72 protein-coding genes and 2 tRNA genes (1 of these 74 only partly in view) are annotated in these 52,146 nt (G+C 62.2%); 25 read left to right on the forward strand and 49 right to left on the reverse strand.

The annotated features are described in order from the left end of the window. A partial coding sequence (locus tag EOA28_RS00690; protein WP_128314342.1) for an acyl CoA:acetate/3-ketoacid CoA transferase occupies positions 1 to 1,528 on the reverse strand: 1,528 nt, incomplete at its 3' end. Between the two features lie 114 nt (positions 1,529 to 1,642). Here EOA28_RS00690 and EOA28_RS00695 point away from each other — a divergent pair. Next, entirely contained in the window at positions 1,643 to 2,464 is an 822-nt protein-coding gene (locus EOA28_RS00695; RefSeq protein WP_127250855.1) for an aldo/keto reductase, read from the forward strand. A 46-nt stretch (positions 2,465 to 2,510) separates the two neighbouring features. Here the strand turns inward: EOA28_RS00695 and EOA28_RS00700 are convergent, their stop codons facing one another. The 7 genes from EOA28_RS00700 to EOA28_RS00730 form a co-directional block, all read right to left on the reverse strand. Next, positions 2,511 to 4,115 (reverse strand): GMC family oxidoreductase N-terminal domain-containing protein, encoded by a 1,605-nt coding sequence (locus EOA28_RS00700; protein WP_127250856.1) that lies wholly within the window; start codon positions 4,113 to 4,115, stop codon positions 2,511 to 2,513. After that, positions 4,115 to 5,521, reverse strand: coding sequence for an aldehyde dehydrogenase family protein (locus EOA28_RS00705; RefSeq protein ID WP_245463196.1), 1,407 nt, complete (start codon positions 5,519 to 5,521; stop codon positions 4,115 to 4,117). The genes EOA28_RS00700 and EOA28_RS00705 overlap by 1 nt, the downstream gene beginning before the upstream one ends. A gap of 156 nt (positions 5,522 to 5,677) precedes the next feature. Next, positions 5,678 to 6,709 carry an alcohol dehydrogenase catalytic domain-containing protein gene (locus EOA28_RS00710; RefSeq protein WP_127250857.1) on the reverse strand — a complete coding sequence of 344 codons (1,032 nt, stop codon included), beginning with the start codon at positions 6,707 to 6,709 and terminating at the stop codon, positions 5,678 to 5,680. An 8-nt stretch (positions 6,710 to 6,717) separates the two neighbouring features. Beyond that, positions 6,718 to 7,659: an ABC transporter permease gene (locus EOA28_RS00715; RefSeq protein ID WP_112126082.1), complete on the reverse strand. Its 942-nt coding sequence runs from the start codon at positions 7,657 to 7,659 to the stop codon at positions 6,718 to 6,720. Positions 7,660 to 7,668: 9 nt separating this feature from the next. After that, a complete protein-coding gene (locus EOA28_RS00720; protein ID WP_126079139.1) occupies positions 7,669 to 9,174 on the reverse strand; it encodes a sugar ABC transporter ATP-binding protein in 1,506 nt (501 codons plus the stop codon). A gap of 7 nt (positions 9,175 to 9,181) precedes the next feature. Continuing rightward, the gene (locus EOA28_RS00725) at positions 9,182 to 10,147 is read right to left on the reverse strand and encodes an ABC transporter permease (RefSeq protein ID WP_126079138.1); all 966 of its coding nucleotides are present in this window, start codon (positions 10,145 to 10,147) and stop codon (positions 9,182 to 9,184) included. A 73-nt stretch (positions 10,148 to 10,220) separates the two neighbouring features. Further along, positions 10,221 to 11,333, reverse strand: a complete 1,113-nt coding sequence (locus tag EOA28_RS00730; RefSeq protein WP_127251228.1) for a sugar ABC transporter substrate-binding protein — start codon at positions 11,331 to 11,333, stop codon at positions 10,221 to 10,223. Between the two features lie 242 nt (positions 11,334 to 11,575). On the opposite strand from EOA28_RS00730, the gene EOA28_RS00735 reads away from it, so the two are divergent. Further along, a complete protein-coding gene (locus EOA28_RS00735) occupies positions 11,576 to 12,235 on the forward strand; it encodes a TetR/AcrR family transcriptional regulator (RefSeq protein ID WP_245463197.1) in 660 nt (219 codons plus the stop codon). 432 nt (positions 12,236 to 12,667) lie between these two features. Here EOA28_RS00735 and EOA28_RS00740 read toward each other — a convergent pair whose 3' ends face one another. Further along, positions 12,668 to 13,510 (reverse strand): integrase arm-type DNA-binding domain-containing protein, encoded by an 843-nt coding sequence (locus tag EOA28_RS00740; protein WP_245463198.1) that lies wholly within the window; start codon positions 13,508 to 13,510, stop codon positions 12,668 to 12,670. Positions 13,511 to 13,862: 352 nt separating this feature from the next. Here EOA28_RS00740 and EOA28_RS00745 point away from each other — a divergent pair, with 352 nt between their 5' ends. From EOA28_RS00745 to EOA28_RS00775, 7 genes are all read left to right on the forward strand, one after another. Next, positions 13,863 to 14,042 carry a hypothetical protein gene (locus EOA28_RS00745; protein ID WP_128314343.1) on the forward strand — a complete coding sequence of 60 codons (180 nt, stop codon included), beginning with the start codon at positions 13,863 to 13,865 and terminating at the stop codon, positions 14,040 to 14,042. Beyond that, on the forward strand, positions 14,039 to 14,860 hold the full coding sequence (locus EOA28_RS00750; protein ID WP_128314344.1) for a helix-turn-helix domain-containing protein: 822 nt from the start codon (positions 14,039 to 14,041) through the stop codon (positions 14,858 to 14,860). The genes EOA28_RS00745 and EOA28_RS00750 overlap by 4 nt, the downstream gene beginning before the upstream one ends. A gap of 645 nt (positions 14,861 to 15,505) precedes the next feature. After that, the gene (locus EOA28_RS00755; RefSeq protein ID WP_128314345.1) at positions 15,506 to 15,772 is read left to right on the forward strand and encodes a hypothetical protein; all 267 of its coding nucleotides are present in this window, start codon (positions 15,506 to 15,508) and stop codon (positions 15,770 to 15,772) included. Between the two features lie 170 nt (positions 15,773 to 15,942). Further along, on the forward strand, positions 15,943 to 16,611 hold the full coding sequence (locus EOA28_RS00760; RefSeq protein WP_128314346.1) for an HK97 family phage prohead protease: 669 nt from the start codon (positions 15,943 to 15,945) through the stop codon (positions 16,609 to 16,611). A gap of 1 nt (position 16,612) precedes the next feature. Further along, positions 16,613 to 17,845, forward strand: coding sequence for a phage major capsid protein (locus EOA28_RS00765; protein ID WP_128314347.1), 1,233 nt, complete (start codon positions 16,613 to 16,615; stop codon positions 17,843 to 17,845). A 131-nt stretch (positions 17,846 to 17,976) separates the two neighbouring features. Next, complete coding sequence (locus EOA28_RS00770) at positions 17,977 to 18,237, forward strand: hypothetical protein (RefSeq protein ID WP_128314348.1); 261 nt, start codon at positions 17,977 to 17,979, stop codon at positions 18,235 to 18,237. Positions 18,238 to 18,240: 3 nt separating this feature from the next. Continuing rightward, positions 18,241 to 20,160 (forward strand): hypothetical protein, encoded by a 1,920-nt coding sequence (locus EOA28_RS00775; RefSeq protein WP_128314349.1) that lies wholly within the window; start codon positions 18,241 to 18,243, stop codon positions 20,158 to 20,160. On the opposite strand, the gene EOA28_RS00780 is transcribed toward EOA28_RS00775, so the two are convergent. Further along, positions 20,157 to 21,149 carry a methyltransferase domain-containing protein gene (locus EOA28_RS00780; RefSeq protein ID WP_128314350.1) on the reverse strand — a complete coding sequence of 331 codons (993 nt, stop codon included), beginning with the start codon at positions 21,147 to 21,149 and terminating at the stop codon, positions 20,157 to 20,159. The genes EOA28_RS00775 and EOA28_RS00780 overlap by 4 nt on opposite strands. A 436-nt stretch (positions 21,150 to 21,585) precedes the next feature. On the opposite strand from EOA28_RS00780, the gene EOA28_RS00785 reads away from it, so the two are divergent. The 5 genes from EOA28_RS00785 (at position 21,586) to EOA28_RS00805 (ending at position 24,410) form a co-directional block, all read left to right on the forward strand. Next, a complete protein-coding gene (locus tag EOA28_RS00785; RefSeq protein ID WP_128314351.1) occupies positions 21,586 to 21,942 on the forward strand; it encodes a hypothetical protein in 357 nt (118 codons plus the stop codon). Continuing rightward, positions 21,935 to 22,183, forward strand: a complete 249-nt coding sequence (locus tag EOA28_RS00790; protein WP_128314352.1) for a hypothetical protein — start codon at positions 21,935 to 21,937, stop codon at positions 22,181 to 22,183. Before EOA28_RS00785 ends, EOA28_RS00790 begins: the two co-directional genes overlap by 8 nt. Before the next feature lie 244 nt (positions 22,184 to 22,427). Beyond that, complete coding sequence (locus EOA28_RS00795) at positions 22,428 to 23,096, forward strand: hypothetical protein (protein ID WP_128314353.1); 669 nt, start codon at positions 22,428 to 22,430, stop codon at positions 23,094 to 23,096. 1 nt (position 23,097) lies between these two features. Continuing rightward, positions 23,098 to 23,334, forward strand: a complete 237-nt coding sequence (locus EOA28_RS00800; protein ID WP_128314354.1) for a hypothetical protein — start codon at positions 23,098 to 23,100, stop codon at positions 23,332 to 23,334. Further along, a complete protein-coding gene (locus tag EOA28_RS00805; RefSeq protein WP_128314355.1) occupies positions 23,334 to 24,410 on the forward strand; it encodes a tyrosine-type recombinase/integrase in 1,077 nt (358 codons plus the stop codon). The genes EOA28_RS00800 and EOA28_RS00805 overlap by 1 nt, the downstream gene beginning before the upstream one ends. Before the next feature lie 73 nt (positions 24,411 to 24,483). On the opposite strand, the gene EOA28_RS00810 is transcribed toward EOA28_RS00805, so the two are convergent. The 10 genes from EOA28_RS00810 to EOA28_RS38575 form a co-directional block, all read right to left on the reverse strand. Continuing rightward, positions 24,484 to 24,559 (reverse strand) — tRNA-Phe (locus EOA28_RS00810). A 345-nt stretch (positions 24,560 to 24,904) separates the two neighbouring features. Beyond that, a complete protein-coding gene (gene yacG, locus EOA28_RS00815; protein WP_126079135.1) occupies positions 24,905 to 25,114 on the reverse strand; it encodes a DNA gyrase inhibitor YacG in 210 nt (69 codons plus the stop codon). After that, on the reverse strand, positions 25,111 to 25,737 hold the full coding sequence (locus EOA28_RS00820; protein ID WP_126079134.1) for a Maf-like protein: 627 nt from the start codon (positions 25,735 to 25,737) through the stop codon (positions 25,111 to 25,113). Before EOA28_RS00820 ends, yacG begins: the two co-directional genes overlap by 4 nt. A 19-nt stretch (positions 25,738 to 25,756) precedes the next feature. Further along, a complete protein-coding gene (infA, locus tag EOA28_RS00825; protein ID WP_006200926.1) occupies positions 25,757 to 25,975 on the reverse strand; it encodes a translation initiation factor IF-1 in 219 nt (72 codons plus the stop codon). Positions 25,976 to 26,062: 87 nt separating this feature from the next. Beyond that, positions 26,063 to 26,515: a low molecular weight phosphatase family protein gene (locus EOA28_RS00830; RefSeq protein WP_281058997.1), complete on the reverse strand. Its 453-nt coding sequence runs from the start codon at positions 26,513 to 26,515 to the stop codon at positions 26,063 to 26,065. Positions 26,516 to 26,729: 214 nt separating this feature from the next. Further along, complete coding sequence (locus EOA28_RS00835; protein WP_126079133.1) at positions 26,730 to 27,215, reverse strand: UPF0262 family protein; 486 nt, start codon at positions 27,213 to 27,215, stop codon at positions 26,730 to 26,732. 2 nt (positions 27,216 to 27,217) lie between these two features. Next, complete coding sequence (gene hisD / locus EOA28_RS00840; RefSeq protein ID WP_127251226.1) at positions 27,218 to 28,510, reverse strand: histidinol dehydrogenase; 1,293 nt, start codon at positions 28,508 to 28,510, stop codon at positions 27,218 to 27,220. Between the two features lie 2 nt (positions 28,511 to 28,512). Continuing rightward, positions 28,513 to 28,944 carry a DUF2948 family protein gene (locus EOA28_RS00845; protein WP_127251225.1) on the reverse strand — a complete coding sequence of 144 codons (432 nt, stop codon included), beginning with the start codon at positions 28,942 to 28,944 and terminating at the stop codon, positions 28,513 to 28,515. Positions 28,945 to 29,035: 91 nt separating this feature from the next. Further along, the gene (murA, locus tag EOA28_RS00850) at positions 29,036 to 30,328 is read right to left on the reverse strand and encodes a UDP-N-acetylglucosamine 1-carboxyvinyltransferase (protein WP_127251224.1); all 1,293 of its coding nucleotides are present in this window, start codon (positions 30,326 to 30,328) and stop codon (positions 29,036 to 29,038) included. 138 nt (positions 30,329 to 30,466) lie between these two features. After that, complete coding sequence (locus tag EOA28_RS38575; protein WP_189341867.1) at positions 30,467 to 30,643, reverse strand: hypothetical protein; 177 nt, start codon at positions 30,641 to 30,643, stop codon at positions 30,467 to 30,469. A gap of 222 nt (positions 30,644 to 30,865) precedes the next feature. Here EOA28_RS38575 and EOA28_RS00855 point away from each other — a divergent pair. Further along, positions 30,866 to 30,941 (forward strand) — tRNA-Thr (locus EOA28_RS00855). Between the two features lie 97 nt (positions 30,942 to 31,038). On the opposite strand, the gene EOA28_RS00860 is transcribed toward EOA28_RS00855, so the two are convergent. The 23 genes from EOA28_RS00860 to EOA28_RS00965 form a co-directional block, all read right to left on the reverse strand. Beyond that, on the reverse strand, positions 31,039 to 31,398 hold the full coding sequence (locus EOA28_RS00860; protein WP_128314356.1) for a response regulator: 360 nt from the start codon (positions 31,396 to 31,398) through the stop codon (positions 31,039 to 31,041). Between the two features lie 6 nt (positions 31,399 to 31,404). Next, entirely contained in the window at positions 31,405 to 32,409 is a 1,005-nt protein-coding gene (locus EOA28_RS00865; protein WP_348633418.1) for an HWE histidine kinase domain-containing protein, read from the reverse strand. 98 nt (positions 32,410 to 32,507) lie between these two features. After that, positions 32,508 to 33,656: a tyrosine-type recombinase/integrase gene (locus EOA28_RS00870; RefSeq protein WP_128314357.1), complete on the reverse strand. Its 1,149-nt coding sequence runs from the start codon at positions 33,654 to 33,656 to the stop codon at positions 32,508 to 32,510. A gap of 199 nt (positions 33,657 to 33,855) precedes the next feature. Continuing rightward, positions 33,856 to 34,128: a hypothetical protein gene (locus EOA28_RS00875; RefSeq protein ID WP_128314358.1), complete on the reverse strand. Its 273-nt coding sequence runs from the start codon at positions 34,126 to 34,128 to the stop codon at positions 33,856 to 33,858. Next, positions 34,125 to 34,385 carry a hypothetical protein gene (locus EOA28_RS00880; RefSeq protein ID WP_128314359.1) on the reverse strand — a complete coding sequence of 87 codons (261 nt, stop codon included), beginning with the start codon at positions 34,383 to 34,385 and terminating at the stop codon, positions 34,125 to 34,127. Before EOA28_RS00880 ends, EOA28_RS00875 begins: the two co-directional genes overlap by 4 nt. Beyond that, positions 34,369 to 34,611 carry a hypothetical protein gene (locus tag EOA28_RS00885; RefSeq protein ID WP_128314360.1) on the reverse strand — a complete coding sequence of 81 codons (243 nt, stop codon included), beginning with the start codon at positions 34,609 to 34,611 and terminating at the stop codon, positions 34,369 to 34,371. Before EOA28_RS00885 ends, EOA28_RS00880 begins: the two co-directional genes overlap by 17 nt. A gap of 7 nt (positions 34,612 to 34,618) precedes the next feature. Next, on the reverse strand, positions 34,619 to 35,056 hold the full coding sequence (locus tag EOA28_RS00890; RefSeq protein WP_128314361.1) for a MucR family transcriptional regulator: 438 nt from the start codon (positions 35,054 to 35,056) through the stop codon (positions 34,619 to 34,621). A 36-nt stretch (positions 35,057 to 35,092) separates the two neighbouring features. Further along, positions 35,093 to 35,734 carry a hypothetical protein gene (locus tag EOA28_RS00895; RefSeq protein ID WP_128314362.1) on the reverse strand — a complete coding sequence of 214 codons (642 nt, stop codon included), beginning with the start codon at positions 35,732 to 35,734 and terminating at the stop codon, positions 35,093 to 35,095. An 86-nt stretch (positions 35,735 to 35,820) separates the two neighbouring features. After that, positions 35,821 to 36,636 carry a glycosyltransferase family 25 protein gene (locus EOA28_RS00900; protein WP_128314363.1) on the reverse strand — a complete coding sequence of 272 codons (816 nt, stop codon included), beginning with the start codon at positions 36,634 to 36,636 and terminating at the stop codon, positions 35,821 to 35,823. A 64-nt stretch (positions 36,637 to 36,700) separates the two neighbouring features. Next, complete coding sequence (locus EOA28_RS00905) at positions 36,701 to 37,012, reverse strand: hypothetical protein (protein WP_128314364.1); 312 nt, start codon at positions 37,010 to 37,012, stop codon at positions 36,701 to 36,703. A 1-nt stretch (position 37,013) separates the two neighbouring features. Continuing rightward, positions 37,014 to 37,214, reverse strand: a complete 201-nt coding sequence (locus EOA28_RS00910) for a helix-turn-helix domain-containing protein (RefSeq protein ID WP_189341870.1) — start codon at positions 37,212 to 37,214, stop codon at positions 37,014 to 37,016. Continuing rightward, entirely contained in the window at positions 37,211 to 37,714 is a 504-nt protein-coding gene (locus EOA28_RS00915) for a hypothetical protein (RefSeq protein WP_189341871.1), read from the reverse strand. Before EOA28_RS00915 ends, EOA28_RS00910 begins: the two co-directional genes overlap by 4 nt. Continuing rightward, on the reverse strand, positions 37,714 to 38,106 hold the full coding sequence (locus EOA28_RS00920; protein WP_128314366.1) for a hypothetical protein: 393 nt from the start codon (positions 38,104 to 38,106) through the stop codon (positions 37,714 to 37,716). The genes EOA28_RS00915 and EOA28_RS00920 overlap by 1 nt, the downstream gene beginning before the upstream one ends. Continuing rightward, entirely contained in the window at positions 38,106 to 38,285 is a 180-nt protein-coding gene (locus tag EOA28_RS00925) for a hypothetical protein (RefSeq protein WP_128314367.1), read from the reverse strand. Before EOA28_RS00925 ends, EOA28_RS00920 begins: the two co-directional genes overlap by 1 nt. Continuing rightward, on the reverse strand, positions 38,285 to 38,500 hold the full coding sequence (locus EOA28_RS00930; protein WP_128314368.1) for a hypothetical protein: 216 nt from the start codon (positions 38,498 to 38,500) through the stop codon (positions 38,285 to 38,287). Before EOA28_RS00930 ends, EOA28_RS00925 begins: the two co-directional genes overlap by 1 nt. After that, positions 38,500 to 38,634 (reverse strand): hypothetical protein, encoded by a 135-nt coding sequence (locus tag EOA28_RS40810; RefSeq protein WP_281060878.1) that lies wholly within the window; start codon positions 38,632 to 38,634, stop codon positions 38,500 to 38,502. The genes EOA28_RS00930 and EOA28_RS40810 overlap by 1 nt, the downstream gene beginning before the upstream one ends. Further along, entirely contained in the window at positions 38,631 to 38,831 is a 201-nt protein-coding gene (locus EOA28_RS00935; RefSeq protein WP_128314369.1) for a hypothetical protein, read from the reverse strand. The genes EOA28_RS40810 and EOA28_RS00935 overlap by 4 nt, the downstream gene beginning before the upstream one ends. Beyond that, the gene (locus EOA28_RS00940; protein WP_128314370.1) at positions 38,828 to 39,238 is read right to left on the reverse strand and encodes a hypothetical protein; all 411 of its coding nucleotides are present in this window, start codon (positions 39,236 to 39,238) and stop codon (positions 38,828 to 38,830) included. The genes EOA28_RS00935 and EOA28_RS00940 overlap by 4 nt, the downstream gene beginning before the upstream one ends. A gap of 2 nt (positions 39,239 to 39,240) precedes the next feature. Further along, complete coding sequence (locus EOA28_RS00945; RefSeq protein WP_128314371.1) at positions 39,241 to 40,347, reverse strand: hypothetical protein; 1,107 nt, start codon at positions 40,345 to 40,347, stop codon at positions 39,241 to 39,243. Further along, positions 40,344 to 40,529, reverse strand: coding sequence for a hypothetical protein (locus tag EOA28_RS00950; RefSeq protein ID WP_128314372.1), 186 nt, complete (start codon positions 40,527 to 40,529; stop codon positions 40,344 to 40,346). The genes EOA28_RS00945 and EOA28_RS00950 overlap by 4 nt, the downstream gene beginning before the upstream one ends. Positions 40,530 to 40,531: 2 nt before the next feature. Next, entirely contained in the window at positions 40,532 to 40,843 is a 312-nt protein-coding gene (locus EOA28_RS00955) for a hypothetical protein (protein ID WP_128314373.1), read from the reverse strand. Beyond that, positions 40,840 to 41,961 carry a hypothetical protein gene (locus EOA28_RS00960; protein WP_128314374.1) on the reverse strand — a complete coding sequence of 374 codons (1,122 nt, stop codon included), beginning with the start codon at positions 41,959 to 41,961 and terminating at the stop codon, positions 40,840 to 40,842. The genes EOA28_RS00955 and EOA28_RS00960 overlap by 4 nt, the downstream gene beginning before the upstream one ends. A 322-nt stretch (positions 41,962 to 42,283) precedes the next feature. Then, positions 42,284 to 42,907, reverse strand: coding sequence for an XRE family transcriptional regulator (locus EOA28_RS00965; protein WP_245501441.1), 624 nt, complete (start codon positions 42,905 to 42,907; stop codon positions 42,284 to 42,286). 280 nt (positions 42,908 to 43,187) lie between these two features. Here EOA28_RS00965 and EOA28_RS00970 point away from each other — a divergent pair, with 280 nt between their 5' ends. The 10 genes from EOA28_RS00970 to EOA28_RS01015 all read left to right on the forward strand — a co-directional run bounded on the left by EOA28_RS00970 (position 43,188) and on the right by EOA28_RS01015 (position 48,967). Continuing rightward, positions 43,188 to 43,739: a hypothetical protein gene (locus EOA28_RS00970; RefSeq protein ID WP_128314375.1), complete on the forward strand. Its 552-nt coding sequence runs from the start codon at positions 43,188 to 43,190 to the stop codon at positions 43,737 to 43,739. Between the two features lie 96 nt (positions 43,740 to 43,835). After that, positions 43,836 to 44,045, forward strand: coding sequence for a hypothetical protein (locus EOA28_RS00975; RefSeq protein WP_128314376.1), 210 nt, complete (start codon positions 43,836 to 43,838; stop codon positions 44,043 to 44,045). Between the two features lie 80 nt (positions 44,046 to 44,125). Continuing rightward, a complete protein-coding gene (locus tag EOA28_RS00980; protein WP_128314377.1) occupies positions 44,126 to 45,058 on the forward strand; it encodes a helix-turn-helix domain-containing protein in 933 nt (310 codons plus the stop codon). Further along, complete coding sequence (locus EOA28_RS00985; RefSeq protein WP_128314378.1) at positions 45,055 to 45,759, forward strand: hypothetical protein; 705 nt, start codon at positions 45,055 to 45,057, stop codon at positions 45,757 to 45,759. Before EOA28_RS00980 ends, EOA28_RS00985 begins: the two co-directional genes overlap by 4 nt. Next, positions 45,749 to 46,174 (forward strand): hypothetical protein, encoded by a 426-nt coding sequence (locus tag EOA28_RS00990; RefSeq protein ID WP_128314379.1) that lies wholly within the window; start codon positions 45,749 to 45,751, stop codon positions 46,172 to 46,174. The genes EOA28_RS00985 and EOA28_RS00990 overlap by 11 nt, the downstream gene beginning before the upstream one ends. Continuing rightward, a complete protein-coding gene (locus EOA28_RS00995; protein ID WP_128314380.1) occupies positions 46,174 to 46,482 on the forward strand; it encodes a hypothetical protein in 309 nt (102 codons plus the stop codon). The genes EOA28_RS00990 and EOA28_RS00995 overlap by 1 nt, the downstream gene beginning before the upstream one ends. 90 nt (positions 46,483 to 46,572) lie before the next feature. Beyond that, positions 46,573 to 46,908, forward strand: coding sequence for a hypothetical protein (locus EOA28_RS01000; RefSeq protein WP_128314381.1), 336 nt, complete (start codon positions 46,573 to 46,575; stop codon positions 46,906 to 46,908). Between the two features lie 3 nt (positions 46,909 to 46,911). Further along, positions 46,912 to 48,009 carry an SAM-dependent methyltransferase gene (locus tag EOA28_RS01005; RefSeq protein WP_128314382.1) on the forward strand — a complete coding sequence of 366 codons (1,098 nt, stop codon included), beginning with the start codon at positions 46,912 to 46,914 and terminating at the stop codon, positions 48,007 to 48,009. Then, entirely contained in the window at positions 48,009 to 48,695 is a 687-nt protein-coding gene (locus tag EOA28_RS01010; protein ID WP_128314383.1) for an NERD domain-containing protein, read from the forward strand. The genes EOA28_RS01005 and EOA28_RS01010 overlap by 1 nt, the downstream gene beginning before the upstream one ends. Then, positions 48,692 to 48,967: a hypothetical protein gene (locus EOA28_RS01015; protein ID WP_128314384.1), complete on the forward strand. Its 276-nt coding sequence runs from the start codon at positions 48,692 to 48,694 to the stop codon at positions 48,965 to 48,967. The genes EOA28_RS01010 and EOA28_RS01015 overlap by 4 nt, the downstream gene beginning before the upstream one ends. A 386-nt stretch (positions 48,968 to 49,353) precedes the next feature. On the opposite strand, the gene EOA28_RS01020 is transcribed toward EOA28_RS01015, so the two are convergent. The 6 genes from EOA28_RS01020 to EOA28_RS01045 all read right to left on the reverse strand — a co-directional run. Beyond that, a complete protein-coding gene (locus EOA28_RS01020; RefSeq protein WP_128314385.1) occupies positions 49,354 to 49,662 on the reverse strand; it encodes a hypothetical protein in 309 nt (102 codons plus the stop codon). Between the two features lie 375 nt (positions 49,663 to 50,037). Then, entirely contained in the window at positions 50,038 to 50,916 is an 879-nt protein-coding gene (locus tag EOA28_RS01025) for a ParB/RepB/Spo0J family partition protein (protein ID WP_128314386.1), read from the reverse strand. 79 nt (positions 50,917 to 50,995) lie between these two features. Next, positions 50,996 to 51,325: a hypothetical protein gene (locus EOA28_RS01030; protein ID WP_128314387.1), complete on the reverse strand. Its 330-nt coding sequence runs from the start codon at positions 51,323 to 51,325 to the stop codon at positions 50,996 to 50,998. Further along, a complete protein-coding gene (locus EOA28_RS01035; protein ID WP_128314388.1) occupies positions 51,318 to 51,692 on the reverse strand; it encodes a hypothetical protein in 375 nt (124 codons plus the stop codon). The genes EOA28_RS01030 and EOA28_RS01035 overlap by 8 nt, the downstream gene beginning before the upstream one ends. After that, positions 51,685 to 51,963: a hypothetical protein gene (locus tag EOA28_RS01040; protein WP_128314389.1), complete on the reverse strand. Its 279-nt coding sequence runs from the start codon at positions 51,961 to 51,963 to the stop codon at positions 51,685 to 51,687. The genes EOA28_RS01035 and EOA28_RS01040 overlap by 8 nt, the downstream gene beginning before the upstream one ends. 11 nt (positions 51,964 to 51,974) lie before the next feature. After that, positions 51,975 to 52,146, reverse strand: the 3' end of a protein-coding gene (locus EOA28_RS01045; RefSeq protein ID WP_128314390.1) for a hypothetical protein. The gene runs 374 nt beyond the window's last position; the window shows 172 of its 546 coding nt (coding positions 375–546); its start codon lies off the right edge, out of view; its stop codon occupies positions 51,975 to 51,977.

Consider the following 52,146-nt stretch of genomic DNA (forward strand, 5'->3'; position numbering starts at 1 on the left):
CCATCAGCTTCAGTGCCGGCGAGACCACGAGAGGAGCCGCCGCCTGCCGCAGGACATCGCGCTCGAGGTCGAGCCCGGGGGCTATTTCGGTGACGACCAGGCCGTCGGCGGTCAGGCGGATGACGCATCTTTCCGTCACATAGGTGACGTCCTGGCCCTGGCTGACGGCGCGCGCGCCTGAGAAGCTGACCTGGTCCACCTTCGGGACGATCTTTGCGACCTTGCCTTCCTTGTCGATGACCAGCTTGCCGTTCTCCAGCCGCATCTTCGCGCCGGCGTTGAAGTTGCCGGAGAACACGATCTTGCGCGCCCGCGAGGTGATGTCCACGAAGCCGCCGGCGCCGGCGGTGCGATGCGGCGTCGAGGAAAGCCGCGAGACGTTGACGGATCCGTCGGAGCCGATTTCGAGGAACGACAGCAAGGAGCAGTCGAAGCCTCCGGCCTGGAAGTAGGTGAAAAGGTGCGGGGAGGCGACGAAGGCTTCCGCGTTGGAGGCGCAGCCGAACTTGAAGTCGAGCAACGGCACGCCGCCCACCGGCCCTTGCTCGATCACCCAGGTGACGGCGCCGTGCAGGCCCTCTTCGATCAGGATGCGAGGCACGTTGGCCGAGATTCCGAAGCCGATATTGACTGCCCAGCCCGCTCGAAGCTCCTGCGCGACGCGACGCGCGATGACCTTGGAGACATTGTATTCCGGGGTACGGAATGTGTGCAGCGGCCGGAACAGTTCTCCCGATATGGCCGGGTCATAAGCGGTCGCCGTGGTCTGCAGCTGGTCCGGCGCCTCGACGATGAAATCCACCAGGATACCGGGCACATGCACATCATGCGGCCGCAGCGTGCCCTGAGCCGCGACGCGCTTGACCTGGGCAATGACGATGCCGCCGCAGTTGCGCGCCGCAAGCGCCATTTCCATGGCGCCAAGCGTCGCGCCTTCCTGCTCGAAGGTGAGGTTTCCCTTCTCGTCGGCGGTAGTCGCGCGGATGATCGCCACATCCGGCCGGAGGGGAGGGAAGTGAAGCCAGGTCTCGCCGTTGAACTCGACGCGCCGCACGATCGGCGCCTTCCGGGCCGAAGCGTTCATGGCTCCGCCCTCGAGCATCGGATCGACAAATGTCTCCATGCCGACCTTGGTCAACACACCCGGACGCTGCGCCGCGCCCTCGCGCAGCATGTCGAACACGATCCCGGAGGGGAAGTTCCAGGCCGCCACATCCTCGGCAAGGATACGCTGCCAGATCAGCGGCGGCTCGGCGTTGGTCGGTCCTGAGGGATATGAGCCGCCGATGATGCGGCTGATCAAGCCCGGCAGGGCGATGTGATCGACCCCCTTGGTGCCGAACATGTCGCCGGCGGCAATCGGATGGATGGTGGTGATGTTGCGCGGCGCCCCTTCGGCCGCGAAACGTTTGCCAAGGGCTTCCAGCACGGCATCCGGGCAAAGCAGACCGGACGACGAATTGACCGCTACCACCGCTCCGTCGCCTATCGCGGCGACAGCCTCCGCTGCGGACCTGACCTTGCTCACGCTACCTCTCCATAAGGCTTGGCAATAAGTAACTAGATAGTTATAAACGTGATATAGCCGCCTGCGGCTTGCAAGGCAAGCTCCGCGCCGACGGCAACCAGCGGGAGGATTTTTATGAACATCATGTTCCAGAAGGCGAACCAGCGGATGTTTGGAACTTTCCCTCTTAAGGGGGATACGCTGCGCGCGGCGATCGCGGCTGCGATCGATGCGGGTTACCGCGCGTTCGACACGGCTCAGGGCTATGGCAATGAAGCCGACACGGGCCTGGCCTTGGCCGAGAGCGGCATAGCCAGGGACGAGCTCTGCATCACGACAAAGGTCACGGTGGAGAACTTCTCGCCGGAACGGTTCATGCCGTCCGTCGAACAGTCCTTGCGGGATCTGAGGTTGGATCGCGTCGACATCCTTTTGCTTCACTGGCCGACGCCGGGAGGCGATATCGAGCTTTCCCTGGAACTGCTTCAGGAAGCTCAGGAGCGGGGTTTCGCCGGCACCATCGGCGTTTCGAATTACACAGCGGCGATGATGCGCCAGGCGAGGCAGATCACCGGCGTGCCGCTCGTGACCAATCAGGTGGAATTCCATCCGCTGCTTGACCAGCGCAAGCTGCTGGCGGCCGCGAGTGAAACGGGTATCCCTTTGTCGTCCTACTGCTCGGTCGCGCGCGGCGAGGTCTTCAAGCATCCGCTTTTCGCCGATATCGGCGCCGCATACGGCAAGTCGGCCGCCCAGGTCGTGCTGCGCTGGATCCTGCAGAAGGGTTTGCCGATCAACACGATGTCCACCAAGCCGGACAACATCCGCTCCAATTTCGACGTGATGGACTTCACCTTGTCGAGTATCGACATGGGGCGCATCGACGCCATGAATGCCGTCGGTTATCGCGTTGTCGGCAAGCGGCTGATCCCCTATGCGCCGGATTTCGACGCCTGAGCGCGCGAACAGGAAGAGCGAGCAGATCCGAGGTGACCCGCAAATGCTAGCGGTTGCCTCGGATCAGGTCCGACGCATGCTCGCCGATCATGATAGTCGCCGCATTGGTGTTCGAGCCGACCAGGGACGGCATTGCCGAGCTATCGCAGATGCGGATGCCATCCAACCCGTGCACGCGCAGTTGAGGGTCGACCACGGACATCGCATCATTCCCCATCTTGCAGGTGCAGGTCGGGTGATACGAGGTGCGGCCGTAGCGTCGCGCATAGGCTTCATAGTCTGACTGCGAGCGCACATTTGTGTCAGGGAAACGGAGTTCCTTGATGAATTTTCGCAGCGAAGGCTGATTGAATATCTCCCGGCTGATCTTGATGCCTTCGACCGACACTCTGAGGTCGTCCGGGTCCGCGAGGAAATTGGGATCGACAACCGGATTGTCGCGCGGATCCGGCGAACGGAGCGTCACGCTCCCACGCGATTTCGGGCGCAGCGTGTAGCTGTTCAACGTGATGCCGGACGATCCCTTCGGGACCGACGGAACGCCCGCTTCCGCGCCGGCTCCGGCCAGGAAGTGGAACTGCAGATCGGGAACCGCTCCGGCATGATTCCCCGAGGAATGCCAGAAGGCGCCGCCCTCGACGACGTTCGACGTTATCGGTCCGGTCTTGAACAGCATGTACTGAATGCCGGCCCACAGCATCCAGTGCGTCTTGTTGTACTTGTCGAGTGAATCGTGGCCTTTCAGCTCGGCCACGATGTCGATGCCGAAATGATCCTGGAGGTTCTGCCCGACGCCCGGGAGGTCCTGGATCGTCTCGATACCATGTTGACGCAGGTGATCCGCAGGGCCGACACCGGACAGCATCATCAGCTTCGGCGTTCCGATCGCTCCCGAGGTGACCAGCACTTCGCTGTCGGCATTTATGACCTTCAGCGAGCCGCCGACCGAGCATTCGACGCCAACGGCGCGGCGGCCCTTGAAGACGACGCGGTGGACCAGCGCCCCCGTGATCAGCGTGAGGTTCGGGCGCGCCAGGGCAGGCTTGAGATAGCCCACGGCGGCCGAGCAGCGGCGGGCGTTGCGCGTCGTGGTCTGGTAGATGCCGGCGCCTTCCTGCTTCGCGCCGTTGAAGTCCGGATTATAGGGCAGCCCGTATTCCTGGCAGCTCTGGACGAAGGCGCGCGAGACGACGTTCGGATCGGGTATGTTCGACACCCCGAGCGGTCCGTCGGTGCCGTGGAGCCTGCCGGAGAATATGCTGTTGCCCTCGGAACGAAGGAAGTACTTGCGCACGTCCTTGAACGCCCAGCCGTCCGCGCCTTCCTCGTTCGCCCAGCGGTCGTAGTCGGTCTCGTGGCCCCGGGTGTAGACCTCGGCATTGACCGACGAGCCGCCGCCCAGCACCTTTGCCTGCGCGTAGAGGATCTCGCGATTGTCCGCGTGCTTCTGCGGAGCCGTCACCAGGCCCCAGGTGAGCGGTCCGGTGGTCATTTTGGCGAAGCCGACCGGCATATGGATCAGCGGATGGCTGTCCTTGCCTCCGGCCTCGATTATGCAGACGCGGACTGCCGGATTCTCGGACAGGCGCGCGGCAAGAACGCAGCCCGAAGAGCCTGCGCCGACGATCACATAGTCGAAACCTGTCGTCATCACTTGATCCAATGCGCACGCTTGCCGATCTCGATGTGGACGGACTTCACCTGTGTGTACTCCTCCACGCCGTACATTCCGGCCTCTCTTCCCCAGCCGGACTGCTTGAAGCCGCCGAGCGGCATTTCCGGGCCTCCGGCCATGATCGTGTTCACCCAGAACCGCCCGGCGCGCACGCGCCGCGTCACCACCAGCGCCTTGTCTATGTTCTTTGTCCACACGCTGGCAGCCAGGCCATACACCGTGTCGTTGGCGAGGCCGATGGCTTCCTCGACCGTGTCGAAATGGAAGGACGACAGGACGGGCCCGAAGATTTCGTCGCGGGCAATCGACATTGCGGGCCTAACCCCGGAAAACAGTGTCGGCGCGATATACTGACCGCCGCCGAGATCCAGCGCTTGCCCGCCGGCGACAAGCGTTGCCCCTTCGGCCTTGCCCTTGTCGATATAGCTCAGGATGGTCGAATTCTGCGCATCGGTGGTGATGGCTCCCACCTGCGTCTTCGTCTGCAGCGGATCGCCGACGACGATCCTGGCCATCTTGGCGGCAAGGATTTCCTCGAACTCGCGGGCGACCGAGCGCTCGACGATGACGCGACTCGACGACACGCAGCACTGGCCCGTGTTGAAGCTTATGCCGAAGGCCGCGCCGTCCGCCGCGTCCTCGAGGTCGCTGTCCGCAAAGACGATGATCGGATTTTTGCCGCCCAGTTCCAGGCCGAGTTTCTTGAAGTTCGAATCGGCCGCCGCATGGACGCATGAGCGTCCGACGGATGTCGAACCGGTAAAGGACAGCATGTCGACATCGGGATGCTCGCTCAGAGCCTGGCCAATCGTCCGGCCAGATCCGGTGACGACGTTATAGACGCCGTCCGGCGCGCCGGCTTCGGAAAGGATCTCGCCGAGCAGCAGCGTGGTCGCCGACGTGACCTCCGAAGGCTTGACGACGACAGTGCACCCGCTGGCAAGGATGAAGGGAATGCGCTCGCACAGGATCAGGAATGGGAAATTCCAGGGCGTGATCAGCCCGACCACGCCGACCGGCTCGCGCAGCACCATGCCGAAGAGACCGTCGCCGAGACTGTTGAAGCTGTCGCCATGCAACAGCCTCGCGGCGCCCGCGCCGACCTCGAAGCAGGCAATGCAGTGATCGATCTCGCCGCGCGCCTGGGAGATCGGCTTGCCGTTCTCGAGGACTTCCCAATAGGCGATTTCGTCGCGGCGGCGGCGCAGGATTTCGGCTGTCCTCAGAAGCACTGCCGCGCGGTCGGCGCCTGAGAGTCCGGCCCACCGGCGATCCTCGAATGCGCGGCGCGCCGCCGCGACGGCGGCATTGAGGTCGTCCACCGTGCATCTGGGCGTGAGCGTCACCGGCACACCGTGGCCCGGCGACCGGCGCTCGAACAAAGCGCCGCCCTAGCGCCAGGACCCGTCCGACCAGAACCCGAATTCGCGTGGTGCATCCGGCAGGGGTGCGCGGTCGGTGAAATCGAGCATGGAATGCCTCCGTTCTGGCGGTGCGCCGGCCGCCCGCTGCTCTTGGCAAGCGGGTCGCGCCGGCGCCTAGTTCAATATGATTTGCGTCTTGAGATCCCGGGGCCGCTCGGCCAGGGTCTCGAAGGCGCGCTGGATGTCGTCGAGCGGAAAGGTCGCGCGTGTGAACGCCTCGGTTCGGAAGCGGCCATGCGACAAGAGCGTCAGCGCATCGTGCATGTCTTCGCCCATGCCGGCGACCGAGCCCTTGAGACTGTTCTCCTCGAGGATGGTGCGAAGGATGTCGACCGGCACTGTGTCGTTGGGTCCGCTGAGGCCGAAGAAAGCGACATGACCGCCCTTGCGGATGAGCTGGAAAGCGAGCGCGTAAAGCCGCGGCGAACCGACGCTCTCGATCACGAGATCCGCGCCGCGCCCGCCGGTCCTTTTCAGCACCTCCGCCTTAAGCCGGGCGGGATCGGCGACGGCTGCGTCCGCACCGGCTTCAAGGGCAAGGCGGCAACGGTCTTCCGACAGGTCGGCGACGATGATTGGCGCGGCGCCGCACAGGCGCATCATCTGGACGTGAAGGTTACCGATCGGCCCGGCGCCGAGGATCACCACGGATTGGCCGAAACTCGCCTGCGCCTTGCGCGCGGCGCGCACCACGCAGGACACCGGCTCCGTCAGGGCAAGCACCTCGACCGGCACATCGTCCGGAGCCGGTATGACAAGCCTGGCCGGCACGCACACATATTCGGCGAAGGCGCCGTCGCGCCCGATGCCCACCTGCGTAATCGAGGGGCAGTTGAGGATCTCGTTGCGGCGGCACCAATAGCACTGGCCGCAGCCGATATTGATGTCCGCAACGCAGGTCGTGCCCGGCTTGATATGCTTCACACGCTCGCCTGTCGCGGCGACCGTCCCGGCAAACTCGTGGCCCGGAACCAACGGCAGCCGATCGGCCGCATAGTGACCGTTGAACATGTGAATGTCCGTGCCGCATATGCCGGTCCGCTGGACACGGATCAAGGCATCGTCGGATCCCACTTCCGGAACGGCGACCTCGCGCAGATCGAAACGGTGCGGAGCGGTCAGGACGGCGGCGCGCATTGTTGCCATGGCTTGTCTCACTTCACCGTGCGAAGCTTGGAGCGGTCGATGGTCAAGGCGATGGCTGCGATCAGCACCAGGCCGAACACCATCTGTTGCTGCGTCGCCGCGATGCCGAAATAGAGCATCGAGGCGCGGATGACCGCCACGATCAGCGTGCCGATCGCGGTGTTGAGCACACCGCCGACGCCGCCCGTCAGCGGCGTTCCGCCGACAAGCACCGCGACGATGGCCGGCAGCAGGAAGCCGTTGGCGATCGTCGGCGCGCCGCCCGACAGCTTGACGGAGAACAGCAGCCCGGCCACCGCGGCCAGCCCTCCGGATATCGCAAAGGCGAGGATTTTGTAGCGGGCGACGTTGAGACCGGACGCGGCTGCAGCCAGTTCGCCAGCGCCCACGGCTTTCAGCGCCCGGCCGAGGACCGTGCGCCGTTCTATGAGCAGGCAGATCGCCAGCAGGCCGATGGCGATGAAGAGCTCGTGCGGCACGATGCCGGTTCGACCGATCATCCAGCCGAACGTCTCGTTGCGCTGGGTGGCGTCCATGTTCAGGGCGCGGTTGCCGGAAAGCCATTGCGCCACCGAGAAGCAGATGCCGCCGACGGCCAGCGTGGAGATGAAGGACGGGACGTACATGCGGGTGGTCAGGTAGCCGGAGAGCGTTCCCAGCGTGAATCCGGCAAGGATGCAGAGCGCCGCCACCCAGATCCCCAACGGCGCCAGATAGACCGAGGCGACGACGGTGATCATGTTCGCCATCGACTGTGCCGACAGGTCGATGCCGCCGATGTAGATCGCGAAGGTCAGTCCCAGCGCCATGATGAACAGCGGCACGATATCGCCTGCGAGGCTCAGCAGATTGGCGGGCTTGAGAAAGCTCGGATCGGCGATGCCGACGATCGTGACCAGGACCAGAAGGGTAATCCAGGGGAAGTGCGGCTTGAGGCGTTGGATGTCCATGGAGGCCCCTCAGATCATGTAGTGCAGAAGGTCGTAGAGCGTCGGCTTGGAACCGGGCACGCAGTCGAAGCGCTTCTGGATCTCACCGTCCTTGATGACGACGATGGTGTGGGAGAGGCCGATCGCCTCTTCGAGCGTGTCGGCGACCAGGACAACGCCGACCCCGTCGTCGCACATCTCCCTGATCATGTCGTACACATCCTCCTTGGCGCCGATGTCCAGGCCTCGGGTCGGATGATCGAGCAGCATGATGTCGGAGCCGCCCGACCGCCATTTGGCAAGCACGACCTTCTGCTGGTTGCCGCCGGAAAGGTTGCCGCAGTCGGCATATTCGGAGCTTGCCTTGATGGCGAGCTTGCCGATCCATTTCCGGGCAAGGGCACGCTCGTCGGCCACGTCGAGCCAGCCCATCCGCGCGTAGTGCGGCATTTGCGAGAGCGTCATGTTCTCGTAGACATTCATGCCGGCCACGATGCCCTCGATCTTGCGCTCGCGCGGCACATAGCCGACGCCGCGCTCCACCGCTGCGCGGGCGGTCAGCCTGGAGACGGTCTCGCCCTTGATCTTCAGCGTGCCCTTGGTGGGCGTGCGCATGCCGTAGATTGTTCGAAGGATCGCTTCGCGGCCGGAGCCCTCGGTGCCGACCAGGCACAGGACCTCGCCGGCATGCAGCGTCAGCGAGATATCGTGAACCCGTCCCGGCAGGTCCACGCCCGACAGCTCCACCAGCGGCCTCGTCGCGTCGTAGGGCTTTTGCCGCTGCTCACGGTAATATTCCTTGTCGACATGGCGGCCGACCATCTTGTGCTGGATCGCCTCCGGTGTCGCTGCGCCGCGCGAGACGACATCGACCACCTGGCCGTCCTTCATCACGTAGATTCGGTCCGAGAGCTCCATCACCTCGTCCATGCGGTGGGACACGAAGATGAATGAAGCGCGCGTCGTCAACTCCCGCACGAGCTTGAACAATAGCTTCACCTCTTCCTCGGCCAGCACCGAGGTGGGCTCGTCGAGCAGGACGACCAGATGACCCTGCACCCGCTCCTCCAGCGTCAGCACCTTGGCCAGTTCCACAAGCTGGCGCTGCGCGAAGGAAAGGCTCGAGGTGATGGTGCGCGGATCGATATCGAGCTTGACCTTTGCAAGCTGCTTCCCGGCGGCTTTGGCCATCGCCTTCCAGTTGACCACGCCGAAGCGCGAGAACTGGTCTTCATAGCCCAGGAAGATGTTTTCCATCACGGACAGGTTGGTGATCAGCGATTGCTCCTGAAACACCATGCCGATGCCTCGCTCCATGGCGTCGCGCGGGCCGCCGAACCGGACAGGCTTGCCATCGATGAGCATCTCGCCGCCGTCGGGCTGGTAGGCGCCGTAGATCACCTTCATGAGCGTGGATTTGCCAGCGCCATTCTCGCCCACCAGCCCGACGATCTCGCCCCGGCTGATGGAAAAGTCGACCGATTTCAGCGCATGGACGCCCGGAAACTTCTTTTCGACGGCTTTCAATTCATACATTGCGGCCTCACTTGACGAACGCGACCGCGCGCCGGTCCGTCGACAGGATGACCGCTATGATGACCAGCAGCCCGAGAACGGCGGCCTGCAGGAAATCGGGCAGGCCGATGACCACCATGCCGTTGTTGATGACGGCGACGATCAGGACGCCGACGAGCGTGTTCCAAACGCCGCCGATGCCACCCCAGAGCGCCACGCCGCCGACCACCACCGAAGTGATGGACATGAACATGAAGTTCGATCCGGTGACGGATTCGGCCTGGCCGAGCTTCGCCACCTGCAGGATCGCCGCGATCGCGTAAAAGAAGCCGGCAAGCGAGAAGCCGGCCATCCTCACATGCTGCACCCGCACGCCCGAGGCATGGGCGAGTTCCTCGCCGCCGCCGACCGCATAAAAGTAACGCCCAAGGCGGGTCTGAGATTGGATGAACCAGGCGAGGACGAGGCAGAGCCCCGCGACATAGACCATCAGCGGAAAGCCGAGGATGCGCCAGGTCAGCAGGGCGCGGAACGTCGGATCGTTGAATTTGACGATGTCGCCGCCGGTCAGCAGGATCGCGGCGCCCGTGCCGATGAATCCGAGCGCGAGGCTCGCCATGAAGGATGGTATCTTCAGCTTGACGTGGATGAAACCGTTCACCAGGCCGATCGCGGCCCCGACGGCGAGAATGACCGGGATTGCGATCCAGCCGCCCGACGCGAGCGTTCCGCCGAGCGCCAGCATCAGGAAGCAAAAAAGAACGGCCGTCAGGGAAACGACGCCCTCCATGGAAAGGTCGATGGAACCCATCACGATGATGAAGGTCACCCCGACCGCTACCATGAGCGCGGGCGCCGCCGCGATCGCGATGCGCGCGAAGTTGCGTTGCGACAGGAATGAGGGGTTTATCGCCGTGAACAGCACTATGAGCGCGAGAAGCACCATGAAGGGCGCCCAGCGGATCGCGTTCTCCCGCGTGAGGATGCGTGGCAACTCCGGCCTCCCGTCCAAGCGTGCCGTGTAGGGAGGAGCGGCCCGTTTCAGGGCCGCTCGATCGAGCTTCGTATTACTTGTACTTGATCTGGCCGTTGCTCGGTCCCCAGAAATCCTTCCAATTGTACGAAGGAACGGCGTCCAGATATTTGGCCTTGAAGTCCGCCGCGTCCTTCTTGGTGACCAGGACCGTCGGGCCGTAGAATTCGCGGTGCTCCTTCGGTTCTTCCGAAGGCTTGAAGGCGCCGGTCGCGGCGTAATAGGCGAGCGCCGCCGTGATGCCGCCGCCCCAGTGCGGATTGGTGAAGACGGTTGCCAGGAGCTTGCCATCCATCACCAGCTTCACGGCTTCCGGATTTCCGTCATAGGCGACGATCGGCATATTCTCGATCCCCTCGGCGCGTAGCGCCTCGATCACGCCATAGGCGATGTTGTCGTTGGCGCAGTGTACGCCGGTGATCTTGTCGCCGAAGCGCGTCAGGAAAGACGCCATCAGCTCCGTGCCCTTGGTCGTGTCCCAGTCGGCGGGCTGAGCATCCAGAAGCTCGATATCGGGGAAGTCCTTCAAGGCGTTCTTCAAGCCGTTCAGACGCTCGATTGCCGGGTTGTTGGCGGCAATGCCACCCAGATGCACGACGCCACCCTTGCCGCCCATGGCGTCGAACAGGATCCGCGCCGTCTGCTCGGCCGGCTTCTCGTCCGACCAGGTCATGTGCGAGACGTAATTGTCGCCGATGTCCCACGGGTGCAGGTCGTCGGTCTTGTTCCAGATGGTGGAAATGTAGGCGCCGGCATCGCGCACAGCCTCGACCACCGGACGGGCGTTGGGGCTGTCATTGGCGTCGCAGGCGATAGCGCACTTGCCGCCGGTCTTGGCCAGGAACGCCTTGATGTCGGCCAGCGACTTTTCGGAAGACCCTTCGTTGATCAGCGAGACGAGGGAATTCTTGGGCGTGCCGAGGGACTCCACGAATGCCTCGCCGCCCGACACGATCGAGTTCCAGTAAGCCGAGGCGCGGTCGCGGTACGACCAGGCGATCGCCGGGTCACTGATCGCCGCCCGGGCAGCGCCGCCGCCGAAGGCGAATGGCACGGCCATCGCCCCCATGCCGGTGGCCGTGGCGAGCAGGAAATTGCGTCGGTTGACGGTCTCGCGCTCGATGAAATCCTTGATGAAAGTCGACATGTTACCTCCCATTTGGCGACAGCCCGCAAGGGCGGGCCGTCTATTGAGCAACCTTGAGAAGCCAGGCCGTCCAAACCGCTCTCTTGGTCGCAGAATGCACCATCTAGTTACTTCCTGAATGTGTGAGAGTCAAGCGGCGGCACGGCGCACGGCCTGTTGACTTCTTGGACAATTGAAATGACTTTCAGCGCATGACCGATCGTCGACAGCACGCTGGAACTGGAACCAAGGGAGCGGCCAAAGTGGACGCAACGTCCGGAAAATCAGGCAATGTCGCCAAGAAGAAGCGGCTTCGGGATGCCGAAGCGACCAAGCTTCGTATTCTGGAAGCGGCGAAGAGCGATTTCGCCAAGAACGGCCTCGGCGGCGCGCGTGTCGATGTTATCGCGGCCAAGGCCAACGCCAACAAGCGTATGATTTACCACTATTTCGGCAGTAAAGATAATCTATTCCAAGCGGTGATTGAGAATGCCTACCATGACATTCGGGCGGCCGAGCAGAAGCTTCATCTCGACGATTTGAGACCCAAGGATGCGCTAGAGCGCCTTGTTCGGTTCACGTGGCAATACTATTTGAGGAATCCTGAGTTTATCACTTTGGTAAACAGCGAGAACCTCCATCGTGCCAAGCATGTGAAGAGGTCTGAGCTGATTAAGGCGGAGACCCGAAAATTTGTTGCCATGGTCTCCGGCATACTCGAAAGAGGAGTTCGAAGCGGAGATTTTCGCGCGGGGATCGACCCGGTGCAGTTGAACATCACTATCGCGGCGATCGGATACTATTATCTGACAAACCGATTCACTGGTTCGATTATTTTCGAGCGTGATCTGATGGATAAGGATGCTCTGAATGAACGCCTGGAGTTCAACATCGAGACCATTTTGAGACTTGTGAGTACATGACATCGCCTTTGGGACGCTGACGTCCCCACGGCCGCGTCATCCGCATTTCGGCCGACCGCGTCACCCGTTCCAGGACTTTGCTTCCCACCGCGATATTTCTCGGCCCGCGCAGATCCGGAGTATCCCGACATGCCGCGCACGCGTTCCGGCAAAAAACAGACGACGACTCCGCAGGCCCGGTGGTTTGCTTGGGCCAGTGCCAGGTCGGCTTCGTTGCCCCGCCATCCAAAAACAGTCGTTCCGCTTCCGGCCCCAATTCGGACATCCGCACCAAGCAGCGGCAGCTACCGCACCAGCACGCGGCCCGGTCAGGATGGCTTGGGCGCCCTGCCAGATACCAGTAGGTTCGTCTGAGAATTGGGTTAGAGCGAATGAGCGCCGGAACCATACGGGACGATACGGGAAAGATCTCGATTTCTGCCCACGAAAAACTCAACAAAATAAAATATTTGACGTCGTCCTCCGGGCCAACCATTTTTTCATGCGTGCTTCAGGAATGATCCACTCCGCGCTTTCGAAATCGAACTCTTCCCATTCTGCCGCGCGCAGCTCGCCGGGTCGGGGAAACAGCATTGCCATCAGCTTCAGGGCGGCTCGGGTTGTTGGTTGTCCGTCGAATGCATCGACTGCCCTTAGCAAGCCGGCCAGGGCCTTAGGATCGGTGATCGCGGCACGTGGAGTCACCGTTGGACTGATGAGCGCGCCCCTTAAAGCGATCGTCGGATCTGCCTCGGCGCGCGCAGTCGCGATTGCATATCGAAACACGGTACCGATGGTGGAGCGTAATCGCCTGGCCGATTCATATCGACCGCGAACCTCCACGCGACGAAGGCAGTAAGGATGGTGGCCGGATCGATTTCCCGAATGCACTTGTCGCCGATTGTCGGATAGGCAAAGCCGAGGAGCCATTTTGACCTTGCTGATCGTCCGGTCGGCACGTCCCTCCTTCTTCAGCTTCTCAACATATTCGTCCGCAATTGAGCGAAAGGAGTCCTTTGCCGAATCGGCCTTCCGCAAGCTGCGTTCCTTTCCAGGATCTATGCCAGCCAGCAGGAGCCGTTTAGCGTCATCGCGCGCCTGGCGCGCCTCGGCTAGGGAGACAAGGGGATAGCCGCCCAGTGCTAGCAGTTTCTGCTTGCCGTCAAAGCGGTAGGCGAGCCTCCAGAGGCGAGCGCCTGTGGGCTGCACCCATAGTTGCAGCGCGCCCCCGTCTGATAATTTGACAAGCTTGGAAGCGGGGCGGGCGTTGCGGCATTTCACGTCGGAGAGGGCCATTTGTCAGGTCTCTCTTGGCTGTTTCGATACCATCAGGATGTCGAATACCAACGGAAATACCATCCCCCCCCGCCTCGTTGGACCAAATGCGCCCGAAGCGCTCCCGGCCCAGCTCAAATGCGCTATTTGACAGAAAAGTATCAACGATTTCAGGCACTTGCAGAATCCGCAGCGTAGAAGCTTCGGCGAAAGGGAATGTCGGGAGAAGAGGGGATGGTGCCCAGAGGCGGATTCGAACCACCGACACGCGGATTTTCAGTCAACGGCTAAGCGGCCGAAATCAAGCACTTACGGCGAAAACAGCGTCAAACCCTGCGCTGGAAATCAATCACTTAGCAGCGATTTGTCAAACTTGCCGATCGGCTGGACGACCGGCCTTTGCCACCAGTCGAGCGCGGCGATCGAGATAGCGGCGGCTTGGTATCGCGCCCACTTCGCGACCTGTGAACACCCGGTAATTCCGGCGCTGCGCAAGCGCTTCGGACTGACGCCATTGCAAGCCATCGCCGTGCTTCGCGAGGCGCAGCGGTGACACAGGAAAAGCGCAGAGCGTCAACGGCCTGGTCATGGCGGCACGCGTTCGCGCAGTCCGACTTGCCGCCGACAACGCGCCTGCTGCTGCACACGCTCGGCATGTTCATGAACGAGCTCGGCGAGGATTGCATCCCCTCGATCGCTGACCTGTGCCGATACAGCGGCCTGGATAAGCGGACCGTCGTGAGGCACCTCGCCGCCGCGAAAGAAGCCGGCTGGATAGGCGTCTCTCAGCACGGCTTCCGGGGGCAGAAATGGAAGCGCAACCAGTATGCGCCTCGATGGCCAGAGCGCGATCTCATGGCGTCGATGATCCCCGACAACGATGTGCAAGGTGGGGGCAGAGAGTCACCACCTTCACCCGTCGAACGTGGGGGCACAGAGTCACCACCTTCCGGAAAAGGTGGGGGCACAGAGTCACCTAAGGTGGGGGCACAGAGTCACCAGGATAATACCAGTCCAATTACCAGTCCAATTGAGAGAGAGCGCGCGATGGATGATTTCGATCATGCCCTCAAACGTTGGCCTGTCGTCGACAGTCCCAAGGCCGCAAGGCGAGCCTGGAATACACTGTCGCCGGCCGAGCGCATCGAGGCGGCCAGAGAGATCGACAGGTTCGTCGCCGTCAACCGATCGGCAGGCCGGAAGCTGATCTGCAGCTTCACACGCTATCTCGCCGAACGGATGTGGCTGGCGCTGCCCGAACGGCCCAAGCCGCTACAGCCGCGACCAGCAGCACCGGCCAAGCCGGCTGGACCATCGCCCTTCGAGCGCAAGCACGGTTGGAAACCCTCTGCGACCGAGGCGAAGCCATGACGGGGGGCGGTTCGAAAGTCGGCGAGGCCCTCGGCGCTACACCCGTCTCCCCCTCATTCGGAGAGTTTTTTCCGGCGAGGCCGAATTTTGGGGCTGTTTCCGAGCCTCACCCCAACGCTTCACCGGGAAAGCATAGCAATACCAATGGTTTGCTGGCATCGCCGCGTTCTAACCATGCTGAAAGGGCCGATTTTCCTGCATTTGTGAGCCAGCCTGAATTGCCAGGCTTGCCGGCGGCACAGCGTCCTTGTCGGCACTGTGGCAATCGCTTCGAGGCCGATGCGCACGCTCTCGGCCGCCCTGTCGCCTTCTGCTCGGCTGAATGCCGGGCGGCTCATGCCGCTGCGCAGCGCACCGACTGGCATCAGCGCAACCAGGTTGGCGGACGGCAGGTGCCTATCGCATGCCGGTCATGCGGAACCGAATTCCAGACTGAGGCAAAGCTTGCCGGCCGCCTGCCAGGGTTCTGCTCTGAGGCCTGCCGCCGCGCCGCGCAAACAGCGCGCAATGCCTCGATGCGGGCTCGACGCCGCAGGCGGGGGGTGGGTCAAAAGTCCGGAGGCCAGCCGCCCTAGACCGGCGCCTCCCCAAAGTTTTTCTGCGCGCAAGTTTCCGGAAAGTTTTTTCTCTAGCGGAGCACCCCAAATGACCGAAGCCGTACCGATCCCAACGACGATCGAAGGCCAGCGCAAGGCCTTCTGCGACATCATCGTCGAGCGCGCTGTCGACCTGATGCAGTCCTCTGGCGCGCCGGCCGGAATGATCCTTGATCGGCTCATCACCTATGCCGCCGCGCAGGCCTGCACGATCGATGGGAGCCCCAAGGCCGCACACGCTTTCCGCCATCTTGCCGACCAGATCGACGCGGGCGTTTTCCACAGCGTCACGGGTGAAGGCAGGGGGCGGCATTGACGGGAATCGTCGACGCGCGCATATTTCCGCCCGGCTCGATCGAGAGCGTCACCGGCTGGACTGGGACGCACAGCGACGATCCACCTTCGGCGGTACAGGCCACCACACCTGGCGCGAAGCTTCAAAACGGGCATTCAGCCCGATGCTTTGTCGTTTCCGAAGGTGCGCCCATGCTCTACCGCAAATCGTCACTCTCCGACCGTTTGGGACCGGCCCTCGAAGTCCGTTTCGCTGCCACCGACAGCGCCGGCACCATCGAAGGCTATGCCAGTGTGTTCGGCGGCGAGCCGGACAGTTACGGCGACGTGATCGCGTCCGGCGCGTTCAAGCGTAGCCTCGCCGAGATGCGCAGCAGCGGCACCAATCCGCTGATGCTTTGGAGCCACGACAGGGCGGCGCCGATAGGCCGCTGGACCGACATCCGCGAGGATGACAAGGGCCTGTTGGTGAAGGGCCAGCTCAACCTTGCCACCACGCGCGGCAAAGACGCTTACGAGCACCTGAAGCACGGCGACGTGTCCGGGCTCTCGATCGGCTTTGCGCTCTACCCGAACGGGAGCCGGCAGGGAGCCGGATCGGAAACGATCCTGACCGATATTGACCTGCGCGAGATCTCGGTCGTTGCACTTCCGGCCAATCGCCGGACGCGCGTGGGGCTGGTCAAAAGCCTCAACTCAAAATCCGACCTTGTCGACATGCTGCGCGAAAGCGGCCTGTCGAAGTCGGCGGCGGCGCGTGTTGCCGCTGGTGGATGGTCTGCCCTGGTCAGTGAAGAACAGGAAAAGGCCGCGCAAACCCTCTCTCTCATCGAAAAATCATTGTCGAAGTGGAACCCCTGACATGACGAAAATTGCACTCCTCGCCGCCGCCGGCGGCATTGCGCGCCTTGCGGCCTGCCAGATCGGCCCCCGCATCGCGTTTGACAAGCCGAACGAAGGCAGCGGTGGTTCAGCCGAAGACCTGTTGAAGGCCTTCGAAACCCGCGACAAGGCGATGGTCGACAAGATGGCCGCGATCGAGACCAAGCTCAAAGGCTTCGACGGCCATTTGCTTACCATCGACCAGAAACTGGCACGGGGCCTCCATCACAGCGGCGGCAACGGCGGTGGCGAGAAGAGCATCGGCCAACAGTTCGTGGACAACGAGGGCGTGAAGGCCTTCCTCGATCGCGAGCCGTCCAAGGGTGCGGTCGACATGCGCGTCAAGGCGACGCTCACGACGGCCACGACCGACGCCGCGGGCTCGGTCGGTGCCGGGGCAAACCCGAACTATCGCGACAGCATGGTTCTTATTCCGCGCCGTCGCCTGCGCGTGCGCAACCTGATCCCTGTGATCAACGTCGATTCGGGTCAGGTCGAATATGCGTCGCAGAAGGGCCGCACCAACAACGCCGGCATGGTCGCCGAAGGTGCCGCCAAGCCGCAGAGCGACATTCAGTTCGAGCTGAAGACGACGCCAACGCGCGTCATCGCGCACTGGATGAAGGCCTCCAAGCAGGTCCTGTCGGACTTCCCGCAACTCGCCGGCCTGATCGATACGGAGCTGCTGGACGGTCTGGCGCTTAAGGAAGAGGACCAACTGCTCAACGGCGACGGCACCGACCAGAACCTTTACGGCATGGTGCCGCAGGCCACGGCGTTCGCCTCGCCGATCTCCATCGCCGACATGAACGAGATCGACGCGATCGGCCTCGCCCTGCTGCAGGTTAGCCTGGCTTTCTACGAGGGGGACGGCGTGATCATGCACCCGGCCAACTGGCTGAAGATCCGGCTGCTGAAAAACAGTGACGGGGACTATATCTTTGGCCCGCCGAACCAGCAGGTCGAGCCGCGCATCTTCGGCGTGCCCGTGGTGCCGACGCCGGCCATGACCGTCGATAAGTTCCTGGTCGGTCAGTACCAGATCGCCGGCACGATCTATGACCGCTGGGACGCGCGCATCGAGGCGGGCTTCGTGAACGACGATTTCACCAAGAACCTGGTGACGATCCTCGGCGAGGAACGGCTTGCGTTTGCCGTGAAGTCCCCCGGCGCGCTGGTCTACGGCGATTTCAACACCGCGCTTTCGCAGTGATCTGAACCGCGCGGCGCCGGGCTTTGCAGGAGCAGCGCCGCTCCATCGCGAACAACCGTAACCCTTATGGCGAAGGACGCGCGCGAAACGCCCTTCGCCGCCAATTTCTTAAGTGAAAAGGCATCTCCACAATGTCGACATCCGACGCCATAGCCGGCGCGCGCGCCGCGATATTTCTGGGCACAGAGGTCGCTTGGCGCATAGTCGATGTGCTGGTCGCCAAAGGAATGCTTAGCCCCGGCGAAGCACGCGCGACGCTGTACGCGATTGCGGATGGCGTCCGAAACGACGTTGGGCGCGACCAAATGGAAATTGCTGAGATCGTGACCGAATATCTCGAGGCGGCGGGAGACCGCTTTCGGGCCCCCAAAAATCCGGTACAAGGAACGTAACTGATGCTCAAGTTTGCCAACGAGATATGGCGCAACTACGTCACCGACGGTGTGCCCTCATCTGGTCAGTGGCCGCCCAAGAAATCAGAAATTCGCGAATGGGGAGCCTATATCGAGGCCCTACATCTAGGATCCGGTTTGGCCTTCAAATTCTCATCATCGACAACTGACGCGGACCCTGGGCAAGGCCTGTTTCGGATCAACGGCACCTCTGCCGACGAGGCCACGGCAATCTTTTTCGACGATATCGACTTGACCGGAGTTACAATCGGCAGCGTCATCGATACTTGGGATGATAGCACCAACAGCGTGCGTGGCCTGCTGACCGTTAGAGGCATATCCGATACCGCAGTGATGCATGCCTTTGAAGTCGGAGGGTCAGTTGTAGACGGCTCTGGCTATCGCAAGGTGACGGTGGCCTACGTTGGAGGATTCGGTGCTTTTGCCGCCGACGACCTCTATGCTTTCGTTTTCAACCGTGCCGGAGATAGCGCGACACCGGTTGTCACCACCATAGCCGCGCTCAAGGCGCTCGACACCTCGCGAGTTTTGACCGCGTATCAGGTCGGCAGCGGCTTTTTCGAGTGGACATTGGGAGATTTCACAAGTCGAGTCGCGGCAGATACGAGTGGCTCCATATACGTTCCGGCCGACGATGTCGCCGTCAGCGTTGGGGTCTGGGTAAAGGCAAATGCCGGACTGTATAGCCTCGCCGGACAAGGCGCGCTGACCTATGTCAGCTACTTTTCCAATCCAAGTGCCATAGGCGACAGGCATTATGCTATTGCAGGGCAGCTTTCCGCGGGAACAGCCGCCGCCGGCGATAAGGTCGGCGTGTATGGCGGTGCTGAATCGGGCCCGAGCGGCTCGTCGAACGTCTGGGGGGGCAATTTTCTTGCGCAATGGAACACTGGCCATCCTGACGTCCACGTGCAAGCCGTCGAAATCGACTTTAACAACCTTAATGCCGATGTTCCGCACAACCCGCCAAAACTGAAGACCGCCCTCAGTCTGGCGTCTGGCGGCACAAAGATTGCCGGATATGCTCTGTACATCGATGCCTCAAACAAGCCGACGAACGCATGGCGGCAGGGCATCGCGATTCAGGACGGCGGCGTTCTTGACAGCGGCGTCAATGTAGGAATGCTTTCTTCGTCGGCAACATACTGCGGCAGGCAGATTGCTAACAATGGCGACACGCTCCTGCTCCAGCGAAGGACAGATGTAGCGCCCACCGGCTTCTACGCTCGATTCTTCGATGCCGCCTTGGCTGCTAGCATCTGGACAGTCGATATCAACGGAGCAACGAGCATCGGCCCGCGCGCGGCGTCAGTTGCCGGAACAAGGCTGCACGTCTCCGAGGCTGACAACACGAACGCAACCGAGGTGCTTTCGCTCGGATTGGAGGGCACATCGAGCGCCAACTCCACCGGCAAGATCGTCACTGCGGCCTTCTTCGGCCGCGATACGACTATCGCTCGTAAGCAGACTGCCGCCATCAAAGCGATCCCGCTTGACGGAAATTGGGTCAACTCCGCGCTAGGCGTATTTATTCGAGTCGCCGATGCACTGGTCGAAGTCGCACGGTTCGGTTCCAAGCAGATGTTCAGTTTGAGTGGATCGCTGGGACGTGGCGTTCCGGTCACCAAGACGGCAGATTTTACTGTTGCCGACACTGAGAACTGGCTGAACAACAATAAGGCTGGTGCCACGTGCACCGTGACGCTTCCAGCCGCAGTTTCCTACCCTGGTCGCGAGATCATGATCAGGAACTTGCAGGCCTTCACCGTTGTCTCGGCGTCCGCGAACGTGGTGCCCCTGGGTGGTGGTGCTGCCGCCACTGCGATACTTGCCGCCACTGCAGGCAAATGGGCGACGCTGGTTTCTGACGGTGCCAACTGGGTCGTGATGCAGGGTAACTAGGAGAACATCGTTTTTAGGTATCGCAGTGGCGCCGTGACCCGCCAAGAGGTCGACGCCCGCAGCTGTTGGTTGACACTTTCGAGATATTTGGCCTGCCGGCGAGCCGCTTCCAGTTGCGCGCGTAACTCGACTTTTTCGGGATCAGGTCGCGGTGCATCGAAACTCACCTCTCGCAACTCGGCTTCCGCTTGCCGTAGTAGGCTGGTTCCGCTCTCTTCGATTGGGCCGGCCGCCTTCGATAGGCTGATGTAAAATTCGTGCATGCCTGGCTGCGGGCATGGGTGTTTGTAAAACGAAGCCTCACCGGATTGTATGTAGCCGGTATCTCTCAAAGTTTTGACCAGGAACCGGAAAGACGCCGGCGTGAATTGCCACGCGTGAACGTCGTGATATTGATCCGAAGCTAAAACCGTATTGAACTTGTCGTTTGCCTCGCCGGCGGTGAAGGGCACGATTATGTCGTCCAACACCTGTTCTTTCCAGACCGTGCCTCGCGGTGTTTTGCAGAAGTAGCCGACATGGTCGAAAAGACTGCCCGCCGTATGCCGCTGGCGTTTTTCGGCATAGGCTTGCAACGCCTGGCCAACCGTGGAGAGAGGCCGCAACGCATCGAAGCAATAGCGCTTGTCTGGAACAGCCAGAACAAGCCGACCATTGGGCTTTAGCAGCGCCTCGCAATCCTGAAGAAATCGGACGATATCCGTGACATGCTCGATCACGTGGGATGCCACAATGAAGTCATAACGTGCCTGCTCACCGATAATTTCGAGCATGCTCCGACCGTCAGACACATAGTCGACTTCTTCTATATTTTCAGCGTTGCTAATGTACTTCTTGCGCAAGGTAGCGGCGTCCGCGTGGTCGATGGTCTCGACCTTGAACCCCTCTGACTTTGGCAGCAGCGGGTTATAGCTCGGCCCGACTTCTAGGCCGAAGCCGGTCTGGTCGAACATCGAGAGGAGACGAGCATTCCTAGTCGCAATTGCCATTGTTCTTATACCTCTTTCGCGCCGCTACCACCTTGGAGGAGCAAAAACAAGAGTCGGCTCCCCGAGAGGGGAGGTGCTTGAATTTTTAACCAAATCAGCGCAGCGTGTCCGTGGGTGTGAGAACCCGGACCGTGATAGACCGCAAGATTCCCTGGCAGGAATTTGCCCTACGCCTGGCAGCGTGCGGGCGGCGGTGACGTGAATTGCGGAATTTCCGCAGTTCGACAGACGCGCTTGGCGGCGCGGCTCTGACCGGCTCTTTATGGCCGGGGGCGAGCGTGCTGTCCAGAGGGAAACCTTAAAAGCGTTCGAGCTGTCTCACGGCAGCTTCTCACCCCCCGGCTTTCGGTCCGCCACCGATGCTGGAAAATGTTCCAGACCGGAACAATTTCCGCCGGCTGTGAGAAGCCGGTTCGAACCGTGAGGCTATACACCCATGAAAACCGTTCTCAACGGGAACGCTTTATCGCGCCGCTCGATCCTCTTTGGCCTGGCCGCCGCGCCGGCCGCTGGCGTGGCGCTCGGCGCTATCGAACATTGTTCCGGAGTGGAGCAGGGTTCTGCGCTCGATCGCCTTCAGCATCATCTTCTCATGGCCGCAGCGGCGGCCGACGACTTGATTGCCGCGCGCCCGGATAGTCGCTGGGTAATGACGGCAAGGCGAAAGAAGGGAGAGTTCTCCTACCAGGTGGACCGATTCGATCTCATCTCGGAGACCATCAACGGCATCCCCGGCGGCCTGAAATGGGAGCGCGCCACCACGGTTTTGGCGGGGAAGCCTTCAAATGGCTGAGCGCGGCGTTGAAGACATCATCATCGAAATGGAGCCGAGCCTGTCGGAAGCCGCGATCTTGGCGCGCGCGGTTTTCATGATCTCGGAAAGCCGTATCCTGCCCATCGATCGCGAACTCGCCAACGTCATCTGCAGCCTCGCTCAGCGGTGCGTTAACCAGATCGAAGACGCGGAAATGAGGCGCACTGAGGCTTGGGCTGCGATCGCTGACACACGGGAAACGGCTGCTGTAACAGGCTGATTTTGGTGGCTAATTTAGCCACCATCGGTGCGGAAATTCCGCACCTCGTGGTGGGGAAATTCCCCACCTGCTTGGGCGTTCCTTTTCGAAACGGCCAACTGGGGAATTTCCCCAGTTAAAGGGTCAGCAAATTTGCCGACCCTACCCTGCCGGGTATATCGGCAGGGGGGTATTAGCAATCTCTACCATTGACACGGATTGGCGCATCTGAATATTTTGGGAAACTTTACCAAAGAGGTGATTCATGCGCTCTCGTGAACTTCAGCAATTTCTCGCTTCTATCACTGGCCGGCCGCTGAGCGAGATCGATCAGCGCTGTAGGCCACTACGAGAAGAATTGAAGATTGCAACCGGTCCGCGAGGCCAATCCGCACCACACATGACTATCGGCGAAGGGCTTTTTCACATCCTCTCCCTTGTATCTCGGCGCCCGGCTGATGCGTTCCAAGTGGCCGAGCATCTGTTTTCGAACTGCTGCTTGATCAGGAGCCCGGATCAGCCGGGCCTGTCAGAAGCCTTTCGCGGTGAGGGCAGAAAGCTGGCCAATTTCATGTTAGTTGCAATGAACAGGGGTTATGAAGCGGCGGGCTTCAAGATCAAAAGTTTCGAATTGCAGGAAGATGGTAGCGCGGCCTGGATGACATTCGACCGGCGCTCCCTTCATAACGTACGGTTCTTCTTCAGCAGCTCGGAACATCTGCAGAAATTGCCGAATGAAGAGGCCGAACGCATCTTCCACTCTGTAGATTCGAATTCTGCCGGCAATCGATTCTTCATCGGGGTCGACCACCTCAAGTCACTAGGAAAGCGCATCTTGATCGATAATCCAGGTTCTGGAGGATCGCCGGATTGCGCTGATCATCTCAATGATGATGAACTGGTCGTAGCCACTACGAACGACGGCACCGCTTAAAATGTCCAGCGCGACCCTCAACCTCAAGGTATCGCCAAGGCGCATGCTCGACGTGCGAGAGGCTGCGGAATACTGCGGCATCACGCCAAAGCGGTTCCCGGCCGAGTGCGGCGTCTCACCGGTTTCGATGCCGAATGGCAATCGCCGCTATGACATGCGCGACCTCGATGCGTGGCTCGACAGTTTGAAAGGTGGCGCTGCGTCGAGCGACGACGAGTTGATTGGAAAGCTCGGCTGATGGCGATAGTGCGCGTCAAGGGCTTCAAGATCTGGCGCGACCGGAAGCCGCCGTTCAAATGGCGATGCCAGCATCGCAAGACCGGCGCCATGGTCGACCTGGCCAAGTTCCCGCTGGGCGGCATCACATTCTTCGCAGAATGCGCGCGCATCGTCGCGTTGGTCGACAAGTCCGACAATCCGAAGCCTGGCACGCTGGGGCAGCTCATAGCGCGCTATCGTGGAAGCCCATACTTCACCGATCTCGCGGCACGCACCCGCGACGATTACCAGAAGTGCTTCGACTATCTGCAGCCGATCGCCGACACGATGCTCGACCGGTTTACGTCGCCGCTTGTCGTCAGGATCCGCGATAAGGCGGCGGGGAAGCACGGCCGGCGCTTCGGCAACTACGTCCGGACGGTGATGGCGCTGCTGTTCGCCTGGGGTGTCGAACGCGGCTATCTGAAGATCAACCCGGCGGCTAAAATCAAGGGCATACGCCGGCCGCGCGGAGCGCCGGACGCCAACCGGCCATGGGCCGACAGCGAGCGCGATGCTGTAGAGGCTGCGTTGCCGGCGCATATGGCGCTGCCAGTCTCGCTGATGATGTATTGCGGGCTCGACCCGCAGGACGCGCTTAAAATCCCGCCCACGGCCATTTCTGGCGGTATGATCGACGCGCGGCGCGGCAAGACCGGCGAGCCTGTCTGGTATCCGCTCCCGGCGCCCGTTCTGGCCGCGCTCGAGGCGGCGCCGAAGCATGACGCCATCACTCTTTGCGCCAACAGCTTTGGCCGGCCGTGGACGGTCTCGGGCTTCCGTGCATCGTGGCGGCCGATCCGGCAGGAGCTGGAGAAGTCCGGCGCCGTCCAGTCAGGCCTGACGCTCAAGGGTCTTCGCCACACCGTCGCAACCATCCTGGCCGAGATGGGCTACGACGAGCGCACCATCGCCGACATGCTCGGTCAGAAGACGATCGAGATGGCTCGGCACTATTCCAAGCGCGCCAACAAGGCGCGGAAAATGACAGCTGTCGTGTCGAGCTTCGACGCCGAAGTGAACAGGCGGCGAACAAAAACTGTCAAACCCGCCTGACAAAAAACGTCAAACTCAAAGGCTTGCAGAAATGAAACGCGGCGAAAAGCACAGCAATAACAAGGCTGTAGAATGGTGCCCAGAGGCGGATTCGAACCACCGACACGCGGATTTTCAGTCCGCTGCTCTACCAACTGAGCTATCTGGGCCTGCGCCGGCTAACGGGATGCGCCCACCGGGTTTCGCGAGGGCACCAGGCGGCGCCCCTTGAAAGCGCGTGGGTTATAGCACGGGAATCTTGGCTGTCCAGCGCCTAACGGGCGATTTTCCGGGGCAATTGTCGCAGCCGCGCAATGGGGTTCGAACGATGTCGGCAAAGGAGCAATCGCACTTGCCGGCAAAGCCGGGATCTGATTGCCCGCAACCACCCTAAGCATGTCTCCCGCAGTGGAAACCGGTTTCGGGATAAAGACATGCGTAAAATCAAAACCTAAAGCGCATGGAGCGATCTGAAAGATCGCGACGCGGTTTAGAAGGGGGCGTGCCGCTGGCGCTTAGCCCTCGTCCTTGGGGCCAGGCTTCGGGCTGTCCTCGTCTTCCTCTTCACGGCCGGGGATGACATAGGCGCCCTTCAGCCAGCGATTGAGGTCGATGTCCTTGCAGCGCGCGGAGCAGAACGGATAGTGCTCGCGCGAGGACGGTTTTCCGCATTCGGGGCAGGGCCGCTTCGGCCGAAGCGGTGTCACCTTGTCGTCCAGGCTCATGGCCGCGCGACGTGCCAGTTCTTGTGCGCCTTGAAGCCTTCGCCGGAAAGCAGCGCCACGCTCTCATAAAGCGGCAGGCCGACCACATTGGTGTAGGAGCCGACCAGCTTGACCACGAAGGAGCCGGCCAGGCCTTGCACGGCATAGCCGCCGGCCTTGCCACGCCATTCGCCGGAGGCGACATAGGCGTCGATCTCCTCGCGCGGCAGCCGCTTGAAGCGCACCCTGGTCTCCACCAGCCGCTGGCGCAGCTTGCCGCCGGGCGTGATCAGGCAGACGCCGGAATGGACGCGGTGCGAGCGGCCGGAGAGCAGGCCGAGGCAATTGATGGCGTCGTCGATCGTCTCGGCCTTGGGCAGGATGCGCCGCCCCACCGCCACCACCGTGTCGGCGGCGAGGATGAAGGCGGGCGCGTAATCTTCCTCGCTTTTCAGCGAGGCCAGCGCCTTCTCGGCCTTGTCCTTGGACAGGCGCTTGGCCAGCGAACGCGGATGCTCGGCGCGCTGCGGCGTCTCGTCGACATCGGCGGGCAGCACCCGGTCCGGCTCGATGCCGGCCTGCTGCAAGAGTTCGATGCGGCGCGGCGAACCCGAGGCAAGCACGAGCTTCTGCAGGATGCTCATCGTGCTTAACGCCGATTTGCTACTTGAAACGGTAGGTGATGCGGCCCTTGGTCAGGTCGTAAGGCGTCATCTCGACCAGGACCTTGTCACCGGTCAGCACGCGGATGCGGTTCTTGCGCATGCGGCCGGCCGTGTGGGCGATGATTTCATGTTCGTTTTCGAGCTTCACGCGGAACATCGCATTGGGCAGCAGTTCGGTGACCACACCTGGAAACTCGAGGACTTCTTCCTTCGGCATTCGATACCTTTGCTTGGATGGTAGTTCCAGCACCCGGCTGGAAATTGCGGCGGAACCTATATGATAATCGTGCGCTTGTGAACACGCTTAATCCGTGGCGTTTGCTGCCTCTGGAAGCAGGAAACGTCGGCTTATGCGCGTTTTCAGCCGCTCGCGCACGTCGCGATAGGCCGCCATGATGTGCTCGCGCGTCCCGCCGGTGTCGGTCGGGTCCGGCATCGGCCAGTATTCGACCTCGACGGCGAGTGAGCGGGTGAGCTCGAGCGCGGCGTGGTGCGCCTCCGGCGCCAGCGTCACGATCAGGTCGAAATAATCATCCTCCAGATCCTCCAGCGTCCGGGGTTGGCGCTCGCCAAGCGACAGGTCGTCCTCGGCAAGCACCGCATCGACGAACGGATCGCGCTCGCCGGCGCGCACGCCGGCCGAAGCGACGAAGGTGGTGGCAGGCAGCATGCGGCGCGCCAGCTGCTCCGCGATCGGCGAGCGCACGGCGTTCATGCCGCACAAAAACAGGATCGAGTGGGGCAGGGCGGCCGGCACTAGAGCATGATCCCAAAAAGTGGGAACCGGTTTTTGGAAAAGATCATGCTCCAACAAAAGACCATGATCCCAAAAAGTGGGAACCGGTTTTCGGAAGAGATCATGCGCCAACAAAAGACCATGATCCCAAAAAGTGGGAACCGGTTTTTGGAAAAGATCATGCTCCAACAAAGAGCTGGACCAGGACGGCGGTTCAACGAAACGTCATCCTGATCTAGCCCCGCCAGTGCAGCACGCAGACCAGCGTGAACAGCCGCCGCGCCGTGTCGAAGTCGATCTCGATCTTGCCGGCGAGCCGATCCATCAGGGTCTGCGAGCCCTCATTGTGCAGGCCGCGCCGCCCCATGTCGATCGCCTCGATATGGCTGGGCGTCGAGGAGCGGATGGCCTCGTAATAGCTTTCGCAGATCAAATAATAGTCCTTGACGATGCGCCTGAGCGGCGTCAGCGACAGGATGTGGGTGACCACCTCGGCGCCGTTCTCGCGGCTGACGGCAAAGACCAGGCGCGACTCGGCCAGCGAAAGCTTGAGCCTGTAAGGACCCGCGCCGTCGTCGTTGACCGGCCGAAAACTGTTCTCCTCGATGAGATCGAAGATCGCCACCGCCCGCTCGTGCTCGACGTCGGGCGTCGAACGTCCGATCGTTTCGTCGAGCTCGACGTCGGTCAGCCTGTGGCGGGTTTGGTCGCGGCCGGGCATCGCTACATGTTCAGCCGGATCGCGACGGAGCGGGCATGCGCATCGAGCCCCTCCGCCTTGGCAAGCGCGATCGCGGCGGGCGCCAGCGCCTTGAGCTGCTGCGGCCCGAGCTTCAGGATCGAGGTGCGCTTGACGAAATCGAGCACGGACAGGCCCGAGGAGAAACGCGCCGAACGTGCTGTCGGCAACACGTGGTTGGAGCCGCCGACATAGTCGCCGATCACTTCCGGAGTGTGCCGGCCAATGAACACGGCGCCCGCGTTGCGCATCCTGGAAAGGAAGCCCTCGGCATCGTCGAAGGCGAGCTCGACATGTTCCGCCGCGATCCTGTCGACCAGCGGCAGCGAGGCATCGAGCGTCGGCACCAGGATCACCGCGCCGAAATCGCGCCAGCTGGCGGCCGCCGTCTCGCCGCGCGGCAGGACTTGCAACTGGCGTTCGACCGCCTGCTCGACCGCCCTGCCGAATTCGGCATTGTCGGTGATCAGGATCGACTGCGCCGAGACATCATGCTCGGCCTGCGCCAGAAGGTCGGCCGCGATCCAGTCCGGATCGTTGTCGGCACGGGCCACCACCAGCACTTCCGACGGTCCGGCGATCATGTCGATGCCGACCGTGCCGAACACCTGGCGCTTGGCCGCCGCGACATAGGCATTGCCGGGACCGACGATCTTGGCGACCGGCCTGATCGTCTGGGTGCCATAGGCAAGCGCCGCAACGGCCTGCGCGCCGCCGACGCGGTAGATCTCCGAAACGCCGGCAAGGTCGGCCGCCACCAGCACCAGCGGATTGATGACGCCGCCCGACGCCGGCACGACGATGACGATGCGCTCGACGCCGGCGACCTTGGCCGGCACGGCGTTCATTAGCACCGAGCTTGGATAGCTCGCCGTGCCGCCGGGCACATAAAGGCCGACGGCCTCGATCGCCGTCCAGCGCGAGCCCAGCTCGACGCCAGCGGCATCCGTGTAGCGGTCGTCCTTCGGCTTTTGCCGCTCGTGATGCGAACGGATACGGTCGCGCGCGAATTTGAGCGCCTCGACGGTGGCCGGATCGGCCGCTTCATAGGCCTTGGCGATGTCGTCCTTCGACACGGCGATGCCGAGCGCGCCGAGATCGGCTTTGTCGAATTTCAGCGTGTAGTCGATCAGCGCCTTGTCGCCTTCGGCGCGCACGCGGGAGATGATGTCGCGCACCACGGCCTCGACATCGGCCGACACTTCCCGCTTGGTGGTGAGGAAGGCCGAAAAGCGCTGCTCGAAATCGGTATCGGTCTGGCGGAGCGTGATGGCCATCGTCAGCCTCTGTGCACAGGTCGCGAGGTGGCTTCCCAGGCGCCGCCGACATCGGCAAGCCGTGCCTCGACGCATTCGACGTCGAGCATGATGGTGCCGCCGCCCGAAAACACCAATTCGACGATGCCGGCCGGCTTGCTGATGGCAATGAAGCTGATCGCCAGCAGCGACAGCACTTCGGCGGGCTTGTCGCGTTGAATGCCGCTGGTCTTGACGCCGAGCACGCGGTCGAAATGCAGAACGCTCTGCCGCCGTTCATTGTGCTGGCGAAAGAGGCCCGATTTCGCCTCCCAGACGAAGCGGTTCATGGTCAGCACGAAGCGCTTGGCCGCCGGCAGGTACTCCAGGTCGGAGACCTTCATCACGGCGTCCTGGACATGCGCCGAGACGATGCTCAGATCCTGATCGTCGAGCGCGATGAGCTTGAGAGCCATGCGGAATACGCACCTGAACGTTGACAATGCAACGTTCTGTTATGCGGTCTTTCCGCTCGGCGCAACCGCTGGGAAAGAATGCCGCGGTACGTCAGCCCGAAATGCGCTCGATCACCGCGCCGCAGCCCGAGAGCTTCTCTTCCAGCCGCTCGAAGCCGCGGTCGAGGTGGTAGACGCGGTTGACCGTGGTCTCGCCTTCGGCCGCAAGGCCGGCGATCACCAGCGACACCGAGGCGCGCAAATCGGTCGCCATGACGGGAGCGCCCTTGAGCTTGGCGACGCCGTCGACGATCGCCGTCTGGCCGGAAAGCGTGATGTGGGCGCCGAGCCGGGCAAGCTCCTGCACATGCATGAAGCGGTTTTCGAAGATCGTCTCGGTGATGCGCGATTTGCCCTTGGCCATGGTCATCAGGCCCATGAACTGCGCCTGCAGGTCGGTCGGGAAGGCGGGGAAGGGCGCGGTGGTCACGTCGACCGGCGCAATGCCGGCGCCGTTGCGCTTGACGCGGATGCCCTCGTTGGTCGGCGTGATCTCGGCGCCGGTCTCGACGAGAACGTCGAGCGCCGTCTGCAACAGGTCGGGCCGCGCGCCTTCCAGCACCACATCGCCGCCGGTCATCGCCACCGCCATGGCATAGGTGCCGGTCTCGATGCGATCGGGGATGACGCGGACACGGGCGCCGGACAGCGCCTCGACGCCCTGGATGGTGATGGTGGAGGTGCCGGCGCCGTGGATCTTGGCGCCCATAGCGATCAGGCATTCGGCGAGATTGACGATCTCCGGCTCGCGCGCGGCGTTTTCGAGCACCGTCTCGCCCTTGGCGAGCGAGGCCGCCATCATCAGCACATGGGTGGCACCGACCGAAACCTTCGGGAAGACGTAACGATTGCCGACCAGGCGGCCATTCCGGGTCTTGGCCAGGACATAGCCATTGTCGACGTCGAGTTCCGCGCCAAGGACCTGCAGGCCCTCGAGGAACAGGTCGACAGGGCGCGTGCCGATGGCGCAGCCGCCGGGCAACGACACCTTGGCCTCGCCCATGCGGGCAAGCAGCGGCCCGATAACCCAGAAGGAGGCGCGCATCTTCGACACCAGCTCGTAAGGCGCGGTGGTGTCGACGATGTTGCGGGCGGAAAAATTGATCGTGCGCGAATAGCCTTTCTGCTGGCTCTCGCGGCGGCCGTTGACGGAATAGTCGACGCCGTGGTTGCCGAGGATGCGGATCAGCTGCTCGACATCGGCCAGATGCGGCACGTTTTCGAGCGTCAGGGTGTCGTCGGTGAGCAGCGAGGCGATCATCAGCGGCAGCGCCGCGTTCTTGGCGCCCGAGATCGGAATGGTACCGGCCAGCTCATTGCCGCCGACAATTCTGATGCGATCCATTAGAAAACGTCCCCTCGGCCAGAACAGGCCGGTTCAATCGGTTGATGCGCCCGGCTTAGACCATTGGCCGGCTTGGTTCAAGAAATAGGATTTTCCTGAAACCGGACCGACCATGGCCGGGCAGTATGGCTGATTTGGTCAGTCCTTGTGCATTTTTCCAGCAGCCGGCAAGCCTTCCGGCCGCTGATCGGCACTGCCGGTGCGGCGCGAGCGGGCCTGCGCCTTGCGCTTCTGCAGATTGGCGCGCAACGCTTCGGCCAGCCGTTCCTTGTGCACGGCTTCGCCCTTTTTCGGTGGATTTGTCTTCTCGCCCATCGTCCAATCCCTGACCGGTCAGCCGGCTGCTATTCCGCAAAGGGTAGCATTTTGGCCCGGCAATGTCATGAAAGCAGGCCGTCCGGCGGGTTTCACGCTGTGGATCGGCCGCGCATACCGCCCCAAACCGCTTAATGGCGGCCAAGAATCAGATGCGACGCTTTGGGTTTTTCTTGGCCTTGCGCTTGCCGGTTCGATATGGCAGAAGCGCCGCCATCGCAGGCTGCGGTAGCTCAGTGGTAGAGCACTCCCTTGGTAAGGGAGTAACCAGGATGGAAACGCGGCCCTTTTCCGAGCAAAATCAAATCGTTATCAGGCCGGACGTTTTCGGCTGGTGTAAGGTCTCGTTGCCAATATGGTTCCGTTGTAACGAGACGGCAAAGCGATGGTCAGGACTAACGGGACTCCAACAACCTCGCCAGCGCTATCACGAGACGCGCTTCTTGGGTCGGCTTACCAACGTTTGGCGCTTCGGCTAAAACTGCCCCACCGATAAGCTCTGGTCTGTCGTAGGCGCTCGCTACGGCGAATGGGACGCCCAAAGCACTCAGTCGTTCAGCCAGTGGCGTGACCAGCTCGTCGCCGAGATTTACGTCTAGCAAGGCGACAGACGGCAGTTCGCGTTCCAACAGCCGGGAAGCTGCCGCCACGGACGCCACTGGACCGACAACGTGCCATCCCTGCCGTTCGAGTATGGATTTGAGGTCCATCGCGATCAGAAATTCATCTTCCACGATCAGGACGGTTTTTTGCACGTGCCTTCAATCGGATTGGACCGGCTTTTTCAGCGGGATGGCCATTTCCACCTCCAAACCCGAGGCTGCATAGCTTTGTTCCACTTGGCCGCCGAGATTGTATGCCAAGGCGAACTGAATGAGCTGGGTCCCGTAGCCTGTAGAAGAAGGCGGGGCTACCTTCGGGCCACCGCGTTCCGTCCACTTCAGCCGCAACAGGTTCTTATCCTCGACGTCCCAGCGCAACAGGACCTGCCCGCCTGCAGTAGAGAGCGCCCCGTATTTGAGGGCGTTGGTCGCCAGCTCATGCAGAGCAAGCCCGAGAGACACCAACTGTTTGGTATCCAAATGAACCTGTGGCCCGCTCTCGATCTTTATGGCTTCAGGGGTCATTCGGAAGGGCTTCAGCGTGCGTTCTACCAAAGGCTCAAGGCTGCTATCCCCGCCGCCGATGAACCCCTGATCATTCGCCTCCGTTATGGCGGTCAGCCTGCCGAGAAACGCGTCTCGAAAGGTCTCCCCCGAGACGCCTTCAGCCTTGGTCTGGTTTGCGAGCGCCCGCACCAGTCCAAAGACGTTCTTCATTCGATGCCGAAGCTCGCCGACCAGAATTTCTATCTCCGCCTCTCTGCGCGTTCTGGTAGTGGCATCCACGAACGACAACAACATGGTGGTGCCCAGGTCGTCCGGGTTGAATACGGTCCGAGCCGTGACGAGCATCGTCCGCTGCCCCACTCCGGGGAAATCGTGATCCACTTGGTAATCGATGACGGCTGTGCTTCTCGGTATCACCTCCGAGAGGAGGCGACGAAGCTCTGGAATGTCCCATTGGCCATCCCCCAGGTCGTAAATCTGCTTCCCTATTGTGTCGTCGCGCTGGACCTTGAAAGTGCGGAAGAACGCGCGGTTGGCGCTCTGGATGCACAAAGCTCCATCCAAAACCAGCAACGGAACAGGGACCGTGTCCACGATCCCTTGGGCTTGCACGTGGCCGGTCCTCAGGATCCGGTAGAGGTCTTCCAAGTTCACCATGGCTGGGTCCCGAAGTGATAGCTTACCCGTATTAGGCAATGGTTTACCCCACAACCCTTGCTCGCTCAATTAGTCCACGGCTGGTTGGCATCGCCTTCTCATTCTCCTTCCGCTTTCCGGCGCTTCGATTGTTGGCCCTCGTTGGCTGGCCGGCGCTGCTTCTTTTTCCCGAACACTTTGTCGATGACGCCCTTGCCCTTTTTGGCGTGGGTGTAGTTTTCCATGAGCAGCTTCTTCGTCTTCCAACGGCCCTTTGCGGCCGTGGTAGCGACGTCAACGCCGTTCATCACAATCATCTCGGTCGCAAAGCTGTGGCGGCCTGGCTGATGGGTGCCGAGATAAGGAAGACCGGCTTTTTCACAGATGCGCTTGATATCTTTGTAAACTGACCGGCGCGTCATGAAGCCGAATAGACGCCCATTGGGCTTCTTGGCGGCGCGGCCGTTGTGACGCGCCCCCGAGCGTCTTCCCTTCCATGGGACCCGCACCTCCCATGCGGCCAGCCGTTCCCGCTTCCACTCCCGAAGCTGCTGGATGTCGTAGACCATCTCGATTGTGAGATCGGCCTCACCATCCTCGCCGTTCTTCATGTCGCGGAAGATCACCCTCCTATTCACCAGGTCGATGTCAGGGGAATCGTCCTCCAGCTTGATCGCATCCGAAATGCGGGCGCCGGTCTGGAACAGAAACAGCATCAAGGCGCTGAGGCGCGGGTCGTCACTCGCCTCGCGGAATGTGTCGATGTAGGAGCGATCGACGGCGCGCTTCGGCGCCGCGGTCGAAACCTTGACGTCGCGATCCTTCTTCGTGAAGCCCTTGATCAGCACCTCGCGACATTTGCCCTCGTCGGCCGCGAAGTTGATGACAGCGCGCGCCGGGATCACCGCCTGCCGGTTCCAGGTCGTGTAGACCGCTGTGGGATAGATCGCTTTCGCGGCGGCGCGCACATCCGAGCCCGTCATGTCGGAGATCCTGGTCTCCTTGAAATGCTCCAGCAAGGGCCGGATGAAGCGCTCGTCTTTGCCGGCGTCGAGGTAGAGCTCAACGGCTTGGGCAAAGGTGAAGCGGTCCTTTGGGTCGAGGTCGATCTCTTCCTGGGCGCGCAGCTCGCGATTCAGGCGGACCTTGTTCGCTTTGGCTTCGTCAGTTTCGCCAGTGCTCTCGTGTACGCGCTGCTCGCTTTTTTGGGTGGGGACTGAGCCCGTGAGCCACCAGAACCGGCCGCGCTTGTAGATGGTGAGCGGCATGACGCATTACCCCACAAAAACAACTCATCGATCTGCCGCGGCGAGATCAGCACCTGCCTGTCGACACAGTAGCAAAGGCCCGCCTTGATTGCCTTCTCGCGCAACGACCTCGCGGAAATACGCAACCCTTTGTCGTGAAAACGCGACGACCAGTATTCCGGCGTCTGCGACACGGTCAGCAGCTCGGGCGGGAGGTCGTTCATGCGCTCGTTCCGATCGCGGCGGCCATCTGCTGGAAATCTTCTTCGTCGGGCTCGCGCTCATGCGCATCGATGCGCGCCAGCTCGTCCCATTCCTCGCAGAGGTATTCGTATTCGGACTCGTCGCCGTCGAAGAACGGATGGCGGCCGACGTCGCGGTGCATGCGCCAGCGTGTTTCCTCGGCGTAGCGACGAGTATGGAAGGGCATCACCCAATCGGGCGGCGTCGTCTTCCAGGCGTCGTAGCTGGCCCATGGATCGCCGAGCATCATTTCGACCTTGGCTGGGAAATGCCGGGCAACGGGAACGGGTTCGGGACCTTGCCGGCGAGCATGCCGTGGTGCGCCCAATCCTGAGTGTAATCGCAGAAGGGGCAGATCCAGCCGCGCACCGTCGCCACCAGCGCGCCCGTGTCGCCATAGGCGTCCCGGTGTTCGCCGTCGCCGCGGTTCGGGCAGGTGAAGGGGTGGAGGTGGCCGCACGTTTGATTGTGGGCCAGGTTCTCGACTTGATCAGCGGTGAACGCCATCGGTGACCTCCTCGACCAACCAGGTCTGCGAATTTCCCTTGAAGCCGAAGAGGCTGTCGCCGGCCTCGATGACGGCGACAGCCCCGTCGCGCACCGCCGCGTGAACAACATGCTCAGGCACGACCTGGTAAGGCCCTTCGAACCACCACCGCCTCTGGCCACTGGAGAAGCCGAGGCGCAGGGAATCGCCCTTCGCAAGTCGCGCAATGACGGCGGCGACTTTCATGGCGCGCCTATTGGAAGGCGCGGCGCGCGGGTGTCTTGGTGCGGATCGGCGGCACCTTGGGATGGCGGCCGAGGCCAGAGGCTTTCGCCAGCTGCGACCGCGCGGCGGAATAGTTCGGCGCCACCATCGGATAATCCGCTGGCAGGCCCCACTTCGCGCGGTACGCGTCGGGCGTGAGGCCGTGGTCGGTCATCAAGTGCCGCTTGAGCGATTTGAACTTCAACCCGTCGTCCAGGCAGATGATGAAATCCGGATGGACCGACTTCTTGGGATTGACGGCCGGCTCCTTCGCGGCCGCGTTGACGATCATCGGGGCGTCGAGCTTGCGTACAGCGCCGTGAACGCTGGCGATCAGGTCGGGCAATTGCGCGGCCGGCACGGGGTTGTTTCCGACATAGGCCGAGACGATCGAGGCCGTTAGCTCGATGAAATTCTTGTCTTCCATGTTTACTCTCCGTGGTAGGGGTTGATGTCGTCGAGGTCAGATCGCCTCGGGTCGACCTGGTGACGGGCGCTCGTGCCCGATTGGTGCCGGCGTATCGAGGAGATCAATCTCCATCATGCCGGGGTAGCAGGTGGGGGAGCGGCGGCGGATCTGCCGACGCATGGCCGCGACGTTCAGCTGCTCGTAGCCGTGCCATTGCAGGAAGGCGGCGATCGTCTCGGCCGCCTCCGTCGGCTGCGTCAGCAACCGCTCAAATGACATGAGGAGCGTGGGGCAGCGGCTCTTGGCACCGACCGCCGCCATGTTCGATGGTCTGTCGGCTCGGATGCCAGCGACCATCGAGCGGATGCTTCTGCGGTTCGTCGCGACGCCGCTGAACATGAGCGAGACCATCTTCAACTGAGACTTGGCTTGCTCGTGCGGTTCCCGGTCGAGCCAGATCACAATGTGCTTGGGCATGTCGCCGATCGGCAACTCGGCCGGCCCGAGCAGCTTGATGGCTTGGCCGCGCAGCGCGGCGAAGGCGTTCGGGTCGAAGCTGCCGAACATGCTGGCGCTGCTTTCGAACGCCGGCCATTCGCCGACGCAGGGCACGCCGCCTGCATAGAGCATCTGCATCATCAGCGATGTCCCGCAGCGGCCCAGACCGGCGACGACTACTGCTGGCAAACTGCTCATGCTGGCTCTCTTTGCTACCAAATCGGTGCATATTGTAACCATTTTGGTTACAGCAAAGTCAAGCAAAAAAGGTCGTTTATTTTTCGCTAGGTCTTGGCGCTGAAAGCACCTGGCTGATCGGCAAAGAGGACTTTCGTTCGCCAATGCCGGCGCAGTCTATGTCCTATCCGGCGAAGCGCCTGCAGGGCCTTCCGCTCCAGCCACGGCTTCTCCATCAAGTTCCCGGGAAAGCGAGGATCGCTGTGCATGGCGAGTGCCGGCGCTTCGATCAAAGGGGAACCCTTGGGGTAGAAGCTCTGCGTTTGCACGCTGATGGCCGGGAGCATCTGATAGGATTTCAGACTGCTGGCTATCCCACAGGCGGGGTTGAACTTCACATGGTCGACCGCATCCGAAAATACCTTGGTGACGCGCAAAAGGCGCTCTGCCGCCGGTTTCGAGAGGATGTATCCGCCGGACCCGAAAGAGTAGCTGCGCAGGCGTGCCAGTTCGAAGCCGTCGCGCAGCGCATGTACCGTGCGGTCCAGCCAAACCCTTCCGACGACACTCTCGACCTTGACCAGGTCCGCATCGCCGGGGATCCAGCTGGACCCCTCAACGAGGAACAGACCTGCCCGCTTGGAGATCAACATGTCGTCTTCAAAAACGCAGCCGTAAGCGTCCTGGCCCGATGCGATCCGCTCCCAGCATTTGCGATGGCTCAGGAAGCAGCCCACCTCTTCCGGCGTCATTGGGGCCGCGCCGGGGACCGGCCTGTAGACGTCCGAAATTTGGGCATCGGTGAGCAGCCGCCCGTCCACCGCAGGAACTCGTTCGAAGTCCGCTCCGATAGCACTGAGGCGGTCAGCCATGCGCTGCATCCTGCCGGGGCTCCGGTCCAGGTTGATAATGTAAGATTTCATGGAGGTTGTTATTCGACACCAGTTGCGGGTCGATCCCTTACTTGAACCGCGCAACAAAGGCGGATCACGAGTGCTTGAGCCTAGTTGTGATCAGGGCGCGGCGCGCCGGCGCCGATGACGCGCAGGCCTGCCTCGGTGAGACGGACATAAGTCCCAGGGATAGCCGTCGCTCCCCTTGAGGCTCGCCCGGCCTGTAGGTTTCCACCAGGTTGCTATCCACGATTGACGTGATCGCTCGCGCGATTACCTGGTTGGCGGTGGCTTCGAAATTGCTGAAACGGCCCTCCCGCTGGAGGATCGTCAGGATGCGTTCGGGGGTGATCAGCTTTCGCGGAATCTCGTCGAGGCCGACCGACCAGCAGTCGATGAAGAACATTTCAGTTTCGCCGCTCGGGTCTTAGGTAGCCGAAGCCAGGTCCGGACAGGATCTTGTGGCCAGCCGCGCGTAACTGCTGCACGTAGCGATAGACTGTGCGGGTGCAGATGCCGACACGCTCGGCCAGCATCTCAGTAGTAACGACGTCGGGACCGATCTCGGCGAGGAGCTGGTCGCGTTTCTGTTCTCGAATGTCGTTCACAATAGCGATCCTTGCGCGCTGGAGGTTGGGGACGGGTCGGCCTTCGGCGGCTGGGGCAGCATCCATTTCGCCGGCGCGACGGGCTTGCCGTTCTGGGCAAATGGTAGGAGGCGCTTCCAGTCGAAAAACCCGAGCTGGCCGCCGACCGGGATGAACTCGACCGTTCGCGCGTTGGCAACGATCAGCCCCTTCGGGCCGAAAAACCACGGGCTATCGAACTCGGTTACGACGTCGACGATGGTGCCGACACCGACGATCCCGCCGCGCGCTAGTTCCGCCGGCGGGGGGCATCGGAAACCGAGAGACTGGCAGAGCAGGGCGCAATCCACATACTCTCCGCGCGTCATGCCGGTCGAGGCATGGATCGCGAAGTCGCCGCGGAATTTCAGGCCCGGGTTGCCCGCGCGCCAGGATCGGTTCTCCACCGGCTTCCAGCCCATCATGATGCAGTGCGCCCAAGGCTGGCGCACCGAGAGAGCCAGCGTCGGAAGGTCGCCCATCACTCGCTCCTGGCGATCAGTTTGGGTTTCAGTTTGCCTCGCTTGGCCCTGTTCTCGACCGAGATCGGAACGCCCGGCCGCTGCTCGAAAATCGTCTGCAGCACGTTGCGCACTTGGTCGGCGCCGGGCGCGTCGGTGGCGAGGATCATCAGCGCCGCGTCTGAGAGCGCCTGATTGATGTTGGCTGCGCTGGCAGCGACCGAGGACGCGGCGCGCATCCTGGCCCGGCTACGCTGCCGGGAGAGGCGGAAATATTCCCGCTTCTGGTCCGCGTTGAGGCTGGTGAAGCTTCCCGGCTTCGGGGCGTTCTTCGCCGTCAGCAGGCCATAGAGCTTCGCCAATGCCTCGTCGGGCGAAAGTTGCGTTTGGACATGTCCAACTGCAGTTTCCATCACGGAGCCGCCGTCAGCAAAATGCCGATCAGGATCAGAAGCGCCCCGATGAACGAGATCACGGCGCCGAGGACATAACCCTCAACCGGCACCCAGCGGCCGGTGATATCGAGGTAGGCGCGCCGTGCGCAGGCGCTGATCATCAGGATGAATCCGACGGCCAGGAAGAACGTGCTCATCACGAGCCTGCGATGTTGGTGTGCGTGGTGATGATGTTTGCGCCGCCGTGTGCGCGACCAGGATCCGATGCGGCCGGCGCAAGCCGGTAATAGTCCAGCGCGGCTTCGGCGACGGCGCATTCAGCGAGGTCTTCGACCGTCCGGCCTTTCTCTGCCGAAATGGCCTTCATGCGAGCTGCGGTCAGCTCGTCGACATATACCGAGATGATCGGCATCACTCGCCGCCCTCGCTGCGATCGCGCTTGCGTGCGCAGGCCCTGCATTCCTCCATGCGATCCGTGCCGAAGCGGGTCGACCTGGTGGCCGCGCCTTTGCAGGCCGCGTTGCGCGGATCCGGCTCGCTCGTCATCGCTTCTTCACCACTTCGAAGGTGAACACGCCGTCGACCGCCTTCATCGTGAGATTTGAGGAGCCGGTGGAATCGATCTCGGCCACCGGCATCTCGACTTTGTTGCCGAGCCGGCGGACCAAGGCGATGATGAGCTGGCTCTTCATCGCCTCGATCACCATCTGGTGCTCGTAGGAGAGGTCCCGGATGCTGGTCATCGAAAACCTCTTTGGAGCTTCGGGAATGGCCGGCTGGGAATCTTCCGTTTCGGCTTGCCCTTCCGGGTGCGCCCCTCGAGTCGCTTGGTCTTCGCGATTTCCCGCTGATCGACCGGCGTTTTGACGCCATGCGTCGGCTTATTCAGCGCAACGATATTCTCCAGGCAGCACGACGGCGGGATGGTGTCTTGGGCTTCCGGGTTCCAGCGTCGCCGTTGCAGCGCCGGATCGTGGTCGAACTGGACCCCTTCGAGCGGGTTGAGCCGCGCGCCGCCGGGCTCCTTGCCCCCTTGGCGCACGACGATCTCAAGCTTCTCGCGGACGCTGAGCGCGCGCGGCCGCCAGTTCTCGGGCGGACCGAGCACCTGGACGCCGTGGTCGGGAAGGAATGCGATCCGGCCGGCCATGATCAGCCCGCGCTCGGCGGAATGAGCGCAGCCAACCGCCGCGCCTTGATCTTGTCAGCGAGAGCGCGGCTGCTTTCGTCGTCGTGGAATTGAGCCTCGACGTCGAACTCGGTCCAGATTTCCTCCACGGCCGCGGCGGACTTCGCGCCCTGGAGCGCGATCTGGAAATCCTCGAAGAATTTGCCGTAGTCGAAGGCCTCTGGCTTCTCCTCCTCGGCAGCTTCGGCTCCGTCGTGCATGCCCTCGACGTCCTTGTCGAAGCCGTTGTCGGGGATAGGGTCGATGGCGTCGAGGCTCGGCACCGGTGGCGGCGATGGCGGGGTGAGCCTCGCCTTGGGTGCAGGTTCGTCCTCGTCGTGCTCAATCAGATCGCGGGCGATCTCGCGGGCCTCGAACTCGTCGCGGACGCCGCCGAGCACGTCGCCAAATAGCTCGCGCAGACAGAAACCCGCAGCGCGCCATTGCTTCATCCGCTTGGGATGGCGGAACCAGGAGGAATCGTTGGGGACGTCGCCCCACACCTTCTTGCCGTCGATCCACGTGGTGCCGCGACGGGTCGGGCGCTCGTCCCAAAGGCCGGCTTGCTTGGCGTCGGCAACCGAGTAGGCCACGACCTTCATTTCGCCAGTGTCGGCGCGCACCGCCTTGCACCAGCCGATGGTGCGCTCGTCGACGGTGTTCATGCCTGCCACCATGTCTTCGGACAGGCCGAGCCTAAGCAGCGCCTCCTTCGACGCGTCCTTGAAATAACCCAGCTCCAGCGATTTCGCCCGGCCGGACTTGCGAACGACGTTGATTAGACCGTCGCCGTAAAGCGCCGGCTTGCCGCCGATGACAGTGAAGGAGCGCAGCGAAACCATCGGTGGCAGGCCGAGCTCCGCGCCGGACATGATGACGATGGCCACCGCGCTGGTGCCCTTCTTGCCCCAACGCTTCCAGGCGTCGTCGCCGGCATCATCAGCCGGCTCTCGACCGACAAGCGCCTGAGGCGCCAGACCGGCCTCGACGATCATGGTCGCGAGACGCCACGTTTCCTCGATCGACTGAGGGATGATGGCGCTGATCGCGCCGCCGACCATAAGAGCCGGCACCTGTGCCCGTTCGTTCATTTCCGATCCTCGGGGTTGAAGCTGTTGGCGCGCCACGTCCGGCGCATCTCGTCTTGCTCGATGCGCATGTCGTTCCATGCGAACCAGAAGGCGGCGGGGACTTCGCGGAAGAGCCGCCTGCAAGCGGCGCTGAACATCACGGGAAGCCAGAAAATGAAGATGGCAACGCGGACCAGGCTCATGGCTACCGGTCCACGTCGTCGAAGACCGACCGGTTGCCGTTCTCGTCGAGCAGCGTGCCGTCGGGCGACCACTGGTGCCGGCCGTTAGGATGCTTGGCGGCCCGCTGCTCGTCGGACCGCACGTCAAGGCGCGCAATCGAGGCTGTCGCGACATCAGACTGATCCTTGATCGCGGCTACGGTGACGCTGACCTCACGGCCGCGCATCGGCACCATCACTCGCTGCCCGACGGCGACGTCGAAGGCGCCAGCGAAATAGTCGTAGGTCTTGTCGCTCTCGCCGAATTTCACGGCGACAATCTTCTGGTCGGTCATGCTGCCCTCTTGTCAGGAACCCGCTCCATGCCGACTGGCACGGCGGCGTCTTTGTTGCGCGCGATGCGGTTGGCGATCTTCTCGACCGCCTCCCGCACCTCGGGCTCGTCTTTCAGGGCCATGACCAGCGCGTCGTAATCGGTGATGTTCGCGACCCAATAGGTGTGCAGGGACATCTTGGCGCCGGTCCTGCCGGCGAAGACCGGACGGGCTTGGGCCTCGCGTGCAGCCTCCACGGCGCGCTCGCTTAGCCGCTTGGCCTCGGCCTCGGCCTCGAGCCGCCGTGCCTCCTGCTCGCTCTCCTCTGCGAATGAAGTCGCGATGCCGGGGGAGGTGTCGGCTTCGCGCTGGGCCTTCTCCTCCTCGGCGGCGCGCGCGGCGTCGGCCGCACGCTGCGCAGCCGCTTCGGCGTAGCGCTGGATGCGGTCAGCTTCCTCGCGGGCCTTGCGCTGGCGATCCTGCTCCTGCCGGTCGAGTTCTTTCAGCCATGCCTCACCGTGCTTTTTCAGCTTCTTCGCGAGGTCCTTGGAATCGGTGCGTAGATCGCGCCATTTGTCGTCGACCGCGTTGCCGCCATCGAGCCAAGGACGCTTCTCGACGTTGAATTGTTCGTCCGCCTTGTTGGCGATCCCGGAGAGCCGCTTTGCCCAGACGCCCGCCTGATCGGCTTGCTCCTGGGTGCCGATCGGCTTTTTCAGGAAGCCCTCGACGATTTCCTTCTCGGCCGCCAGTTCAGCCGTCAGGTCCTTGTGCAGATCGCCGGTTTTGGCCGGGAGGTTGTGTTCCTTCGAAACCGACGGAGGCTCGTCGGGCCACGGCTCGCCGGCCACCACCGAATGATAGAGCGCTTCACTGATCGGGTTGCGGCAAGCATAGTTCCAGACCTTGTCGGCCTCCGCTTCCCTACCACCCTGCAGGCAGATGACATTCCCCGCCGCGTCGCGCCAGATGGCAACGGGAACCAGGGGCGCATCCTTGAACGGACGGTTCCTGAAAAATCCTGACTCCGGGCTGTCGGCCGAAGGGGCGAGCAGGAGCAACTGATCGTGGGTCAGCTCGCGATATCCGCCCGCCAGTTTCAGAGCCTGACGCCACCATGCATATTGGTCCGCCGTCATCCGTTTGTTTCCTTTTGTGTTACACGTGAAACCATTTTGGCAACACAATGGGCGCGACAAGGCGGTCGCGTGAGGCAGTGCTGCTTAGATGGGGAGAACCCGGCCGAGCTGGTGCGGGCGAATGGTGCGGGGGGTCACACCAGCCCGGCCGGGAGCACGCAGATACTCAACACATAACCGCGAGGCGTGATGGGAAAATACAACCAGGGGCAACTGGGCCATCGGTCTAGCGATCCTTCTGCGTATCAGGATCGTAACCGATTTGGTACGTTTTGCAAGAGGTGTTTCCGAAATGGTTACACGTCAGACAAAAAAATGCGGGTCAGAGTGTGGAAATCCTGAGCCGAGCGCGGCCAATGACCTTCAAATCCCCCGGCTGCACGGTTTCGTTGGTCGCCGCGGGGTTGTCGCTGTGGACCTGAACGGCACCTGTGGTGGTCGGCGAAAGGTAGCGCCACTGCACCGCGCCGGCGATTTCTAGAGCGTAGAGCCCGGGGCGATTCGGGACGTTGTCATCCAGATCGATTACAAGCGCATCCCCTTTGGCAACAACGCCATTGGCCTGGTAGGCGTCGACCATCATGAACCGAAGGTTGTGGCCCTCAGAGTTCGGCAGCATCCGTGCCAAAAACTCTGGGTCGATCACCAGCCCCGGCGCTGCGGGCCGGCTTTTGCCGGCGGAGATCTCGAATACGTGGCTGAATTGGCTGACGTCGACCTCGGCAAGCTCTGGAAACATAAGCTCTTCCGGCCTGACATCCAGGTGCGGCGCGATTCGCTGCGCCCACTTCATGGTGAGCTTTCGTCCGTTAGGGCCGTCGTCTTCCTCCAGCCGGCCTATTTGCGGCCTTGTGGTCCCAACGCGACGCGCCAGCTCGGCCTTGCTGATGCCGGCTTTTTCCCGGAAGTGCTTAATTCCATTCGCCATATCAATGCGGTAGCTCAAAACGGTATCGTGCGAAACTGTGCCAAATTGGTTACAATCCTTGACGTGTAACCAAATTGGTGACAAAACCCGCCCATGGAAAACCTGCATCAACTAACGAAATGGCGCTTAGATCGCAATCTAAGCACTGCTGACGTGGGCCGGATGATCGACTGTACGCGGCTGACAGTCGATCGGTACGAGGCCGGCCGGATGCCCAGGCAACCATATCTCGACCGCATCGTCGTTATGTCCGACGGTGAGGTGAACGCAAACCACTGGTTGGGCAGGGAGGCGGCAGATGTCGTTGCACGGCGCCGTGCTCCGGCTTGACCCGAGATACGATCAACACGGTTCCTCGTTCCGTCCGAAATTGGTCGGCGCGTTCAACAATTCCCCAGGCCGCAACTCCAAGCGGTTTCCAGCAATCATCGTCATGGGCCATCGGCATTCCCCCTGCGGTTGCAAGAATGATGGCGGGGAAATCGTTGGATGTGTCCGACAAGGCATCCGAGAATCCCGATGGGTCGTCGTTCCTTCTCCTGTTTTTTGTGAGGAATCGATGCAGGACATTGCTGCAGAGCTACAACAGGTGGTGTTCAAAGCCGCCGGAACCATCAAACCAGGCATGGGCATCAAAGCTCAGATCAACGCTGCCTGTGACGCGCTTGGCTACCCGCGCGGCCACTGGCGGGTGAGGGAGGCCTGGTATGGCACCGCTTCCAACTGGAACGGCAAAGCCATCTTCGACCTTCTCGGCCGCTATAACCGTCTGTGCCAAAAAGCCGGCTCCGATCTTGAGCCAGTTAACGAACCTGTAGCCGTCATCGCGAAAGCTTCGAACACAGGCTGATTTTGACGGAGGTGTGATTTCCTCCGCAAGCGGCTTCGGCCCTATGTCCCGCACGCAATGTTTCAGGATGAAACATTCCGAGGAGATTTAATCAAAATGAAGCAGACGGACGTGGGGGCGACGGTAAACGCTGAAGTAAAGACAGTGATGGCGGAATTTTGCCAGACAGCAAGAAGCATCGGGTCGGCCGCCGCCGAGCACGCTGCTACTGTGCATCTTGTGGCAGCAGCGGCATATCTGGGAGAAACGGTCGGCCCCAGCGTGACTAAGCAAATCCTGTCGGCGATTTTGTCGTCGATTGGATAGAAAACAGACTACCGCATTGAACGGCAATACCATTTGTTCCTTGTAGGATTGCCGCTCCTCGCACTTGAGAGAGCGACAGCATGACTATCATTACCCGCAAGCGGGCGGACCAGTACGCCATCATCCCGAATGCTGTCGCCAGCGACGACAGGCTGACGTTCGAGGAACGTGGCGTGCTGGTCTACCTGCTCGCGAAGCCGCACGACTGGAACGTGTCGGTGAAGAACCTCCAGAACCAGGGCGGCATCGGTCGCGACAAGGTCTATCGGATCCTCCAGAAGCTGGAGGAGGTCGGCTATCTCAAGCGCGAACAGACCAAGAGCTCAGACGGCCGCTTCGGCGCCTATAATTACACCGTCCATGATGATGCTGTGCCCGAGAGCCTGCCTCTACCGCGTCCTGAAAATCAGGAAGCGGGGGCACCGCGTCCTGAAAACACGCAAGCGGCCTCACCGCTTCCTGAAAAACCGGTAACTGGAAATCCGCTTAACGGCGAATCCGACACATACAAAGAACCTACTAAACCAAAATCCCCCCTAACCCCCCTGACGGGGGGGACAGATGGTCTTTTGGATAAAATGATTTCCATTTGGCCTCAGGAGCACTTGGGCAAGCGAGACGCCGCCGAGCGGGAACTGCAGGCGCTTCCCGTCGACAAGCGCCAGCGCGCCGCCGACTGCATCAAGGTCTTCCTGCGTCACTGCACTCTGCGCCGGGAACGAGTGCCTCGCCTGTCGGTCTACCTCTCGGGGCAGATGTTCGAGATCGTCTATGGCGCGCCGGACCTTGATAGCGCCGGCTATTACCGGATTCATCCCGACCGCGCCGAATGGCCGGCATGGCTCGAATACGTTCGTCGCAAGCACGGCGAGGCGAAGGCCGAAAAGGTCCAGGCCGAGCGACTGATCCTCGGAAAAACACGCTGGCCGGTCGATCTTTCGCTTGCCAATAGTGTAACCAATTTGGCAACATCCGGAACCGTAACGGATACTGCTTCGGCGACTCGGGCATGATGAAAATGAAGCGCCTCTTTCTCGATACGCCCGCCGAGCTGGAGAGGCGCATCGACCGCTTCATCGAGCACATGCGGCATGCCGAGGACATTTTCTTCACCAAGAACAAGCGGGGCCTGCCCACGCCGCGCGACCTGCTCTGGCTGCTGTTCGCCGACGCCGTCGACACGGCGCGAAACATGCCCGACGCCGAACACCGCATGGTCTCCAAGGTCGGATCGACCCTGCCGAAGTCGCGTGACACCGAGCACCAGGCCTACGTCCGCGAGCTGTCGCGCATGGCCGACGGAATGCCACAATATGACACCACCGAGGTTCGCATCGTGGTGCACCAGTCGGCCGTCGATCGGATGGTCGACATCATGGACCTTCTGCGCTTCGTGCGGGCAGGGCGGCAGGGTCAGGACGCGCAGCGCTACAAGCGGACGTTCCTGGCGCATGCCGGTGGCCATGGCGTTGAGTTCTGCACTCGCGTCTGGGACCGCCACCGCGTCGAGATCATGTCGCGGCAATCGCTCCACGACGTCAAGAGCCGTGTCCTGGGCCAAATCCTGGTCGGCATCGAAAAGGAGTTCGGCTTGGTCCGCACCAGCCGAAGCTTCCGGCGCAAAACCGTTCGGGAGATCGACCAGCTGCGAAGGGAGCGCAAGCGCGAGGAAAAACGTCGCCGGCGCGAGGAGCAGGAAAACAATGCCGGTTGATATCGCGATGCCGCGCCACCTGGTCGATCGGCGCAAGAACGCCGGCCATGCCGCGGTCTGCGCCGTCGGCTTCGACGCCGATCCGGGTGTCTTCCGGCTTGCCACGGCCGAGAACATCGAAGCGCATCTCCCCCAGCTCCAGCCGGGACGATGGGAGAGGCTTCATTTCGCGTATGTCGTCTGGACGCCGGGGCTCGCCGTGGCGCGCACCATGGTGCTGGGCGCCGAGCGAACGCTGGCCAACTGCCATCTCGGCCAGCACTGGTACCGGGCAAGTCTCGAGCTGCTCTACGGGGTGATCCTGGCCGAGGCCGCATCGCTTAGGTCTCCCGTTTGGTCACAATCCGAGATGGTGCAGCTGCTCCAGGGGCAGGCCACGCGCGCGGCCGACCGCTTCGCGGCGGGGATCGTTTGATGTTACCGACGGCCGACCAGATCGCACTGGCTATCGTCATGGCCTGTCGGCCTCACCGAGAGGATCCGTTTGCGGTGTGCGCCGGCGAGCTCGGCATGCGATCGCGTCATGTCGCCATGGAAGCCTTGATCATCGCCTTCCCTGACGCCCGTCGAGTGGGGCTCGGCAAATGTCTGGCCTACGGCACTCCGCGCTCGGCGCAGGGCCAGGTGATCGGCGCCAAGAAGGGCAAGTGGTGGAGCGACGACCATGTCGACGAGATCGTCGGCGCCATCGTCGCCGAGCAATACGGCGAGCAAGCGCAATGATCGTGCGCCTTTCCCGTTTCATCCGCCGTCTTCGCGGCCGCGCAATCCCGCGCGTGTCGTGTCGCGGCATATACCTAAGGATCAACTGACATGGACATGCCAGCAGTCCAATCGCCCCTCACGACCGACGAGGACATTTCGAGCGCTCTGGAGGAGCACCTGGAGCCCGACACCCAGCCTTCCGTCCGCTCGATGATCGCCAACACGGGCAAAACGCTCAAGCATTTCGTCGATCAGCTGCGGCGCAAGGAAACCGAGCTGGAGGGGGTGAAGGCGGCCGCCACGGCAGAATTTGAGCGCGTCGTCGCACTCGCGAAGATCGTGCGCGAAAACTGCCACGCGGAAACCGACGCCGATCTCCACCAGATCAGGACGACACTCGAGGTGCTCGATCCGGCCCGGGCCAAGCTTTCTGAAATGGCGTAGGCCATGGAGGCGGTTGTCCCCTTCGACGATTCCGGACTCGCTCAGGTGATCGAGCGAGCTCGGATGCTGTTCGACGACGGCGACGTCGCGTCGGCGCGGATGCTGGCGTCAGGCGCCTATGACCAGGCAAAGGCCGCCGGCAGCTATGCTGCTCGCTTCCATGCCGGCGAGCACCTGATCTTCAAGGCGCGCAAGCTCCAAGGCGACGCCCTGCTGATCGAGGCCCGTGCCAAGATCACGATCGCCACGGAGTGGACTGCCGCCCAGGAAAGAGGGGAGGCGTCGAAAGGCGGCAGACCGAAATCCGTTCCAGACGGGAACGGTTTCACGGCAGCCGAAGCCGGGCTCACCCGCAAGGAAATCCACGACGCTCGCAAGCTGGCGGATGCCGAGCGTCGAGATCCTGGCATCGTCGAGCGGGTGATCGCCGGGCGAGTCGCGGAAGGACTCGAGCCCAGCCGGGCGAACCTGCGCGTGGCGATCGGCACCGACACGGCCAGCGCGGACGAGCGCGGCAACAATCTCTACGAGACGTGCCCGGAAGCGATGCACGCGCTGCTGGCGCTGGAGACCTTCGGCCCCCGCGTCAAGGAACCGGCATGCGGTCGCGGCGCGATCTCGCGCATGCTGGAGGCGGCAGGCTACGACGTCGTGCTTTCCGATCTCATCGACTATGGCACCGCCGATCGCCACGGCGTCCTGCAGGAGGTCCGGGACTTCCTCACCAGCGAGGCAGGCGACGATTGCGACGATATCGCCACCAACCCGCCCTACGGCGGCGTGCTCAATGCTTTCGTCGCGCATGCGCTGCGCGTGCACCGGCCGCCGAAGATGGCGTTGCTGCTCAACCTGAATTTCCTCTGCGGCTTCGACGATCCGGACCGCAACTACGCCATGGACGACTGCAAGCCGGCGCGCATCCATGTCTTCACGCGGCGCCTGCCGATGATGCATCGCGATGGCTGGGACGGCAACGAAGCCTCGAGCCGCATGAACTTGGCCTGGTTCGTCTGGGAAGAGAACCTGGTCGGCGACTATGCCGGGCCGACGGTCATCAACCGCGTTGACTGGAAAGACTATCTGCCGAGCGAGTCCGTGTGATGCCTGCCTATCGCAGCTCGGCCGAAGCCGAGATCCGAGATGCCGCTGTGGCTCGCCTGCGCCAGCTCCGCCCCAATGCCAGGATCATCCATGAGATCAACGTCAGCTCGAATGGCCCGAACCGCATCGACGTGCTCGCTGTCGACCGCGCTGAGATCATTGTTTGCGAGGTGAAGTCGGCCAAGGACAAGCTGGACCGCCTGCCTGCACAGCTCACATCGATGTTCGGCGCGGCGCATCACGTCATCGCGGCGATCCATGAAAAATTCCTGGTCGAGCAGGAGACGAACCAGTGGGCGGCTCACGAAGAGCGCGACGGAAAATTCTACATGCGCAAGGTGCCTGAGGGGATCAGCCACAAATGCGAAATCTGGGTGTACCCGGAGCGCCGGCGCGCCTTGCCCACCGCCAACCACGATCATCTCGAAAAGTGGGCGTTGCCTCACCCTGTCTTCGAGCGCCCTCTGCCTGCGAGCGCAATCGATCTCCTCTGGCGTGACGAGCTGCAACAGCTTTGCTCGTCGTTGCGCGTCTCCGCGACGCGCCAATCTGTCATGACCGACATGATCGCGGCCTTGCGGTGGCACTGCACCGGAAAGGAGCTGACGCGCGGCATCTGCCGACTCCTTCGAGCCCGCCAGTGCAAGGAAGCCGATCCCGAAATCATCGAAAGGTCTGCCGCATGAACCACTTCGCAGGCTTCACCACGCCGGTCGTGGGTGGTCATCACGCCATGCTGCGCTTTGCCGAGGATGGGCGCGCCGAGCCGGTGCTTGGCCCCGGCGGCGAGCCGAAGATTTTCCCGACCGAGCTGGAGGCCTTGAAGGCGGTCACGGAGGGCCTGCTGCGCTACTTCAATGGTCATATGAGGCGCGACGGCGAAACGATCACCAGCGCCCGCGACGCGGCCGAACGCATCTTTCGAAAGGGCCGGACGATTCCGGTGGAGCACCGCTGATGTCAGGATTTCGCGAGGGCTGGGCTCTCAAGTCGCCAACGGCCGTCACCACGCACTACTTTCGCCGGCGCGGTCTCGGACTCGCCGTCTCTCTCTGCGGCTCCCAGGATGCTCCGGCCGGGTGGCTCATGGAAAATTCGGGGGCCGGGCAATGCGAACGCTGCGCCACGGTGCGGGCGAAGGAACTCGCCAGATTGGACGCTGCGCCACCAGAGGCGGCCGAGGACGAGCGCGGCGACCAACGGGCGTGCGAAGGGAAGGCCGGCGACTGACGCGCGCTGGCGAGGCCTCTACACTCGACGAAAAAATGGGGCAGCGGAGACCAATCCGCTGCCCCTCCCTACCCCAGCCGCCGGCCGGAGCCAGCGGTGCGTCCTAGTAGTGTCTCAGTTTGAAATTTCTCTGATTTCAAATTCAGCTATGGCTTGGGTAAGGGGCTTACCGGTTTCATCGCGAAGGATTACCCACATCGCGAAACGTTCATCGTCTTCTGGCAGCCTGGAGTTCCGCACTATGCTCATCAGGAAGTGCTGAAGAGCCTTCCTCGCATCATCAGCGTTGGCAAACTCCAAGCCTTCACTGTCCCGTGTGAGGACCGTACCGTCGTTACTATCGAAATAAAATCTCGGCATCGGTGCGTGCTTATACGGCCCGTGCTTTCCGGGCTTCCGCGCAACGGCGTCGATCTTCTGCAATGGGCACGACGCGGACGGCGCTGCCGATTACGGCGGCTGGTCGCTTTTGGCCTTTAGGTCGTATGGGCAACTGTCACTGTCCTTTCGCTACCGCATCTAATGCACCGACCGCGTTGACGGGTAAAATCCGAAGTGGTCCCCAGTGCCTCAGTGGTTTGCGAGGCGTGCGCGTGAGAACTGAGATGCAGGGCTTCGGCGATGCACCTGTCGCATACGGCTCCGGGATGCTGCATCGTGATGAAGTCGTTTATCATCTGTGCGACTATCATGGCGGCAGCACCCCTCAATGCTTTTCCGCTAAGCATACGGGCGCTCCGACTACCGTGCAAACGCTCCGCCTACCGCCGAAATTTCAAACTGAGACCTACCGGATCCCTACACCAGCATCGAGCGCGCATGTGCCTGGCGCAGCTGCGACTCCATCGAACGGATGGAGCGCGACGCCGCCGCCAGCGTGTCGGCCCAATTATCGGCCTTGGTGGGGTCGACCGATTTCAAGGCGATGCACTCGCCGTCTTTGAAGCCGCCGGCGATTGCGGCGATTATGCGGTCGACCGTCTTCTCCATCCGGCTCATGGCTGCCATATCGTCCTTCGACGGCTCTGGCCTGTTTTCGTCGTCGAACATCCCGCCCTGCTCGATTCGGTCGCGGACCGCCTGCGCAGCCGCCTTGATGCCCGACCAGTCTTTGAGCTTGCCCGTGGTGAACAGCTTCACGATCTGCACCTGGTCGTGCTTCGGCAAGTCGACCAGGTCGTTTGCATGGCCGAGCGGGAACTGGTTCGCATCGACCAAGGCGCCGATCGATTCATCAAGGTTCAGCAGGGCTGTGCGCGCTTTCACGCGCTGAGGCTGGATGCCCAAATCCTTCGCCAGCTGCTCGACGCTCCAGCCGCGGTCGAGCATGGCCTGAAAGGCGCGCCCTTCCTCTAGCGGCCGGATATCGGCGCGCTGCAAATTCTCGATGATGGCCTGCAGATGCATCTCATTGCGCGTCATCTTTTTGACGTGGCACTCGATCATCGGCCGCTTGCCCAGGGCACCCTCTTCCTCGAGCAGGAGATGCGCACGCCAGCGCCGCTCGCCCATCACGATCATGTGGGTGCCGTTGGGCAGCGGCCGAACCGTGATGGGCTGCGCCAAGCCGTGCTCGCGGATGGAATCCGCCAGCTCACGCAGAGCCTTCGGGTCGAAGTGCTTGCGCGGCTGGTCGGGGTTAGGAACGATCAGGTCGAGGGCGATACGCGTCTTCATGGTCTTGGTCTCCGTGGTAGGGAATTTCTTAGCAACATCAACAACTTAGCTTGTAACCGATCTGGTTACAAGTGGGTTACTAAGAAAAGTTGCCGACCAGGTCTGCAGCGCGGTCAGGAAACGCCTTCGCGACCGAGCGCGTCCAGATCGTCGCTCGATAGCCCTGCCCACAATCGAGGTCACAAGAGAGATCGCCGCCCCTTGTGATGCGCCAGCCGTCCGGCATCGGCTCACCGGCAAGCCAGAGGATGCAGCGACGCGCGTCGTCGCGACGGGCGAAATCTTCGGCAACTCGGTCGTGGTAGGCCGTTACGGAATACCAATCGCCGCCGTCGCGCTCCGTGTAATAGCCCGGCGCCAGCGATTTGATCGCCTGTATCAGCTCGTCGGAGGTGCGAACGTCAGCCATTGGCCTGGCCCTCCCGTGCGCTCGCCAGCGCTCGCGCATGGCCGGCATAGGTTGCAGCTGTCGCCTCGTAGTGGGTCTGCAACCCACGTAGGGCGCGCGCTAGCGTGCGATCTTCGAAGCTCGCCAGGAAAGGCGCGCGCAGGCCGAAACCAGCGCTCTTGACCTCGTAACGGGGAATGCCGCTACCTGCATAGTTGTCGCGGCGCTCAACCAGCAAGGTTGAAAGGCGGTTGAAGCCGCTGGATTTCGTGCCGGTCGCCTTAAGGAACGCGTCGGTGTGCGACTTGTGGACCGTCCACGAATAGCCCGGCATGATCTTCGTAAGCTCTGCCCGGAAATGCTTCGCGCTGAACTCGCTCCTAGCCATTGCCCCGGCCCTCCGTCCTGGCACGCGCGGCAGCGAGGAACGAGGCGGTGCAGATGGTGAAGTCGCCGCCGGCGCCGCCGCCGATATGGGCATGGTGATACTCGTCCAGCTCGTCGAGCAGCGGGCGGATGTCGCCCCAGGTCGGATAGGCTTCCTGGTTGCTTTGCCAGAACTCCCCCAGCGTGCCGGTCCACTCCGGCTCGCCGAGGTCGAGCGGGTTCTTCACATGGCCCACGAAGAGATGGACGGTGGTGGTGATGTCGATCGACATGGCTGCTCTCCTCAATCCATGTTGCAGTGAACGAGCGCGGTCGCGCAGTCGACGCCGGTCTCTTCGGCATAGATCGCGGCCTGATCGCCGGGGCGATTGGTGGCGACGGCCGCAGGCGGCTCGGCCTTGGAGATGGCCGCTCGTACCGCATCGAACGTTGATGTGCCGTCGGGCATCGGAAGG

The organism is Mesorhizobium sp. M2A.F.Ca.ET.067.02.1.1 (assembly GCF_004023285.1).
GTDB lineage: Bacteria > Pseudomonadota > Alphaproteobacteria > Rhizobiales > Rhizobiaceae > Mesorhizobium.

Bases quoted from the DNA above. Each gene is read 5' to 3' on its own strand.
- EOA28_RS00715 (WP_112126082.1), bottom strand. From the start codon at position 7,659: ATGGACATCCAACGCCTCAAGCCGCACTTCCCCTGGATTACCCTTCTG.
- EOA28_RS40810 (WP_281060878.1), bottom strand. From the start codon at position 38,634: ATGACGAGCGAGCCGGATCCGCGCAACGCGGCCTGCAAAGGCGCGGCC.
- EOA28_RS00755 (WP_128314345.1), top strand. From the start codon at position 15,506: ATGACCGAAGCCGTACCGATCCCAACGACGATCGAAGGCCAGCGCAAG.
- EOA28_RS00935 (WP_128314369.1), bottom strand. From the start codon at position 38,831: ATGACCAGCATCCGGGACCTCTCCTACGAGCACCAGATGGTGATCGAG.
- EOA28_RS00760 (WP_128314346.1), top strand. From the start codon at position 15,943: ATGCTCTACCGCAAATCGTCACTCTCCGACCGTTTGGGACCGGCCCTC.
- EOA28_RS01005 (WP_128314382.1), top strand. From the start codon at position 46,912: ATGGAGGCGGTTGTCCCCTTCGACGATTCCGGACTCGCTCAGGTGATC.
- EOA28_RS00870 (WP_128314357.1), bottom strand. From the start codon at position 33,656: ATGCCGCTCACCATCTACAAGCGCGGCCGGTTCTGGTGGCTCACGGGC.
- EOA28_RS00960 (WP_128314374.1), bottom strand. From the start codon at position 41,961: ATGACGGCGGACCAATATGCATGGTGGCGTCAGGCTCTGAAACTGGCG.
- EOA28_RS01030 (WP_128314387.1), bottom strand. From the start codon at position 51,325: ATGGCTGACGTTCGCACCTCCGACGAGCTGATACAGGCGATCAAATCG.
- EOA28_RS00805 (WP_128314355.1), top strand. From the start codon at position 23,334: ATGGCGATAGTGCGCGTCAAGGGCTTCAAGATCTGGCGCGACCGGAAG.
- EOA28_RS00695 (WP_127250855.1), top strand. From the start codon at position 1,643: ATGAACATCATGTTCCAGAAGGCGAACCAGCGGATGTTTGGAACTTTC.
- EOA28_RS00925 (WP_128314367.1), bottom strand. From the start codon at position 38,285: ATGAGCACGTTCTTCCTGGCCGTCGGATTCATCCTGATGATCAGCGCC.
- EOA28_RS00775 (WP_128314349.1), top strand. From the start codon at position 18,241: ATGCTCAAGTTTGCCAACGAGATATGGCGCAACTACGTCACCGACGGT.
- EOA28_RS01015 (WP_128314384.1), top strand. From the start codon at position 48,692: ATGAACCACTTCGCAGGCTTCACCACGCCGGTCGTGGGTGGTCATCAC.
- EOA28_RS01000 (WP_128314381.1), top strand. From the start codon at position 46,573: ATGGACATGCCAGCAGTCCAATCGCCCCTCACGACCGACGAGGACATT.
- EOA28_RS00915 (WP_189341871.1), bottom strand. From the start codon at position 37,714: ATGGGCGACCTTCCGACGCTGGCTCTCTCGGTGCGCCAGCCTTGGGCG.
- EOA28_RS01010 (WP_128314383.1), top strand. From the start codon at position 48,009: ATGCCTGCCTATCGCAGCTCGGCCGAAGCCGAGATCCGAGATGCCGCT.
- EOA28_RS00710 (WP_127250857.1), bottom strand. From the start codon at position 6,709: ATGGCAACAATGCGCGCCGCCGTCCTGACCGCTCCGCACCGTTTCGAT.
- EOA28_RS00900 (WP_128314363.1), bottom strand. From the start codon at position 36,636: ATGAAATCTTACATTATCAACCTGGACCGGAGCCCCGGCAGGATGCAG.
- EOA28_RS00970 (WP_128314375.1), top strand. From the start codon at position 43,188: ATGTCGTTGCACGGCGCCGTGCTCCGGCTTGACCCGAGATACGATCAA.
- EOA28_RS00885 (WP_128314360.1), bottom strand. From the start codon at position 34,611: ATGAAAGTCGCCGCCGTCATTGCGCGACTTGCGAAGGGCGATTCCCTG.
- EOA28_RS00945 (WP_128314371.1), bottom strand. From the start codon at position 40,347: ATGAACGAACGGGCACAGGTGCCGGCTCTTATGGTCGGCGGCGCGATC.
- EOA28_RS00730 (WP_127251228.1), bottom strand. From the start codon at position 11,333: ATGTCGACTTTCATCAAGGATTTCATCGAGCGCGAGACCGTCAACCGA.
- EOA28_RS00795 (WP_128314353.1), top strand. From the start codon at position 22,428: ATGCGCTCTCGTGAACTTCAGCAATTTCTCGCTTCTATCACTGGCCGG.
- EOA28_RS00975 (WP_128314376.1), top strand. From the start codon at position 43,836: ATGAAGCAGACGGACGTGGGGGCGACGGTAAACGCTGAAGTAAAGACA.
- EOA28_RS00780 (WP_128314350.1), bottom strand. From the start codon at position 21,149: ATGGCAATTGCGACTAGGAATGCTCGTCTCCTCTCGATGTTCGACCAG.
- EOA28_RS00995 (WP_128314380.1), top strand. From the start codon at position 46,174: ATGTTACCGACGGCCGACCAGATCGCACTGGCTATCGTCATGGCCTGT.
- EOA28_RS00790 (WP_128314352.1), top strand. From the start codon at position 21,935: ATGGCTGAGCGCGGCGTTGAAGACATCATCATCGAAATGGAGCCGAGC.
- EOA28_RS00700 (WP_127250856.1), bottom strand. From the start codon at position 4,115: ATGACGACAGGTTTCGACTATGTGATCGTCGGCGCAGGCTCTTCGGGC.
- EOA28_RS01025 (WP_128314386.1), bottom strand. From the start codon at position 50,916: ATGAAGACGCGTATCGCCCTCGACCTGATCGTTCCTAACCCCGACCAG.
- EOA28_RS00770 (WP_128314348.1), top strand. From the start codon at position 17,977: ATGTCGACATCCGACGCCATAGCCGGCGCGCGCGCCGCGATATTTCTG.
- EOA28_RS00905 (WP_128314364.1), bottom strand. From the start codon at position 37,012: ATGTTCTTCATCGACTGCTGGTCGGTCGGCCTCGACGAGATTCCGCGA.
- infA (WP_006200926.1), bottom strand. From the start codon at position 25,975: ATGCCGAAGGAAGAAGTCCTCGAGTTTCCAGGTGTGGTCACCGAACTG.
- EOA28_RS00835 (WP_126079133.1), bottom strand. From the start codon at position 27,215: ATGCCCGGCCGCGACCAAACCCGCCACAGGCTGACCGACGTCGAGCTC.
- EOA28_RS00820 (WP_126079134.1), bottom strand. From the start codon at position 25,737: ATGAGCATCCTGCAGAAGCTCGTGCTTGCCTCGGGTTCGCCGCGCCGC.
- EOA28_RS00800 (WP_128314354.1), top strand. From the start codon at position 23,098: ATGTCCAGCGCGACCCTCAACCTCAAGGTATCGCCAAGGCGCATGCTC.
- murA (WP_127251224.1), bottom strand. From the start codon at position 30,328: ATGGATCGCATCAGAATTGTCGGCGGCAATGAGCTGGCCGGTACCATT.
- EOA28_RS01040 (WP_128314389.1), bottom strand. From the start codon at position 51,963: ATGTCGATCGACATCACCACCACCGTCCATCTCTTCGTGGGCCATGTG.
- EOA28_RS00985 (WP_128314378.1), top strand. From the start codon at position 45,055: ATGATGAAAATGAAGCGCCTCTTTCTCGATACGCCCGCCGAGCTGGAG.
- EOA28_RS00990 (WP_128314379.1), top strand. From the start codon at position 45,749: ATGCCGGTTGATATCGCGATGCCGCGCCACCTGGTCGATCGGCGCAAG.
- EOA28_RS01035 (WP_128314388.1), bottom strand. From the start codon at position 51,692: ATGGCTAGGAGCGAGTTCAGCGCGAAGCATTTCCGGGCAGAGCTTACG.
- EOA28_RS00895 (WP_128314362.1), bottom strand. From the start codon at position 35,734: ATGAGCAGTTTGCCAGCAGTAGTCGTCGCCGGTCTGGGCCGCTGCGGG.
- yacG (WP_126079135.1), bottom strand. From the start codon at position 25,114: ATGAGCCTGGACGACAAGGTGACACCGCTTCGGCCGAAGCGGCCCTGC.
- EOA28_RS00920 (WP_128314366.1), bottom strand. From the start codon at position 38,106: ATGGAAACTGCAGTTGGACATGTCCAAACGCAACTTTCGCCCGACGAG.
- EOA28_RS38575 (WP_189341867.1), bottom strand. From the start codon at position 30,643: ATGGGCGAGAAGACAAATCCACCGAAAAAGGGCGAAGCCGTGCACAAG.
- EOA28_RS00765 (WP_128314347.1), top strand. From the start codon at position 16,613: ATGACGAAAATTGCACTCCTCGCCGCCGCCGGCGGCATTGCGCGCCTT.
- EOA28_RS00720 (WP_126079139.1), bottom strand. From the start codon at position 9,174: ATGTATGAATTGAAAGCCGTCGAAAAGAAGTTTCCGGGCGTCCATGCG.
- EOA28_RS00955 (WP_128314373.1), bottom strand. From the start codon at position 40,843: ATGACCGACCAGAAGATTGTCGCCGTGAAATTCGGCGAGAGCGACAAG.
- EOA28_RS00890 (WP_128314361.1), bottom strand. From the start codon at position 35,056: ATGGAAGACAAGAATTTCATCGAGCTAACGGCCTCGATCGTCTCGGCC.
- EOA28_RS00980 (WP_128314377.1), top strand. From the start codon at position 44,126: ATGACTATCATTACCCGCAAGCGGGCGGACCAGTACGCCATCATCCCG.
- EOA28_RS00950 (WP_128314372.1), bottom strand. From the start codon at position 40,529: ATGAGCCTGGTCCGCGTTGCCATCTTCATTTTCTGGCTTCCCGTGATG.
- EOA28_RS00940 (WP_128314370.1), bottom strand. From the start codon at position 39,238: ATGGCCGGCCGGATCGCATTCCTTCCCGACCACGGCGTCCAGGTGCTC.
- EOA28_RS00740 (WP_245463198.1), bottom strand. From the start codon at position 13,510: ATGGCCCTCTCCGACGTGAAATGCCGCAACGCCCGCCCCGCTTCCAAG.
- EOA28_RS00865 (WP_348633418.1), bottom strand. From the start codon at position 32,409: ATGGTGAACTTGGAAGACCTCTACCGGATCCTGAGGACCGGCCACGTG.
- EOA28_RS00880 (WP_128314359.1), bottom strand. From the start codon at position 34,385: ATGGCGTTCACCGCTGATCAAGTCGAGAACCTGGCCCACAATCAAACG.
- EOA28_RS00785 (WP_128314351.1), top strand. From the start codon at position 21,586: ATGAAAACCGTTCTCAACGGGAACGCTTTATCGCGCCGCTCGATCCTC.
- hisD (WP_127251226.1), bottom strand. From the start codon at position 28,510: ATGGCCATCACGCTCCGCCAGACCGATACCGATTTCGAGCAGCGCTTT.
- EOA28_RS00845 (WP_127251225.1), bottom strand. From the start codon at position 28,944: ATGGCTCTCAAGCTCATCGCGCTCGACGATCAGGATCTGAGCATCGTC.
- EOA28_RS00930 (WP_128314368.1), bottom strand. From the start codon at position 38,500: ATGCCGATCATCTCGGTATATGTCGACGAGCTGACCGCAGCTCGCATG.
- EOA28_RS00875 (WP_128314358.1), bottom strand. From the start codon at position 34,128: ATGATGCTCGGCGATCCATGGGCCAGCTACGACGCCTGGAAGACGACG.